At 58.6% G+C, this 57671-nt stretch carries 47 protein-coding genes (2 of these 47 running past the window's edge); 23 read left to right on the forward strand and 24 right to left on the reverse strand.

What is annotated here, in order from left to right:
• Window positions 1-3445, reverse strand: partial view of a DEAD/DEAH box helicase gene (locus FNT36_RS15375; protein WP_144849508.1) — the 5' portion only. Its footprint begins 83 nt before the window's first position; the window shows 3445 of its 3528 coding nt (coding positions 1-3445); it begins with the start codon at window positions 3443-3445; its stop codon lies off the left edge, out of view.
• Window positions 3446-3581: 136 nt separating this feature from the next.
• On the opposite strand from FNT36_RS15375, the gene FNT36_RS15380 reads away from it, so the two are divergent.
• Window positions 3582-4448, forward strand: a complete 867-nt coding sequence (locus tag FNT36_RS15380) for a DUF7003 family protein (protein WP_144849510.1) — start codon at window positions 3582-3584, stop codon at window positions 4446-4448.
• Between the two features lie 121 nt (window positions 4449-4569).
• Here FNT36_RS15380 and FNT36_RS15385 read toward each other — a convergent pair whose 3' ends face one another.
• The 5 genes from FNT36_RS15385 to FNT36_RS15405 all read right to left on the reverse strand — a co-directional run bounded on the left by FNT36_RS15385 (window position 4570) and on the right by FNT36_RS15405 (window position 12013).
• Window positions 4570-7386: a S9 family peptidase gene (locus FNT36_RS15385; protein WP_144849512.1), complete on the reverse strand. Its 2817-nt coding sequence runs from the start codon at window positions 7384-7386 to the stop codon at window positions 4570-4572.
• Between the two features lie 298 nt (window positions 7387-7684).
• Window positions 7685-9409, reverse strand: coding sequence for a gliding motility-associated ABC transporter substrate-binding protein GldG (gene gldG / locus FNT36_RS15390; RefSeq protein ID WP_144849514.1), 1725 nt, complete (start codon window positions 9407-9409; stop codon window positions 7685-7687).
• Complete coding sequence (gene gldF, locus FNT36_RS15395) at window positions 9410-10135, reverse strand: gliding motility-associated ABC transporter permease subunit GldF (RefSeq protein ID WP_144849516.1); 726 nt, start codon at window positions 10133-10135, stop codon at window positions 9410-9412.
• A gap of 122 nt (window positions 10136-10257) precedes the next feature.
• Window positions 10258-11166: a gliding motility-associated ABC transporter ATP-binding subunit GldA gene (gldA, locus tag FNT36_RS15400; RefSeq protein WP_144849518.1), complete on the reverse strand. Its 909-nt coding sequence runs from the start codon at window positions 11164-11166 to the stop codon at window positions 10258-10260.
• A gap of 151 nt (window positions 11167-11317) precedes the next feature.
• Window positions 11318-12013 (reverse strand): SDR family oxidoreductase, encoded by a 696-nt coding sequence (locus FNT36_RS15405; RefSeq protein ID WP_144849520.1) that lies wholly within the window; start codon window positions 12011-12013, stop codon window positions 11318-11320.
• A 23-nt stretch (window positions 12014-12036) separates the two neighbouring features.
• On the opposite strand from FNT36_RS15405, the gene FNT36_RS15410 reads away from it, so the two are divergent.
• Window positions 12037-12804 (forward strand): GIN domain-containing protein, encoded by a 768-nt coding sequence (locus FNT36_RS15410; RefSeq protein WP_144849522.1) that lies wholly within the window; start codon window positions 12037-12039, stop codon window positions 12802-12804.
• Window positions 12805-12847: 43 nt separating this feature from the next.
• Here the strand turns inward: FNT36_RS15410 and FNT36_RS15415 are convergent, their stop codons facing one another.
• Window positions 12848-13570 carry an SDR family oxidoreductase gene (locus FNT36_RS15415; RefSeq protein WP_144849524.1) on the reverse strand — a complete coding sequence of 241 codons (723 nt, stop codon included), beginning with the start codon at window positions 13568-13570 and terminating at the stop codon, window positions 12848-12850.
• Between the two features lie 96 nt (window positions 13571-13666).
• Here FNT36_RS15415 and FNT36_RS15420 point away from each other — a divergent pair, with 96 nt between their 5' ends.
• The 3 genes from FNT36_RS15420 to fabG all read left to right on the forward strand — a co-directional run bounded on the left by FNT36_RS15420 (window position 13667) and on the right by fabG (window position 16187).
• Window positions 13667-14398 (forward strand): MlaE family ABC transporter permease, encoded by a 732-nt coding sequence (locus FNT36_RS15420; RefSeq protein WP_144849525.1) that lies wholly within the window; start codon window positions 13667-13669, stop codon window positions 14396-14398.
• Window positions 14399-14510: 112 nt separating this feature from the next.
• Window positions 14511-15323: an ABC transporter ATP-binding protein gene (locus FNT36_RS15425; RefSeq protein ID WP_144849527.1), complete on the forward strand. Its 813-nt coding sequence runs from the start codon at window positions 14511-14513 to the stop codon at window positions 15321-15323.
• Between the two features lie 114 nt (window positions 15324-15437).
• The gene (gene fabG / locus FNT36_RS15430) at window positions 15438-16187 is read left to right on the forward strand and encodes a 3-oxoacyl-[acyl-carrier-protein] reductase (RefSeq protein ID WP_144849529.1); all 750 of its coding nucleotides are present in this window, start codon (window positions 15438-15440) and stop codon (window positions 16185-16187) included.
• A gap of 15 nt (window positions 16188-16202) precedes the next feature.
• Here the strand turns inward: fabG and FNT36_RS15435 are convergent, their stop codons facing one another.
• Window positions 16203-16736 carry a hypothetical protein gene (locus tag FNT36_RS15435; protein ID WP_144849531.1) on the reverse strand — a complete coding sequence of 178 codons (534 nt, stop codon included), beginning with the start codon at window positions 16734-16736 and terminating at the stop codon, window positions 16203-16205.
• A gap of 29 nt (window positions 16737-16765) precedes the next feature.
• Between FNT36_RS15435 and FNT36_RS15440 the strand changes: the two genes are divergently transcribed.
• The 4 genes from FNT36_RS15440 to FNT36_RS15455 all read left to right on the forward strand — a co-directional run bounded on the left by FNT36_RS15440 (window position 16766) and on the right by FNT36_RS15455 (window position 21334).
• Entirely contained in the window at window positions 16766-17455 is a 690-nt protein-coding gene (locus FNT36_RS15440) for a YiiX family permuted papain-like enzyme (RefSeq protein WP_144849533.1), read from the forward strand.
• Between the two features lie 57 nt (window positions 17456-17512).
• On the forward strand, window positions 17513-19591 hold the full coding sequence (locus FNT36_RS15445) for a VWA domain-containing protein (protein ID WP_233635960.1): 2079 nt from the start codon (window positions 17513-17515) through the stop codon (window positions 19589-19591).
• A 123-nt stretch (window positions 19592-19714) separates the two neighbouring features.
• Entirely contained in the window at window positions 19715-20359 is a 645-nt protein-coding gene (locus FNT36_RS15450) for a pseudouridine synthase (protein WP_144849535.1), read from the forward strand.
• A 12-nt stretch (window positions 20360-20371) separates the two neighbouring features.
• Complete coding sequence (locus FNT36_RS15455; protein WP_144849537.1) at window positions 20372-21334, forward strand: alpha/beta hydrolase; 963 nt, start codon at window positions 20372-20374, stop codon at window positions 21332-21334.
• Window positions 21335-21531: 197 nt separating this feature from the next.
• Here FNT36_RS15455 and FNT36_RS15460 read toward each other — a convergent pair whose 3' ends face one another.
• From FNT36_RS15460 to FNT36_RS15475, 4 genes are all read right to left on the reverse strand, one after another.
• Window positions 21532-24681, reverse strand: a complete 3150-nt coding sequence (locus FNT36_RS15460; protein WP_144849539.1) for an efflux RND transporter permease subunit — start codon at window positions 24679-24681, stop codon at window positions 21532-21534.
• 144 nt (window positions 24682-24825) lie between these two features.
• Complete coding sequence (locus tag FNT36_RS15465; RefSeq protein ID WP_144849541.1) at window positions 24826-25914, reverse strand: efflux RND transporter periplasmic adaptor subunit; 1089 nt, start codon at window positions 25912-25914, stop codon at window positions 24826-24828.
• 106 nt (window positions 25915-26020) lie between these two features.
• Window positions 26021-27337 carry a TolC family protein gene (locus FNT36_RS15470; RefSeq protein WP_144849543.1) on the reverse strand — a complete coding sequence of 439 codons (1317 nt, stop codon included), beginning with the start codon at window positions 27335-27337 and terminating at the stop codon, window positions 26021-26023.
• A gap of 221 nt (window positions 27338-27558) precedes the next feature.
• Entirely contained in the window at window positions 27559-28935 is a 1377-nt protein-coding gene (locus FNT36_RS15475; protein WP_144849545.1) for a sensor histidine kinase, read from the reverse strand.
• 367 nt (window positions 28936-29302) lie between these two features.
• On the opposite strand from FNT36_RS15475, the gene FNT36_RS15480 reads away from it, so the two are divergent.
• The gene (locus tag FNT36_RS15480; protein ID WP_144849547.1) at window positions 29303-32488 is read left to right on the forward strand and encodes a SusC/RagA family TonB-linked outer membrane protein; all 3186 of its coding nucleotides are present in this window, start codon (window positions 29303-29305) and stop codon (window positions 32486-32488) included.
• Window positions 32489-32509: 21 nt separating this feature from the next.
• Window positions 32510-34036 (forward strand): RagB/SusD family nutrient uptake outer membrane protein, encoded by a 1527-nt coding sequence (locus FNT36_RS15485; protein ID WP_144849549.1) that lies wholly within the window; start codon window positions 32510-32512, stop codon window positions 34034-34036.
• A 72-nt stretch (window positions 34037-34108) separates the two neighbouring features.
• On the opposite strand, the gene FNT36_RS15490 is transcribed toward FNT36_RS15485, so the two are convergent.
• Both FNT36_RS15490 and FNT36_RS15495 read right to left on the reverse strand, forming a co-directional pair.
• Window positions 34109-34792 carry a response regulator gene (locus FNT36_RS15490; RefSeq protein WP_144849551.1) on the reverse strand — a complete coding sequence of 228 codons (684 nt, stop codon included), beginning with the start codon at window positions 34790-34792 and terminating at the stop codon, window positions 34109-34111.
• 108 nt (window positions 34793-34900) lie between these two features.
• Entirely contained in the window at window positions 34901-35242 is a 342-nt protein-coding gene (locus FNT36_RS15495) for a tetratricopeptide repeat protein (RefSeq protein WP_144849553.1), read from the reverse strand.
• 162 nt (window positions 35243-35404) lie between these two features.
• On the opposite strand from FNT36_RS15495, the gene FNT36_RS15500 reads away from it, so the two are divergent.
• From FNT36_RS15500 to FNT36_RS15530, 7 genes are all read left to right on the forward strand, one after another.
• Window positions 35405-36145 (forward strand): electron transfer flavoprotein subunit beta/FixA family protein, encoded by a 741-nt coding sequence (locus tag FNT36_RS15500; protein WP_144849555.1) that lies wholly within the window; start codon window positions 35405-35407, stop codon window positions 36143-36145.
• Between the two features lie 125 nt (window positions 36146-36270).
• Entirely contained in the window at window positions 36271-37248 is a 978-nt protein-coding gene (locus tag FNT36_RS15505; protein WP_144849557.1) for an electron transfer flavoprotein subunit alpha/FixB family protein, read from the forward strand.
• Between the two features lie 182 nt (window positions 37249-37430).
• The gene (locus FNT36_RS15510) at window positions 37431-38063 is read left to right on the forward strand and encodes a bifunctional nuclease family protein (protein WP_144849559.1); all 633 of its coding nucleotides are present in this window, start codon (window positions 37431-37433) and stop codon (window positions 38061-38063) included.
• A 133-nt stretch (window positions 38064-38196) separates the two neighbouring features.
• Window positions 38197-39438 carry a pyridoxal phosphate-dependent aminotransferase gene (locus FNT36_RS15515; RefSeq protein ID WP_144849561.1) on the forward strand — a complete coding sequence of 414 codons (1242 nt, stop codon included), beginning with the start codon at window positions 38197-38199 and terminating at the stop codon, window positions 39436-39438.
• A gap of 17 nt (window positions 39439-39455) precedes the next feature.
• Complete coding sequence (locus FNT36_RS15520; protein ID WP_144849563.1) at window positions 39456-40109, forward strand: cytochrome b/b6 domain-containing protein; 654 nt, start codon at window positions 39456-39458, stop codon at window positions 40107-40109.
• A gap of 96 nt (window positions 40110-40205) precedes the next feature.
• The gene (locus tag FNT36_RS15525) at window positions 40206-40769 is read left to right on the forward strand and encodes an RNA polymerase sigma factor (protein ID WP_144849565.1); all 564 of its coding nucleotides are present in this window, start codon (window positions 40206-40208) and stop codon (window positions 40767-40769) included.
• Window positions 40770-40829: 60 nt separating this feature from the next.
• Window positions 40830-41339: a hypothetical protein gene (locus FNT36_RS15530; RefSeq protein WP_144849567.1), complete on the forward strand. Its 510-nt coding sequence runs from the start codon at window positions 40830-40832 to the stop codon at window positions 41337-41339.
• A gap of 17 nt (window positions 41340-41356) precedes the next feature.
• Here the strand turns inward: FNT36_RS15530 and FNT36_RS15535 are convergent, their stop codons facing one another.
• Window positions 41357-41779 carry a hypothetical protein gene (locus tag FNT36_RS15535; RefSeq protein ID WP_144849569.1) on the reverse strand — a complete coding sequence of 141 codons (423 nt, stop codon included), beginning with the start codon at window positions 41777-41779 and terminating at the stop codon, window positions 41357-41359.
• 483 nt (window positions 41780-42262) lie between these two features.
• On the opposite strand from FNT36_RS15535, the gene FNT36_RS15540 reads away from it, so the two are divergent.
• Window positions 42263-42622 carry an Imm51 family immunity protein gene (locus FNT36_RS15540; RefSeq protein WP_144849571.1) on the forward strand — a complete coding sequence of 120 codons (360 nt, stop codon included), beginning with the start codon at window positions 42263-42265 and terminating at the stop codon, window positions 42620-42622.
• A 30-nt stretch (window positions 42623-42652) separates the two neighbouring features.
• On the opposite strand, the gene FNT36_RS15545 is transcribed toward FNT36_RS15540, so the two are convergent.
• The 3 genes from FNT36_RS15545 to FNT36_RS15555 form a co-directional block, all read right to left on the reverse strand.
• Window positions 42653-43570 (reverse strand): glycosyltransferase, encoded by a 918-nt coding sequence (locus tag FNT36_RS15545; protein ID WP_233635961.1) that lies wholly within the window; start codon window positions 43568-43570, stop codon window positions 42653-42655.
• A 1-nt stretch (window position 43571) separates the two neighbouring features.
• A complete protein-coding gene (locus tag FNT36_RS15550; protein ID WP_144849575.1) occupies window positions 43572-44897 on the reverse strand; it encodes an MATE family efflux transporter in 1326 nt (441 codons plus the stop codon).
• Window positions 44898-45012: 115 nt separating this feature from the next.
• Entirely contained in the window at window positions 45013-46017 is a 1005-nt protein-coding gene (locus FNT36_RS15555) for a hypothetical protein (RefSeq protein ID WP_144849577.1), read from the reverse strand.
• Window positions 46018-46126: 109 nt separating this feature from the next.
• Here FNT36_RS15555 and corA point away from each other — a divergent pair, with 109 nt between their 5' ends.
• Both corA and FNT36_RS15565 read left to right on the forward strand, forming a co-directional pair.
• Window positions 46127-47338, forward strand: a complete 1212-nt coding sequence (gene corA, locus FNT36_RS15560; RefSeq protein ID WP_144849579.1) for a magnesium/cobalt transporter CorA — start codon at window positions 46127-46129, stop codon at window positions 47336-47338.
• 138 nt (window positions 47339-47476) lie between these two features.
• The gene (locus tag FNT36_RS15565) at window positions 47477-47668 is read left to right on the forward strand and encodes a hypothetical protein (RefSeq protein ID WP_144849581.1); all 192 of its coding nucleotides are present in this window, start codon (window positions 47477-47479) and stop codon (window positions 47666-47668) included.
• Between the two features lie 30 nt (window positions 47669-47698).
• On the opposite strand, the gene surE is transcribed toward FNT36_RS15565, so the two are convergent.
• Complete coding sequence (gene surE / locus FNT36_RS15570; protein ID WP_144849583.1) at window positions 47699-48571, reverse strand: 5'/3'-nucleotidase SurE; 873 nt, start codon at window positions 48569-48571, stop codon at window positions 47699-47701.
• A gap of 96 nt (window positions 48572-48667) precedes the next feature.
• Between surE and FNT36_RS15575 the strand changes: the two genes are divergently transcribed.
• Both FNT36_RS15575 and FNT36_RS15580 read left to right on the forward strand, forming a co-directional pair.
• Window positions 48668-50458 carry a M14 family metallopeptidase gene (locus FNT36_RS15575; RefSeq protein ID WP_144849585.1) on the forward strand — a complete coding sequence of 597 codons (1791 nt, stop codon included), beginning with the start codon at window positions 48668-48670 and terminating at the stop codon, window positions 50456-50458.
• 62 nt (window positions 50459-50520) lie between these two features.
• Window positions 50521-52545: an FG-GAP-like repeat-containing protein gene (locus tag FNT36_RS15580; RefSeq protein WP_144849587.1), complete on the forward strand. Its 2025-nt coding sequence runs from the start codon at window positions 50521-50523 to the stop codon at window positions 52543-52545.
• A gap of 383 nt (window positions 52546-52928) precedes the next feature.
• Here FNT36_RS15580 and FNT36_RS15585 read toward each other — a convergent pair whose 3' ends face one another.
• The 5 genes from FNT36_RS15585 to FNT36_RS15605 all read right to left on the reverse strand — a co-directional run.
• Window positions 52929-53390 carry a BLUF domain-containing protein gene (locus FNT36_RS15585; RefSeq protein WP_144849589.1) on the reverse strand — a complete coding sequence of 154 codons (462 nt, stop codon included), beginning with the start codon at window positions 53388-53390 and terminating at the stop codon, window positions 52929-52931.
• A 444-nt stretch (window positions 53391-53834) separates the two neighbouring features.
• Window positions 53835-55058, reverse strand: coding sequence for a bifunctional 3,4-dihydroxy-2-butanone-4-phosphate synthase/GTP cyclohydrolase II (locus FNT36_RS15590; protein ID WP_144849591.1), 1224 nt, complete (start codon window positions 55056-55058; stop codon window positions 53835-53837).
• A 123-nt stretch (window positions 55059-55181) separates the two neighbouring features.
• Window positions 55182-56363 carry a glycosyltransferase gene (locus tag FNT36_RS15595; RefSeq protein WP_144849593.1) on the reverse strand — a complete coding sequence of 394 codons (1182 nt, stop codon included), beginning with the start codon at window positions 56361-56363 and terminating at the stop codon, window positions 55182-55184.
• A 3-nt stretch (window positions 56364-56366) separates the two neighbouring features.
• Window positions 56367-57614: a glycosyltransferase family 4 protein gene (locus FNT36_RS15600; protein ID WP_144849595.1), complete on the reverse strand. Its 1248-nt coding sequence runs from the start codon at window positions 57612-57614 to the stop codon at window positions 56367-56369.
• Window positions 57615-57638: 24 nt separating this feature from the next.
• Window positions 57639-57671: the 3' end of a glycosyltransferase family 4 protein gene (locus FNT36_RS15605; RefSeq protein ID WP_144849597.1), read on the reverse strand. 1134 nt of this gene lie beyond the right edge of the window; 33 of the gene's 1167 nt are visible here — the last part of the coding sequence; its start codon lies off the right edge, out of view; its stop codon occupies window positions 57639-57641.

A 57671-nucleotide genomic window follows, 5' to 3' on the forward strand; every position in this document is an offset into this window, starting at 1 on the left:
CCAGCAAAATGAGCTGCTGGCGCGCCCGCGTGAGGGCTACGTTGAGCTTGCGGTCTACTTGGCCAGTTTCGTCGGGCGAGACCATGAGCTCTAGCTGGTGCTCTTGGTGGCAGCAGAAGCTCACGATAATCACTTCGCGCTGAGAGCCTTGGTAGCGCTCCACGGTATCGACGCTGATGTGCAGCAGGCCGGGTAAGTCCAATTCTATGGCCAGCTGCGCGAGGCGGGCGCGGATGCGGGCGGCCTGGTTGCGATAGCTGGCGATGATACCTAGGGTACTTTCGGGGTTGAAGTTACGGCCGTAGCCCTGGGCCACGTAGGCTGCGGCGCGGGCGGCTAGCTCGGCTTCTTGGGCCGATTCCTTCATCGACAGGTCTTCGGGCTGGCGGCGGGTGGGCACGAAGATGAGGCGTTGGTTTTGAATCCGTTGCTGAAACGCGTCGGCGGGCGCGGGCCAGGTCAGCCGGCTCAGCGGCTCGTGCTGCCACAGCATGGGGCAGCGCAGCAGGCCTTCGTAGAAGTCGTCGTTTACCAGCGCCACCAGCTCCGAGTGCATGCGGTAGTGGTCGGCCAGGGTGCCGTGGGCGTGGGGCCAGTGCGCTTCGGCCCGCTTGAAGAGGCGCTCGAAATACGAGTTGCGCAGGTTGCTTAGACCTAGCTCCTGGCGCAGCAAGCCGGCGGCTTCGGGGGCGATGGCGCTGGCTTCGGGTTCCTGGGTTACCACGGCGGGCAGCTGGCGGTGGTCGCCGATGAGGATAAACTTGGGCACTTTGGCCAGTAGCGCCAGCATGGGGCCTTCGAGCACCTGGCTGGCTTCGTCCACCACGGCTAGGTCGAACTGCTTGAGCAAGAACAGCTCGGGCTTACCCAACAGGCTGGCCACGGTGCCCACATAGAACGGGCAGCCGGTGAGGCGCGCCCGCACCGTTTGGCGATTGGGGCAGTCGCGTATCATGTTATCGAGCAGGTAGGGCCGGTACTGCGCCGACGTGCCTAGCCGCGAGCCCACCCGGATAAACGGCAGGTTGGCCGCCACCAGCTGCTCGCAGATTTCATCGACGGCGCGGTTGGTGTAGGCGGCCAGCAGGGCCTGCTTGTCGTCTTTGTAGAGGCGCTCGGCCAGCTCGCGCAGTACGGCGCGGGTTTTGCCGGTGCCGGGCGGGCCGCAGAGCACAAACCAATCGGGCGCGGCCAGGGCGCGGCGCACCACTTCGGGCGCGGTGATGGCGGGCGGCGCGGCGGCATCCCAGCCTTCAGGCGGGCGCGGACCGGTGCGGGCCATGAGGCGCTGGCGGCGCTCAGGCGCCAGACCTAGGAAGGCCGACAAGCCCGCCCATTCGCGCCGAAAGGTGTCGTAGGTATCGGGCTCCAAGGCCCAGTGCGAATGACCAGCCAGGTAGCGCGGGGCCAGGCGGCGATTGCGCACGCTCAGCACCACGAGGCCGTCGGCGGTGAGGTCTTCGGCGAGCGTCACCTTCACCACTTGGGCGTCGAGCACGCTGAGCTGGTGGTCTTGGCCGTGCTTGCGGCGCGGGTAGAGAATGAGCGTGTCGCCGGCCCGGAAGTTCACTTCTTTGCCGCCCACCGGGCGCCGGAAGATGAGGTGCGGCCCTAGGCCGTCGCGGGCAGTGTCGTCGGCGCTGCTGTGGTCTTCAAGGAGTTCGAGCTCATCGAGCAGGCTGAAATTCTGCTGCTTGCGGGCGGCAGGCAGGCGCCAGAGACCGGCTTGGCCGCCCCCATCGCCGGGGCGCGAGTCGTCGCCGAGCAAAGTCAGGCGCATTTCGCGGGCCACAAAACGCGTCATTTCGAGGCAATAGGCGCGCTCTACGGGGTCGGCAGCGGCCCAGGCATTGGCGATTTTCTCGGCCTTGGTGCGGCCGAAGCTAGGCAACGCAGTGAGGTTAGGATGTAGCACCGGGCTCAGCAGCTTCTCGACCTGGGCGGGCGTGGTAGCGCGGGCCAGCTGCAACTCAGTGCCCACGAGCTGGTTGCGGGCCATGAGTAAGCGGTCTACCAGCTCGGCATCCTGGTCCACGCGGCGCACGGCCGACTGGTCAAGCGTTGCATTGGAGTACAAGATGCTGGTGCGGCCCCGACCGGCCGTTTCGCCATCGGCCCCGAATACCGATTCGAGCAGCAAGCGGTAGAGCTGGGCCTGGGCGGCGTGGTTGCTCCAGGGCTCAGCGTGCGGCACTTTGGTCGAGCTTTTCAGCTCCACGATGTCGTAGCCGGTGGGGCTTTCGTGCAAGAGGTCGAGGCGGCCCTGCAAGCCGTAGGTAGCCGACAAAAACGCCGGCTCCAGAAAGCAATCGGCCACCCGCAAGGGTTGTTGCTGGTAGCCCGTACGGCTGCCCGCAATGAAGCCTTGCACCCGCGTATTGCGCAAGGTCTGGTACTGGCGGCGCAGGTCGTTGAGCAGTTCGGGTACGCCGTTGCGGGTCTGAAACTCGGGCAGCGCGCTAATGGTGAGCGGATTGGAGCGAAAAAGTCGCTTCTTGAAAAAGCCCTCTAGGTCAAACTCCGTGGCCCGGCTCACCGGCTCCTCCGCAAACTCGATTTTGCCGGTGGCCTCGTCTACCTCGGCCAGCACGGCGGCCGGGGGTAGGCTGGCCCACTCATCCTGCCGGGCGGCGTGGCTCACTTCCTCGTCCAGCAGCATGTTCACCAGGTTGCCGACTACCAGTGGGCGCGAGGTTTCATCGGGCTGAAACGCCTTGAGCAGCGCCCAATCGGGCAGGGTGCCGCCCGCCTGCGCGCACTCCGCAATGGTGGTGACGCTCACCAGGTAATCGGGCTCCAGCACCACGCGGCGCGGCCGGATGTGGCCATTGGGCTGCGCTACGGGGTTAACGAGGTGCAGCACCGGGTGCAGGGCGGCGGCCAGGGGCAGCAGGTTGTCGTAGGCGGCGGGCAGGTCAACAGTGAACGGGCCGCTGGGCCGGTTGTCGGCGGGCACACATAACTCGGCCGTGAGCTGGCCGGTCCCTAGGTCGGCGTGCAGCACCTGCACCCGCCACACCGGGCTGGCGGCGGGCACCGGCGCCTCGGCCTCCAGCAGGGCGATAGCTTGCTCTTCGGCACTAGCTACGGCTCCGGCTGGTAGCGGGCCCGTGTACGCCGCGCCGCTGAGGTGGCGCACCAATTCGGCCACGGCCACAAAGCCGGTAGCTACTTCAGCCGCCTTACCAGGATAGCTTTCGTGCAGTACCAGGTTGGCCACGAGGCGCAGGTTTTGGAGCTGGCGGCGCAGCAGCGGCGGCAGGTTGTGGTCGTAAGCCACGAGGCCGATGGCCTGGCTGAGGTCGGCAAAGGGCGCTTCGCGGCGCTTGCACTCGTCGCGCAACACCTTCTCCAGCAGCTGGCGCAGCTTGGGAAGCTGGTCGGCGGGTGTGGCGGCGGGCGCGCTGGCTAACGCGGCGAGGCGGGCGTAATACGTTTCGGACAAAATCGGGCAGCAGAAAACTATGCTTAAAGGTAGACAAGCCAGACCGCAAAGCTCAAGTGACCAAGTATACTTTGCGTCTTCGTAGCGATAAGCACCTATTGTGGTGCGATTGCTTAACCTTTTAGCTGAATGCTTTATGGCTACAATTGAGCAAATTCTACACACACTAGACCATTCCAACGACAATTACTACTGCTCGTTTGTATCGCTTGGACATCCATACTCCTACCTGATTGATTCTCGCTTGAATCTGTTCCGTGCTGACGAGCAATGGGCAATTGTAGTAGAAAGGTTAGGTTATAACCCGCGAGGTGGCAGCATTGAGCTTGAGCTGTTTTACTATGGCAACTGCTTAATTAACCTTGAAGAATACAACAACCGTTACACTAATTCTTACGGCACTAGCCCTATCGAGTGGGAAGATTATTTAGCTGCCACGGCCGAAGAATTACTTAATTCGGAAGCCACTACCATACTAGTGCGTGGCACGCCTATCGCGCTTACGCACGACCTAGCGGCCTATGCGCAGGCCGGCATTGAGCTAGTGGAGTATGAGCCGGGGCGCATCACGATGGATGAGGCCGGCCGGTTGCTGGTCCGCGACCATGCCGCTTTGTTTCGGGCCACCGACCAAGAGCTTTACAAGTCGCTGCCCAAGCACTTGCAAAAGATACTTGTACTTGATGAATGGCACCACCGCGATTTTGACCAATCGCTCCCCATAGAAACTTCACCCACGACAGTAGAAGCTGTTTATCAAACCAATCAAGCTAGCTTAAAAGCCGCTGGCATCAGCTTAGATGCTCTAGCTGCTTCCATGCAAGCCCAACAGGAACGCACCATTCAGCAAAACCAAGAAGCGTGGGAAAATGACCGCCCTAGCAGCTACGAAACGTGGCAGCAATTGGCGGCAGTACTCGCTACTGGCGATACCAGCCAATATCGCCCCACACTGCCACCAAATACGCATTGGCGCAACTGGCCTGATTCAGGCTCTTTATAGACAAACTGTCTAAATAGAATTGGCCGTACGCATCTTCTCGCGGCCCCTAGGAAGGACATAAAAAGGGCGCGCCACAATCGCGGCGCGCCCTTTTTATGTCCTTCCCTAAGCCCTAGATAGGCTACTGCTTCGAGATTTCTAGGCCCCAGTTTCTACCTTTCTCGACGGCGGGCACACCTTTCTCCAGCCACACGGGCGCGGGCGCGCCCTTGAGGTAATGGTCGAAGAATTGCAGCTCGCGAATAGAAATATCCTTGCGGTTTTCGCGCTTCACCAAGTTGTGGGCCTCGCCATTGTATTGCAGCAGCCACACGGGCTTACCTAGGCGGCGCAGGTCGGTGAACATCTCGATGCCCTGGTACCACGGCACGGCCCCGTCGGCATCGTTGGACATGATAACGACCGGCGTTTGCACCTTAGGCAGCGAAAACAGCGGCGAATTGCGGATGTAGACCTCGGGCTTTTCCCAGAGCGTGGCCCCAATGCGGCTCTGGGTGCGCTCGTACTGAAACTGCCGGCTCATGCCCGACTCCCAGCGGATACCGCCGTAGGCCGACGTCATGTTCACGACTGGCGCGCCGGCCCAGGCGGCGGCGTACATGTTGGTTTGGGTGATGAGGTAGGCCACCTGGTAGCCGCCCCAGCTCTGGCCCTGGATGCCGATGTGGGCGCCATTGACCCAGCTGTTTTTCTTGAGGCTTTCCACGCCCGAGTTCACAAACTCCACGGCCGAAGGGCCGGGCTCGCCGATAGTGTAGCTGATGTCGGGCGTGAACACGAGGTAGCCATTGCTGGCAAACAGCGCAATGTCGAGGCGCGAGGGCGTGGGCGCCGGCGCCGTGTACTTGTACAAACCGTCGGACAGCTTCTCATAGAAGTAGGCCACCATCGGGTACTTTTTGGCGGGGTCGAAGTTCTCCGGCTTGTAGAGCACGCCGGTGGCGGGGAAGCCCTTGGGGGTGGTCCAGTGCACCAGCTCGGCCGTAAACCAATTGTAGTCCTTCTGCTGCGGATTGATGCTGCTGAGCTTGGTTTCCTGGCGCAGGTCGCGGCTAGCGTAGAGGTCGGCCGGCTGGCTCACGCTCGATTTGGTGTAGACGAATTCGTCGGCGTGCTTCGCTTGTAGCAGCGGCGAGTACCCCACGGGGCCCATTGCCACCGGCTGCGGGGCGGCCGTGCTGGCAATGTTCTTTTTGTAGAAGCCCCACTGCTTGTTGGTTTCGTTTTGCACCAGCAGCCACAGGTTGTCTTTGGGCTCGATAAACTTCTGCTTTTCGACCGGCATGCGGTACCGAAAAATGAGCTTATCGCGCCGCCCTACCCCACTGGTGAAGTTGGTGGCTGCGCCGGACCTAGGGTCTATTTTCCAGATATCGTAGCGGTCAAAAATTAGCACGGCCGCGTCGTCTTTGGTCCACGCCGCCACGCCATAGGGCTGTGGGTCTTCAGGCGAGTCGTTTTCCTCGTCGGCGAAGGCCACCTTGGTTTTGGCCGTCAGATTGGTGGTTTGGTGGCTGGCTACCGCGTACGAAAACCAGTTTTTCGACTCGAAGTCGTACCACACCACATACTTGCCCTGGGGCGACAGTTGGAAACGACTCTTGGCCGCTTTGGGGTTGATAGCCAGCCGCTCGCCGGTGCGCGTCGACACCAGGTAAGCTTGTTTCAGGGTGCTGCCTTGCCACTGCATCGCTACGCGCTTGGCGGTGTCGGTCACGGCCAGCACGTACTCGGCGTTGTTTTGCTCGGCCACAAACGAGTCGCGCAGGTACTCGTCTTCTAGCTGCACAAACTTGCCCGCCTGCCGCGGGTAAATGACCGCTAGATAGTTGCGCTGCAAGTCTTTCTTCAAGGTTTTTAGCTGCATTGGTTGCAGGTAGTCGTCCTTGTAGTTCCAGATATCGAGTTTGGCGTGCTCAAAATCCACCAGCGTCGTATCCTGCGGAATGGGGTCGGGGGAGGTGCCAAAGAACAGCTTCTCGCCGTTGTCGCTGAACACCACCTTTCCAAACCCGCTGGGCGACCAACCTTTTTTTAGCCCATTAGCGCTGGGTGCGGCAAGCAGCCGGGCGCTGTCGCCGCCAAAATCGGAGTAGTACAGGCTAAAAGGCTTCACCAACGCCTTCTCCGGGTGCTTTTCGGCCGTGAAGGCTAGCTGCTTGCCGGCGTCATCGAAGGCCAGGTTTTTGTACACGCCCTTGCCCGAGCTGAGCTTGCGCAGGGTGCCAGTCGCTAGGTCATACACGTACAGGCCCGACTTCACGGTTTTGCTACCCCTAGGGGCCGACACGGCAAACGCCACCTTATTGCCCAGCTTGCTGATTTGGTAATCAGTCACGGACTCAAACGTCCGCAGCTGGCCATTAATCAAGTTGATAACCGTGAGCGGCGCCCCGTCCTTCTTCACTTCCAACAGCCGGTCCGTGATTTTCTTAACGGTATCGACGGGCGCTTTTTTTACAGAATCCTTGCTGGTCGGCTTCAAGGCTAGGAAGGCCACAGCAGAGGCCTCCTCGGCCACCTGAAACGACTTCACGTTGGCGTACTTGGTAAGCTTGCCGGTGGCCAGCGTATAGATACCTAGGGAATCCTTCGGCATCTGGTCTGGCTTTTTCTTTTTAATCCGGGCCTGACGCACGTCCTGGTAACGCGGCTTGATGCTGAACACCGCATACCGAGAATCGGCGGTAAACAGCGCCGAATCGCCCCGGCTTACCTGCCGCAACGTCTTGTTACCCGTCGTTTTCAGGTAGAGCACCCCATCGCCCTGCTGCGGCTTTACTTGAAACAGCACGTACTTACCGTTGTGGCTGATGCGCTGATTGGCAACGCTTTGCCACTGGTCGTAAACGGAGTGGTCGAGGGGCTTTTTGGGCGCTTGCTGCGCCAACACGGGCTGGCAAGCCAAGCCAGCAAGTAGGAGTAAATATTTAGGCATTCGGAACGGAGAAGCTGAAACGCAACCAAAGCGGCAGCTACAAGGGCGAATGTAGCCCCCCTAGGGCTGCGCCGCAACTTTAACAATTTCCTACCTAATCTCCTCGTAATACCACTGGCCCCTATGTTAGGCAGTAGCATAAACTAGCTTCTGCCCGACCTAGGGGCCGCATTAGGAACACTATACAGTAGCGACCCGCTGTTGCGCGGACTTTGTAGTCCGCGTTTAAGCATGCGAAGTCGCGGACTACAAAGTCCGCGCAACGGCAGGCTGCTACTCTCCAAAATATCTGCCTACCCTAAAACCGCGCGTAGCGCCGCTTGCGCGACCACGCCCGCACGGCCCCAAATAGCGCTAGCAGCACCAGCGGGGCACCCAAGTTCAGCGCTTGCCAAGCCTGGCGCTTCTCAGCGAGTTGCACTTTGTTGAGGGGGCGCAGGGTGATTTGCTTGCCGCGCACGGCGATGAGGCCGGTTTCGTCGAGCAAGTAGTCGGTGGCGTTGAGGATGAGCTCGCGGTTGGCAAACTCGGTGCTGGAGAGGCGGTCGTAACCTAGGCGCATGGGGCGCTGCGACTTGGGGTCCACGTCGTTGCGCAGGAAGTCGCCGTCCGAAATGACCAAGATTTTGCTGGGCTGGGCGTTGGGGTTTTGGTCGGGCTGGTACTTCGTGGTGCCGGGCTCGGCGCGGTTGGCGAACAGCGAGCGGAATTGGCCTTCGAGCAAGTAGCCCACTGACTGGTAGCTATCCTTATAGAGCTTGGGGTTGGGCTCCAGGCGGGCATCGTTGAAGTTGATGGGCACTGGCGCGGGCAGCATGCGCGTGTAGCGCGAGGTGCTCATAAGCTGCGTTTTGCGCACGCCCACGGCCTTCACCGTATCGATGTTGCCTACAAACTTCAGGTACACCGCATCGAGGTTGCGCGTGATGGGGTTAGCGCTAAAGCGGTTGATGAGCGGATAGAGCTGCCAGGGCAGCGGCTCGATTTTGGGCTTGTTGCCGGTCATGCCCGTCACCAGCGGAATTTGCCCACAGTTGAGGTCGAGCAGCATGTTCTGATTCAGCCGCACGCCGTAGCGGAACAGCAAGTCGTCGAGGTTCAGGTTATAGGGCGTGGCCAGGGCGGCGCCGTTGCGGCTCACGCTGTCGAGGTCTACGCGCAGGGCATCCACGAAAAACATGGCCCGCCCGCCGTGGGTGATGAACTGGTCGAGGCGGAATTTCTCGACTTCCGAATAGGGCTTTTGGGGCTTGGCCACCACCACTGCGTCGAGGTTGCCGCGCAGGTCCTTAACCTGGTTTAGGTCCACCCGAAACACGTCGTAGTTCTGCGACCACGCCGTGAGGATGTCGGCCATCTGCAAGTTGGTCAGCTCGTCGTGGCCGGTAATCACCCCTAGGCGACGCTTGGTGCCGCCGGGAGGTGCTACCTGCCGGATGGTGCTGGCCAGCTCGTATTCGAGGCCTTCCACACTCTGGTTGAGGCGCTCTTCGGGGGCGGCCACCTGGCTGCCGCGTAGCAGCAGCACGTTGCGGGTTTGGCCACCGGCTTGAACCACGGCCCACGGGAAGATGAGCTTTTCGATGCGCTTGCCGTTCTCATTGGCCCCTAGGTTGGTGGGCTTGAGGCCTTTCTTGAGCAGCGTTTGGTAGAACTGATTGCGCCCGGCCTCAGTGCCAGCCGCGCTGGGGTCGATGAAAACGTAGTTCAGGTTGCCGCCGCCGTACACCTGCATCTCGGTGAGGGTTTCGCGCGCGGCCTGTTCGAGGCGGCGGAAGGCGGGCGGAAAGTCGCCGGTTAGGTACACCGTCACGGTTACCGGCTGCTTGAGGTTGGTGAGCAGCTGCTTAGTGGCTGGCGACATGGTGTAGCGCTTTTCCTCCGTCAGGTCGAGGCGAAAGAAGAAGCGCTGGGCCACGAAATTCAACACAAACAGCGCGCCGATGATAGCGGCAAAGCGTAGCAAATCCTGGCGCTTGCGCGAGGGGGCGGGAACCGCCGAGGTAGTCGTAGTGGGTTCCATTTACCAGTTGCGGCTGCGCAGGGCCAGCCGGGTGCCCAGCAGGGCCACGGCTACCACGGTGAGAAAATACAGCACGTCGCGTGAGTCAATCAGCCCCTTGCTAAGGTCGCGGTAGTGCGCCGCAATCCCAAGCTGACTGATGTAATACGCCGGCGCCCCATCGAAAACCGAGGCCAGCGAATCGAAGCCCGTGTACACCAGAAAGCACGCCACCACGGCCAGCACGAAAGCGATAATCTGGTCGCGGGTGAGGGCCGAGGCCAGCACGCCCAGCGCCGCGAACACCGCCGCCAGTAGTCCTAGGCCCAGGTACGAGCCCACCGTAGCCGCCGAGTCGATGTTACCAGCCGGCGAGCCCAGCTTGTACACCGAGAAGTAGTACAGCAGCGTGGGTACCAGCGCCAACAGCGCTAGCAGCAAGCAGGCCAGGTACTTACCGCCTACCAATTGCCCGTCGGTGAGCGGGCGGGTCAGCAGCAACTCTATCGTACCCGCCTTCTTCTCCTCGGCGAAGGTGCGCATGGTAATGGCCGGAATCAGCAGCAGGAAAATCCAGGGCGCGAGGTTAAACAGCGATTGCAGGTCGGCGTAGCCGTAGTCAAGCACGCTGCTATCGGGAAACACCCACACAAACAGGCCGGTAGCCACCAAAAACACGCCGATGACGACATAGGCCACCGGCGAGTTAAGGAAGGCGTTGAATTCTTTTTGTAAAATGGTAAGCATCGACTTCTGTCATGCTGAGCCTGCGAAGCATCTTATCATGCTCGCTTAACTCCTTTGTAATAATTAACTCTGACGAAAGCGGCCACGATAAGATGCTTCCTTCGTCAGCATGACAAACGAATCTACTTTGTCAGCTCCCCAAACACAGCCTCTAGACTCTGCTGCTCCTGCCGCAGCCCTAGCAGCAGCCAGCCCTGCTCCACGGCTAGGCGCGATACGGCGGAACGCACGTCGGTACCCGGCGCGGTGCGGATGAGCACGACGCCCGCCCCAGCCGTCTCCACGGCGCGAACACCGGGCAGAGCGGCCAGCGGCGCTGTTGTCACGGGGCCTTCAAACTCGGCGCGGAGCACGGTTTCGCCAGCGGCGCGGGCGGCTAGCTCGGCCACGGGGGCATCGGCCACGAGCTTACCCCTGCTGATAATAACCACGCGGGAGCACAGCGCCGTGACTTCGGGCAAAATGTGCGTACTGAAAATGACCGTTTTGTCTTCTCCCAGCTCGCGGATGAGCTGGCGGATTTCGCTTATTTGGTTGGGGTCAAGGCCAGTGGTAGGCTCGTCGAGGATGAGCACGTCAGGGTCGTGCACCAGGGCCTGGGCCAAGCCCACGCGCTGGCGGTAGCCTTTGCTGAGGGCGCCGATTTGCTTGTTTTGCTCGCGGGTGAGGCCCACTTTTTGCACCAGGTTGGCCACGCGCTGGCGCAGGTCGCGGCCCTTTAGCCCGTGCACCCCGCCGATAAATTCGAGGTACTCATGCACGTACATATCGAGGTAGAGCGGGTTGTGCTCGGGCAGGTAGCCCACTCGGCGTCGCACCGCAATGGGGTCTTGCTGCACATCAAAGCCCGCGATGCGCACCGTGCCCGCCGTGGGCGGCAGGTACCCTAGGGCGATTTTCATCGTGGTGCTTTTGCCCGCGCCGTTGGGACCTAGGAAGCCCACAATTTCGCCCTTCCCGGCCTGGAAGCTGATACCGTCCACGGCGTTTTGCGAGCCGTAGGTTTTAATTAAGTGTTCTACCTCAACCATGTAGGCTTGGGTTTAGGAGCAATTATGTTTTGCGTTCGTCATGCTGAGCTTGCGAAGCATCCTGTCACGTTAAGAGTAGCAATCCCAACATGACAAGATGCTTCGCAAGCTCAGCATGACAAACGTTTTCGACGTGGCTTTCGACTGAAAGCTACTTCTTCACGTTGGCCGGCCGCAGCTGAATTTCCGAAATCATCGTTACCTCTGGCGCTTCTAAGGCGTGGATAATGGCGTCGGCAATGTCTTCGGGCTGCATCTTGTAAGGGTCGGGCTCGGTGCCGGGCTGTGCTCCGTTGAAGTTGGTTTCGACCGAGCCGGGCATCACGCAGGTGACGCGGATGCCGTCGGGGCGCACTTCCTTGAATAGCGCATCGGAGAAGCCGCGCACGGCGTACTTGGTGGCGCAGTAGCCGGCCAGATTGGCGGTGCCGGCCGTGGCGGCCAGCGAGGCTACGTTGATGATGTGGCCAGCGTGCTGCTTTTTCATCTGCGGCAGCGCAGCGCGGGTGCAGTAAAATAGGCCGTTGACATTGGTATCGAACATGGCGTGCCAGTCTTCCGACTTAAACCCGTCGATGGGCCCAAATACGCCTAGGCCGGCGTTGTTGACCAGCACGTGAATTTCCAGCCCTAGCTCGCGCTGGGTGTTAGTGAAGGCTTCGGCCACGACGTGCTCGTCGCGCACGTCGCACTCAAAAAACAGGAACCGCTCGTTGTCTAGGTCCTCGGGGGCACGGCGGCCCCAGCCGGCCACGGCGGCACCACGGGCTAGTAGGGCTTCGGCGGTGGCACGGCCAATACCGCTGCTCACGCCCGTCACGATGGCTACTTTTCCGGTCAGGTCCATATTTTTAACGAAATTTTAGCAGGATGGCTTTTTCAATACGACTGCAAAGTAAGGCCCTAGGCCGGCTGCAACGCGGCGCATGCCTGCTGGCGGGTGTTACGTGCCTCAGCGCCTGCGGGTCGGAAATAGATTGCCTGAAGAGCAATGGCGCTATAGTAACGCAGCGACGAGCCGTGGACCGCCGCACGCGCACGGTGATTGTATACGACAACGTGACCCTGACCATCGTGCCCGATACCGCTGCCTATGCCGAAGTGCGGGCCGGCGAGCACGTCATTGACGGGCTCACGCTCACTTATCAAGACGCGCACACGCTGGTGCTCAACAATACCAACCGCTGCAACTGGACGCGCAGCTACGATACCCCCTACGAGGTGCGCCTGCACGCGCCTGCTCTCTACGACGTGCGGCAGCTTGGCTATGGCCTCATTCGCACGGATAGCCATTGGACTAAAGACACGCTATTTGTGCACCTGCTCGCCGACGGCGACATTCAACTCGACGTGTCTAGCAAGTACTTATACACTGATATGTGGGAACTGGGCGACATGACACTCAGCGGCACCGCCGATGTCTTTCACCCGCTAGTGGGTGGTGTGGGCTTCCTCTACGCGGGCGGCCTCAAGGCAACTGCTTGCTACTTCGAAACGACACGCACCAGCTTTGGCGATGCTCACTTGCAGGCTACCCAGCTCCTAGGTGGTGTCGCTGCGGGCCGGGGCACTGTGTATTACAACGGCAACCCCACTATTTTTTACAACAACGGGCCGAGCAAGGTGGTGAAGCAGTAAGCTGCTAAAACGTGGAAGTGGCTTTAGCCATCATTTTTGCGCTTCATAATAAATCACCTAGCTGAGGCCGAATAATTAATTCTTCCACTACAGCCTGGGGCGAGAGACTAAAGGCTGAGAATACGGCCTCAGCTACGTCTTCGCAGCGAATGAAGCGCTCGGGTTCTACCCCTACCCCGTCCCAACTGCGGGTGAGCGTAGCGCCGGGCAGCACGGCAGTCACCCGGATGCCCTGGCTTTTCAGCTCCTCACGCAAGGTTTTGGTAAAGCCCAGCAGTGCAAACTTGGCAATGCCATACGAGCCGCCATTGGGGTAGGCCATTAAGCTGGCCGTCGAGCATATTGTAAAAATGTGCCCAGTTTTTTGCGTCAAAAAAGTGGGCAGCAGCGCGCGCGTCACGTCATACGCGCTTAGTAGGTTGGCGCTCAGCATGTCGCGCAGGCGCGAGCCATCGGCGGGCTCGTCTTGCAGGCGGCCGGGCATGAATGCGCCCGCATTGTTTAGGAGGGACGCCAGCGGGAAGCCCAAGTCTTTCACAAACGCAGCAAAGCGCTGGCACTCGGCCCATTGCCCTAGGTCAGCGGCCAAGGTGTGCAGTCTGGTATGCGCAGCTTCGGGCAGCGTGCCCCGCAGCTGCGCCATCCCTTCGGCCGAGCGGGCGCAAGTGGCCACATGGTAGCCGGCTTGCAAAAAGCGCTCTACCAATGCTCGGCCAATACCCTGGCTACCGCCCGTCACGACAACTAATTGCGAAGAAGAATCCACTGTTTTTCGGTTTTTTACGTATGACGCGCCTAGGTGCTCTCCCACCGTGAGCGCGGGCTCATGCTGGCACTTTTACTTTCGTTCTACCCCCTCTATATGCTCAAAGTTTTCGGCTCTTTCGTCTTGTTTTTGCAAAATATGGTTTCGCGCACCGAGCGGCTGCGCGTTATCTGGAAGCGCTTTTTTGAGGAAGCTACCCTCATTGGGGTCGACTCTATTTTTATTGTGGGCATCGTGTCGGCCTTTATCGGGGCCGTAACCTGCATTCAAATCGCTTACAACCTTACCAATCCGCTTATTCCGAAATCGACCATTGGCTACATGGTGCGCGAAATGACGATTCTGGAGCTAGCCCCCACCATCACGAGCATCGTGCTGGCGGGCAAAGTTGGCTCGTCTATCGCGGGTGGCCTAGGTACTATGCGCATCACCGAGCAAATTTCGGCGCTTGAGGTGATGGGTATCAATGCCACTTCTTACTTAGTACTGCCGCGCATTTTGGCTGCTATTTTCATGTTCCCACTGTTGGTTATTCTGGCGATGGCGCTGAGCATCCTAGGTGGCTATTTGGCCGGCACGCTTTCAGGAGTGATGGCGGCGCAAGATTATATCGAAGGTATTCGTACCGACTTCATTCCGTACAACATCTTGTTTGCCTTAATTAAAGCTGTCGTATTTGCTTTCCTCGTATCGGGTATTTCGGCCTACAAAGGGTTCTATACCGAAGGTGGTGCGTTGGAAGTAGGTGCTGCCAGCACGGCTGCCGTTACCAATTCCATCATCGCTATCCTGCTGGCCGATTACGTGCTGGCCGCCGTACTTCTATAAATCACTTGTCAACTGCTCGTTGTTACCTATTCGAGAGCTTTGTGCTCGTAGAAAAAGAAGGCATGCAACTTGAGCTAACCAACTGACAACGACCTATTGACAATTATCACACATGATTGAGATATCCAACCTTGAAAAGTCCTTTGGCAGCAACCAAGTGCTGAAAGGAGTCAGCTGCACCCTCGAAACCGGCAAATGCAATCTTTTGCTAGGTGGCTCGGGTACTGGCAAAAGCGTACTGCTCTCGTGCATCGTAGGATTGCAAAAGCCTGATATCGGCTCCATTACGTTCGACGGCACGGTATATACCAACGCCAAGGTGGGCATTCGACAAGAAATTCGCCGCAAAATTGGTATGCTGTTCCAAGGCTCGGCTCTTTTCGACTCGATGACGGTAGCCCAAAATGTGGATTTTCCGCTGCAAATGCTCACTCCCGACATGAGCGCCGAGGAGCGCCGCGACCGCGTCGAATTTTGCCTCAAGCGTGTGGGCCTAGAGAACGCAGGCAATAAGATGCCCTCTGATATTTCGGGTGGTATGAAAAAGCGCGTGGGCATTGCCCGTGCTATTGCTCCCAACTGTACTTACCTCTTTTGCGACGAGCCAAACTCGGGCCTCGACCCGGCCACGAGCATTAAGATTGACGAGCTGATTTACGAAATCACGCACGAGTACAACATCACCACTGCCATCATTACCCACGACATGAACTCGGTAGTAGGAATCGGTGACCACATCATTTTCCTGCACCAGGGCAAAAAGCTGTGGGACGGCACGAAAGAAGAAATTCTAAATGCTGAAGTGCCCGAACTACGCGAGTTTATCTTCAGTTCGTCGCTGGTGCGTGCCGCCAAGCGCGTGGAAGAAGAAGACGGCCCACAAGGCCTAGAGCAACTAGCTCAGGAGCCGCTGTCGGAATTGTAAGTGGTGGTGCGGGCTTTATAGTCCGCGTTTAGCCAGCACAGTAGCGTGGGCTTTGTGGTTTGCTCCCGATGATGGGGACGCGGACTACAAAGCCCGCGCTACTACTTTCGCCCCATGAATCAAACACTCGCCGGAAAAGTAGCCCTTATCACAGGGGCTTCGAAAGGCATTGGCCGCGCCATTGCCACGTTGTTTGCCCAGCAGGGCGCGCAGGTTGCATTTACCTATTTGTCATCGGTCGAGAAAGGCCAAGCGCTCGAAGCTGAGCTAGCCGCCCACGGCAGCAAAGTGAAAGGCTACCGCTCCGATGCCTCCGACTACGCCCAGGCCGAACAGTTGGTCGACGACGTAGTGAAGGAGTTTGGCAAGCTGGATATTCTGGTCAACAATGCCGGCATCACGCAGGATGGCCTGCTTATGCGCATGAGCGAGGAGCAGTGGGACAATGTGCTCACCGTCAACCTAAAATCGGTGTTTAACCTCACCAAAGCCGCTACCAAGCCCATGATGCGCGCCAAAGTCGGCAGCATCATCAACATGACCTCGGTAGTGGGCCTAAAAGGCAACGCCGGCCAAGCCAACTACGCCGCCAGCAAGGCCGGCATTATCGGCTTCACCAAATCGGTGGCTCTGGAGCTAGGCTCGCGCAACATCCGCTGCAACGCCATCGCCCCCGGCTTCATCGAAACCGAAATGACCGACGCCCTTGACTCCAAACAGGTTGATGAGTGGCGCAAGGCCATTCCGCTCAAGCGCGGTGGCTCGCCCGAGGACGTGGCCAAAGCCACCGCCTTTCTGGCCTCCGACGACTCGGCTTACATCACCGGGCAGGTGCTGCAAGTTGATGGCGGAATGCTGACGTAATTGAAAATAAGACAGTTAGTTTTGATAGCCTAGTCTCACAGAGGCTAGGCTATCGTATTTTTCGTGCCGCCGTTTCGGGATGGCATGAAGGTAGAAACAACCATGTTCAGTTATAAGGGTGTATCTACCTGGGTTTGTCTCCCAAGAAGGCATAGATACAACGGCAAACTCTTTGGGAGTCACGGCAAGTAAATGCAGTTGGTAGTAACCTTCGCGCCCTAGCGCATCCTGCCGCATAACGGTCTTTATACTCTTGTTCAGTACAGCATCGTTATACTGTGTCGTGTGGGCAGCCAATAATTGTAATGCCAACTCCCTGTTGAATTTTTCTGCGCCACTAAAGGCGACATCAGGGGAGCACCAAGTAGTATTTGGAGGTGGTGGAGTAATCACTATTTCAGTAGGCACTATCTCGTGGCCAGCTTTAATTCCTATATATCCAGCGCCAAGCAGGCCACCTAAGAAACCGATAACTAGTGCTAGTGGCAGAGCGACATGCTTAGAAACAAACACTTTTTGATAAGTCCGCTGCTTGCTCATTCCTTTCATAAAAAAAGCTTTTCAAGGCTATTTACCTGATGCTTTTTTCACCTAAAATCCTCACTGGCGCAATTATTTCGCTGCTGAGTATCGGCACTATTTTCGCCTACCCACGCCTGAACGCCAAGCTCCACCGCTGGCAGGCCCAGCGCCAAGCTACCGCCGCCACCGCTCCCCTAGCCGCCACCCTGCGCGAGGGCGACCTTATTTTCCATACCTCTCAGTCGGCCCAAAGCCAAGCTATTCAGCTGGCTACGCACTCGCCGTACAGCCACTGCGGGCTGCTGTATAAAACCAATGGCGAGTGGCAGGTTTTTGAGGCCGTGCAGCCGGTGAAGCTGACGCCGCTGGCCCGTTGGGTAGCGCGCGGCCAGGGCCAACACTTCGTGGTGAAGCGCCTGCGCGATGCGGACACGGCCCTCACGCCGGCGGCCCTAGGTAGGTTGCGGGCGGCGGGGCAGCCGATGCTGGGACACGCTTACGACCTAGCGTTTGAGTGGTCGGACGCGCGGACTTACTGCTCGGAGCTTATCTGGAAAGTGTACGACTGGGGGCTGCACCGGCAGCTAGGGCAGTTGCAGCAGCTGCGCGATTTTGACTTGAGCCACCCCGCCGTGCAGGCCAAGCTGCGGGAACGCTACGGCGCGCAACTACCGTTATCGGAGCCCGTCATTTCGCCGGCCAGTATCTTTAGCAGCCCCGAGCTGGTGACCGTCGTGCGGCGGTAGGCGGGCGGGTTTGTTTCGTTTCTTGCTTCGCGCTGCTTGGGTGGCGCGCCTCTGCTCTTGCTTTCTACTGCCTATTCTCCCTGGTTTATCTTGCTGTGCCTAGCCGTGGGGGCAGGCTACGCCGCGCTGCTGTATTCGGCTAAGGCTCCGTGGAGCCGCGCCCTCAATTACGGGTTGGCGGCACTGCGCTTCGTGGTAGTCAGCTTTCTATGCTTTCTGCTGCTGTCGCCGTTCGTCAAGGCCACGACTACCCGCACCGAAGCACCTACCGTCGTGCTGGCAGTTGATAACTCGCAGTCGATAAGCTTATTCACGCCCAAGCCGGCCCTAAGTCAACTCACGGCTGGGCTGCCGCAGCTGGCAGCCACGCTACGCGACAAGGGCTTCCGGGTCGAAACCCGCACACTCACAAAGGCCGAAACCGCGCCCGATTCGCTGCGCTTCACCGCCGACCGCACCGACCTCAACAAAATGCTCGCTGATAGCCGCGAGGCCAACGCCGACCGCAACCTAGCGGGCGTAGTGCTCGTGAGCGATGGCCTCGTCAACCATGGCCAGGAGCCGCAATCTGCAGAGTTCAACTTCCCAATTTTTGGGGTGGCCCTAGGTGATACCATTGCCAAGAAGGACCTGCGCCTTACCGACCTAGCCTACAACCGGGTAGCTTTCAGCGGCAATAAATTTCCGCTCGAAGCCGAAATTGGCTATGAAGGCTATGCTGGCGGCGCGGCCACCGTGGAGGTGCGCGAGGGCGGCCGGGTGCTCGAATCGCGCCGCGTGGCACTACAGGCCGGCCAGCGCCGACTCAAAACCACGTTTTTGCTCACGGGGCCCGCACCTGGCAAGCGCCGCTACGAGGTGCGCGTGGTGCCGCAGGCTGGCGAATTCACCGTGTTGAATAATACCCGCACTGCCTTCATCGAAATAGTAAAAGGCAAGCTGCGTGTGCTGCTAGCCGGGGCCGCACCGCACCCCGATTTGAAAGCGCTGCGAGCCGCTATTCTGGCTAATAACAACTTCGACCTGACGCTGGCCGTGGCTGGCGTGGGCGCGCCGCTGCCAGCTGGCACCACCTTCGATGTGGCTGTGCTGCACCAGCTGCCGGCCAAGGGCAACCTAGGGCAGGAATTGCTGACACGCGTGCGAGCCGCCCGCGTACCGGTGCTCTACGTGCTGGGCGCGCAGTCTGATTTTACTGCCTACAGCCAGCTCGCTACCGGTCTCAGCGTGCAGCCCCGCGGCACCCAAACCGATGAGGTAACGCCGCTGCCTAACCCCAGCTTCTCCCGCTTTCCGGTAGAGGAAGAAAGTCGGCGGCGCTTTGGGCAGTACCCGCCTGCCCAAGTACCCTTTGGCGAGCTGCGGCTTAGCGGCGGGGCCGAGGCCGCGCTGTGGCAGCAGGTGGGCCGCCTGCCAACCCAAAAGCCGCTGCTGGTATTCGGCAGCGCCACGGCCACCCCTAGGGCCGCCACGCTGCTCGCCGAAAACACCTGGCAGTGGCGCCTACAGGAAGCTATCGCCCATGACGACCGCCCCGAGGCCTACGACCGCCTCATCGGCCGCACCTTGCAGCTGCTGACCCAAAATGCCAACAAAAAGCGCCTCGACGTGTACCCCACCCAGGACGCCTTCGGCACCCAGGATGATGTGACACTGGGCGCGGAAACGTACAACGCCGTGTTCGAGCGCATCTACGACCAGAAAATCACGCTCACCCTCACCGACTCGGCCCGCAAAACCCGCACCGTCACCTTCAGCAACCCCGCCGACGGCTCGCCGCTGCACCTAGGGCCGCTGGCGGCCGGCACCTACCGCTACCAGGCCCGCGCTACCCTCGGCGGCCAGGCGCAGCAAGCGGCAGGCGAAATCCTGGTGCAAAATCAGCCCCTCGAAGCCCAGGAATCGCGGGCCGACCACCGCCTGCTGGCACAGCTGAGCCGCCGCAGTGGCGGGCAGCTCTACTACCCCGCCCAGCTCGATAAGCTGGCCCAGGACATCGCCGCCCGCAATTTCAAGCCGGTCATTTCCAGCGAGGAAGACTTGAAGGATTTGATTAATCTGAAATGGCTGTTCTTTGCGTTGTTGGCGCTACTCACGGCCGAGTGGGCCACCCGCAAGTACCAAGGCGGCGTGTAGCAGCGTTTGTCATGCTCATGTGACGTCCCAAAGGAAGCATCTTGTCAGGGCAGAGTCACTAAACGGAGTAAGCAACAACTACACTAACAAGATGCTTCCTTCGTCAACAGGACAGCTGGTTTTATGCGTTATATCCTTCTTAACAAGCCCTACGAAGTCCTGACCCAGTTCACCGACGAGCACGGCCGCGCCACGCTCAAAGACTTCGTATCGGTACCCGATGTGTACCCGGTGGGCCGGCTCGACTTCGACAGCGAAGGCCTGCTACTGCTCACCGACGACAAGCAATTGCAACACCGCCTTAGCGACCCGCGCTACAAGGTGCCCAAAACCTATTGGGCGCAAGTGGAGGGCCTGCCCACCGAGGCGGCCCTAGGGCAGCTGCGCCAGGGCGTGCAGATTAAAGACGGCTTCACACTACCTGCCGAGGTCACAGCCTTGCCTGAGGCCACCACGGCCGATTTGTGGCCGCGCACGCCACCCATCCGATACCGGGCCAGCATCCCAACGAGTTGGCTGGCCCTTACCATTTCACAGGGCATGAACCGGCAAGTGCGTAAGATGTGCGCCGCTGTGGGCTTGCCCTGCCTGCGGCTAGTGCGCGTGGGCCTAGGCGAGCTAGCCATTGGTAATTTAGCGCCCGGTAAGTGGCGCGAGCTGACAGCTGATGAGGTAGCCGCGCTGCGCAAAACGGCGGGTGCGGGGCTTTCAGCGCCCGCCCGACAACAAGCCCGACCTTATAATTCTTTTAAGGGTCGCCGCTCCTAACCTAGCTATTGTATGAAACGCCGCCTGCTGCTACTTGGAAGTCTGATTTTTATAGCTAGCAATGTAGTAGCGTTTATGCACGCCTGGCGCTTCACACACTTCACCGACGAGGGTGGCCTACACTCGCCCAACCCCGAGCAGCTAACGCCTTCGCACAAGCTCTGGGTGCTGCTGACGGGCGTGCGCAACCCCAAGCCGCATAGTCTATTGGCCCCCAGCTTTGCGGTGCAAAACATCACCATCGCCAGCCCCAACGGCCCGCTTGCCGCCTGGTACGCCCGGCCCGATACCGCCGCACCTAGGGGTACAGTAGCGCTGTTTCACGGTTACACCGGCAGCAAGGCGCACCTCTTACACGAGGCCAGCTACTTCCGGCACCTAGGCTACGCCGTGCTGCTAGTAGACCAAACCGGCAACGGCAACTCGGCCGGCAGCCGCACCACCATCGGCTACCGCGAAGCCGACGATGTAGCCGCCGCCGTGCGCTACCTACGCGCCCAAAAGACGGCCGCCAGTCCCGATTCGCTTATCCTCTACGGCGTGAGCATGGGCGCGGTGGCCATTATGCGGGCCGAGGCCGAACTGGGCGTGCGCGCCGATGCCAACATCTTGGAATGCCCCTACGGCACCATGCGCCAAACAGTATACAACCGCTTTCATTCGATGAAGGTACCCGCCTTTCCGCTGGCCGATATGCTGGTTTTCTGGGGCGGCGTGCAAAATGGTTTTTGGGCCTACAACCTGCAAGGCGAGGAGTTCGCCCGCCATATCAAGACCCCTACCCTACTGCTCTGGGGCACCGCCGACCCCCGCGTGACCCGCGCCGAAACTGACGCCATCTTCGCTAACCTTGCCGGCCCCAAGCAGCGCCTCGACTTCGACGGCTCGGGCCACGAGCCCTACTGGCACAAGCATTCGGAAGCGTGGCAGGAGGCGCTAAGCCACTTTTTGGCTAGCCAAAAGGCAGGTGATTAAGGAATAGTCAGCTTGCTGGCTATCTCGAAACAACTAGTAATTCTCATCACTAAAAACGGTTGTCATGCTGACGAAGGAAGCATCTTATCGATATAAATAAGATGCTTCCTTCGTCAGCATGACAACCGTTCAAAAGCAAAGAGGAGCTTACACCAATGGTGTAAGCTCCTCTTTGTTTATTCTCAAATTAATGGTACCTAGGCATGCGCTACCGGCCGGTTGGCGGGCAAGTCGTCGGCGTAGTGCGTGTGCTCGGCGCGGTAAGTGCGCTCAAATATCAGCGGGAAGATGAACAGCGTGAGCACTGTGCCTGTGAGCAGGCCGCCGATAACCACGATAGCCAGCGGCTTCGAAGTTTCGGAGCCGATACCGGTGCTGAGGGCGGCCGGCATGAGGCCGATGATGGCCATGAGCGCTGTCATTACCACGGGGCGCACGCGAGAAGCCACACCTTCCGACAAGCTACGGTCAAGACTCATCTTATTGAGCATGTTATGCTTGAAGACGCTGATGAGAATCACGCCGTTTTGAATACAGATACCGAACAGCGCGATGAAGCCGATACCGGCCGAAATCGAGAAGTTGGTGTGCGTAATCAGCAGCATCGCAATGCCGCCGATAAGCGCGAACGGTACGTTGAGCAGCACCAAACCGGCATCTTTCAAATTGCCAAACAAGATGAACAGAATGAAGAAGATGAGTGCCAGCGAGATGGGCACCACCTGTGCGAGACGCTGCGAGGCGCGGCGCTGGTTCTCGAAGTCGCCGGTCCACTTCATGCTGTAGCCTTTGGGCAGCTGCACCACTTTGTCCACCTTGGCTTGCGCTTCGGCAATGGCCGACCCTAGGTCGCGGCCGCGCACCGAGAATTTCACGGCCGAGAAGCGGGTGTTGTCGTCGCGGTAAATCAGGCTCGGGCCGGTCACTTGCTTGATGTCGGCAATCTCGTTCAGGGGCACCGTTTTACCGCTTTGGGTGGGCACCATCAGGGCCGCTACCTCAGTCGGACTTTCGCGAAACTGAGGCTCGTAGCGCACCCGGATGGGAAATTTGCGCTCGCCCTCGTACATCTGGCTGGCTTGCTTACCGCCCACCGCCATTTCGAGCACAGCGTTAGCGTCAGATTTACTCACGCCATAGCTGGCCATGCGGCGTTCGTCGAGGTCGGCGTGCAGCTCGGGTTGGCCAATGTTGCGCAACAGTCCTAGGTCGTCAATCCCGTCCACGTGCTGCAATACTTCGAATACCTGGCGGGCCTTGCCCTCCATTATTTTGAGGTCGGTGCCGTAGATTTTCACCGCAATCGAGCCTTTCACGCCCGAGGCAGCTTCCTCCACGTTATCGGTAATGGGCTGCGAAAAGTTAAAATCCACGCCCGGAAAGCGGTTCAGCTTCTCCTTCATGTGCTCGATAAGCTCCTCGCGGTACGCCTTCGACTTCATCTTTTTCTGGGTCGCGTCATCGTGCTTGATTTGCACCAGAAACTCGTTGTTGTAGAAGCCCGTGGGGTCGGTACCGTCGTTGGGGCGGCCAGTCTGGCTCACCACATCGCTCACTTCCGGGAATTGCAGAAACACCCGCCGCATCTCATTACAGAGCTTATTCGAAGCATCCAGCGAGATACTCAGCGGCAATTGCGCCCGCACATATATCGAACCTTCGTTGAGTTCGGGCAAGAATTCGGTACCTAGGAACTGGTACATGCCCACGCCCACCACCACGAGTGCAGCAGCAAACAACAAGCTCGCCGTTTTGCGGGCGTAAGTGAAGCCAAATACATTCTTTGCGCCCTTGCTGATGCCGCGCACGATGAAGTTGTCCTTCTCGCGCACGTCCTTGCGCAGCAAGATGCTGGCCAGCACCGGCACCAACGTCAGCGTGAAAATCAAGGCACCTAGGAGGGCAAAACCCAGCGTCCAGGCCAGCGGCGAAAATACCTTACCTTCCACTTTCTCGAAGGAGAAAATTGGCAGCAACGCTGTGATAATGATGGCCTTGGCAAAGAAAATCGACTTGCCCATGTCGCGGCCGGTTTTCTTGATGAGGCCTAGTTTGGCGAGCTTGTTGAAGCGCTCCATACCTACCTCGTGGGCCTTGTGGTCGAGGGCCACAAAGAGCCCCTCCACCATCACTACGGCGCCGTCGATAATAATACCGAAGTCGATGGCACCCATGCTGAGCAGGTTGGCGCTCATGCCCCGCAGGCGCAGGCAAATGAATGCGAACAGCAGCGCCAACGGAATGATGATACTCACAATCAGCGTCGTGCGCCAATCAGCCATAAACAGAAACACAATCACCGTCACGAAAAGCATGCCTTCCATGAGGTTGTGAATCACGGTTTCGGTCGAAAAGTCGATGAGTTGCTGCCGGTCGTAAAACGTGCTGATTTTAACATCAGGCGGCAGAATTTTCTCGTTCAGCAGCTGCACTTTAGCTTGTAGCAACTTGATGACTTCGGAAGGGTTTTCGCCCTTGCGCATCACCACGATGCCTTCTACCTTGTCGTCCTCCAGACCGCGGCCCACCCGACCTAGGCGGGGCAGCGCCGATTCCTTCACCTGCGCCACGTCCTTGATGAGGATGGGCACGTTGTTCACGTTCTTAATGACCGTGTTGTTGATGTCCGAAATGTTGTTGAGCAGGCCGATGCCGCGCACCACGTAGTTCTGCTGGCCCTCGTTTATCACGTCGCCCCCCACGTTGATGTTCGAGCGCTGCACGGCCGTGTACAGGTCGAGCGGCGTCAAGCTAAAGTCTTGCAACTTGCTGGGGTCTACCGATATCTCGTAGCTCTTCACCTCGCCGCCGAAGCTATTTACGTCGGCCACGCCGGGCACGGCTTTCAGGTTGCGCTCGATTACCCAGTCCTGAATAGTTTTCAGTTCGCGGGTCGTTTTGTTTTTGCTGGTCAGCGTGTAGCGATAGATTTCGCCGGTGGGGCCGTAGGGCGGCTGCACCTCGGGCTCGGCGCCATCGGGCAGGTCGGCCCCGCCGAGCAGGTTATTGACCTGCACACGGGCGTAGGCATCGTCCACGCCATCGTCGAAAATCACCTTCACCACCGACAAGCCAAACAGCGTAGTCGAGCGCACGCTGGTTTTCTTCTGTACGGGGTTCAGCGCAATCTCAATCGGCGCGGTCACGAACTTCTCAATCTCTTCTGCCGAGCGGCCGGGCCACTGCGTGATGATGGTGATTTCGGTGTTCGTCACGTCCGGAAACGCCTCGATGGGCGTGTTCCGGTAGCTCACCACCCCGGCGATAATCGCCACGAGCGTAAGCAGAAAAACAAAGCCCCGGTTTTTCAGGGAAAAGGCAATAATGCCTTGGATGAACTTATTCATTTATAAGTCGATAATGACTTCTATGATTTTGCAATCGTCTGTCATGCAGCGCGTAGCGAAGCATCTCTCGTGCCGCACTAACCTCAAGCGTTAGCGAGTACTGCTCCACGCGAGAGGCTTCGCTGCGCGCTGCATGACCTGGCTTTAATCATTCAGCTCGTCGTACACGAGCAGTTGGTTTTTAGTGATAATCACCTCGCCAGGCTTCAAATCGCCGGCTACGTAGCTGATATCACCCACCGTTTTGGTTACCGTCACGGGGCGGGTATCAACCTCTTTTTGGCTCTTATACACGAGCACAAAATGCTGGTCTTTGTCGAAGACCACCGCGTTGGCGGGTACCGAAATAGCCTTTTGCGTGCCCGTGTTTAGAATGCGGACCTGAGCGTACATCTCGGGCTTGAGCAAGTAGCCGGGGTTCGGCAGCTTGATGCGCACTTTCAGGGCTTTGCTCTCGGGGTCGAGCACATTGAAAACCTTGTCTACCACGCCCGTAAAGTGCTTATCGGGGTACGAGAGCGTAGTGATATCAGCTTTATAACCAACCTTTACCTTATCAATATCGGCTTCGAATACGTTGGCTAGCACCCACACTTGGTCGAGGTCAGCGATGGTGAAAAACTTGTCCACGCTCGACGTCGTGTACTGCATGTTCTCCGTCACGTCCTTGTCGGTGATGAAGCCCGAAATCGGGGCCGTGATGTTGTAATGCCCGTTTTTATCGACACCATAGATGCCGAGTTGCTTGTTGGTTTTGCCTAGGTTGCTCTGTGCTTTGCGCAGTTCTTCGCGGGCTAGCACCACGTCGCGCTCAGCCGCCAGGCCAGCCTTGAACTGGTCTTCGGCCACGCTTAGGTTCTTCCTGGCAATAGCCAAGTCGGTACCGGCATTAGAGTTCTGATTTTGCACGTCCGCGATTTCACCCGAGCGCACCACAGCCAGCACTTGGCCTTTGGTGACGTGGTCGCCGAGTTCCACACGCAGGTCTTCGACCACGCCGCCCACTAAGGGCACCACGTTGGCGGTTTTGTCGCCGTTGGTCGTCACCTGGCCCGAGTACGACTGCTCGCTGCGCACCGGCTCGAGGCGCACTGTGTCGAAGGCTAGCTCTTTCAGGGTTTGGTTGGGCAGAAAAAACTGCTTAGCAGCAGTGGGTTCTTCCTTCGTTTCGGCCGGCTTGGAGCACGCGCCGAGACCTAGGGTAAGGAGGAAGAGGATGGTCGAACGATTCATTAGTTCAAGTAGCAATGAGCAATTATCTATTAACAGCCAGTGGGTTGCAAATCAATGAGCACCTAGTATCAGCTTATCGGCTGCTAACTGCTCATTGATAATGGACCTACTCGGCCTTGAGCAGCACGCGGCCTACTGCGAGGTTTACATTCTCAAAGGCTCGCATCCGATTGGCGCGCAGCGTATTGAGCTGCAACACGTTGTTTTTATAGGCCTCGTAAAAGTCGAGGTACTCCACGATGGTGATGAGGCGCTTGGTGTAGCCCTGCTCGATGTTGTCGATGAGGCGCGAAAAGGGCGTGGTATCGCGGCTGGTGTGCTGGTAGAGGTCGTCCTGGCGCTGAGCCACCTGGTAGGCCTCGTGCACGTCGCGGCGCACCGTGAGCTGCTGCTCGGCGGCCTGCGCCTGGGCCTGCCCTATCTGCGCCTTGGCCGCCGCAATGTTGCCTTGGTTGCGGTTGAAGATGGGCACCGCCACACCTAGCGTTATTGAGTTGTAGTTGTCGAAATACGAACCTAGGCGGTCGTAGCTATAGCCCACGGCTAGGTCGGGCGTGGCCACAGCCTTTTGCAAGCGCAGGTTTAGCTGCTGGCGCTGCACTTCGGCTTGGCGGCTCAGCAGGTCGGCACGGCGCACCAGGGCCGTGTCGATGAGTTGCTGCTCGGGGAAAGCATTCAGCGATAAGTCGCGTACGCGGTCAGAGTTGACTACCGGCCGGTATACCGCGTTAGTCGAGTCGCGCAGCAAAATGTGCAGGTCAGCCTGCGAATTAGCTTGGTCGGTTATCAATCCTACGCGCTCGGTTTCGAGCGTAAACAAGAAGGCTTTCAAGCGAATAACCTCCTTGAGCGCGATGTTGCCCTTCTCAAATTGACTCTGGTACAAGTCCACCGTCTTGCGCAACTGCGGAATTTCGGTGTCGTACACGCGCAGCGTCTGGCGGCGGTAGTGGATGTCATAGAACGTGGTGCGCAGCTGAAAGCGCAGGTTACGCACCAAGTCTTCGAGGTTAAACTGCTCGACCACAGCCGCCTGTTGCTGGGCGCGGCCCGCCGCCTTGCGGCGGCCGGCCAGCGCAAACAACTGCTGGGCCTGAATGGCTACCTGGTTGCGGCGCAGGTCGGGGTTGTCGCCTACCGCACCCTGCCGGTGAATAGCCTGCTGCAAGGCATTCTGGTCGAGCGTAATCGTGGGGTTATCAATAAGTCGGGCCTGCACCGCCAGCGCCTGCTGCTGCGTGATGTTGTAGCGCTGGGCCAGCACTTGCAGGTTGTTTTGCACGAAGCGCGCTTCGGCCTCAGGCAAGGTCAGGCGCAGGGTATCGGAGGCAGTTGGGGTAGCTGCGAGGGGCGCCTGGGCGTGGGCGGCCATCCCGACGGTTAGCCCCAGCAACAGGCCGCCGTAGCGAAGCCATTGGCTCACTCCGTAAGTGGGCCGGGCCGTGGTAGGTAGTAGGCAGCGGCGGGCCGCGCCTAAGAATCTTGCTAAAATCACTTGCTTGTAGTCGGCCCTATCTAGGCCTTGACAATACAAATGTGCAGCGCCAACATTAGGCTACAATTAGAGATACATTAGAAACAGATTAGAATGAAAAATTTATGTGCCGGCACAACCACTAAGCTTGACTATAATTCATCTATTATTCATTGATTAAAAGCCACCTCTGCCACTGTCCCACGCCCTATTTCTGAACGCAGCACCAACGTGCCACCGTGCAGCGCTACGATGCGCTGAGCCAGGGGCAATCCCACTCCGTGCCCTACCACGCCCCGCACGCCCGCGGCCCTAAAAAATGGCTGAAACACCTGCGCTAAATCCTCTTCGGCAATACCCTGGCCAGCGTCGGCCACGCGTACCACCAGCCCACTACCGGCTAGGTACCGCAGGCTAAGCGTGACGCGCTGCTCAACCCCCGAGTACTTCAGAGCATTATCAACTAGGTTGCCGAGGGCGCGGGCCAGCAGCACACGATGGCCCTTCAGTTCAAATACAGCCGGGTCATCGGGCAGCTCACTAAGGTCGCCTAGGTCTACCTGTACGCGGCCACGCTGGGCAGGCGCCACGGCCTCGCGCACCTCCCACAGCAGTTCATCAAGGCGAATGTCTTCGGTCAAAGGCACGGCCTCATCGGCCTGCGCTAGGTCGAGCAAGTTATTTATCAACTGCTTGAGCTGCTGTAGCTCGCCTAGCACCGAGGTAGCACCTTCCTTATATACTTCGGCCGAGCGCTCACGGGCCAGCAGCACTTGCAGCTCCCCAATGCTACTGGTGAGGGGGGTGCGCAGCTCGTGTGAGGCGTTGCGCACAAACGTGCGCTGGCCCTCGAAGCTAGTTTCGAGTCGCCCGAGCAGGCGGTTAAAAGTGCGGGCTAGGCGGCGCAGGTCGTCTTTCTCGCTGGTGCGCAGTGGCTCGTCTACCCGCCGGTGCAGGTCTTGAGCCGTAATGCGGTCTACCTGGTCGTTGAGGGCCGCGATGGGGGCTAGGGCCCGGCCCGCGAAAATGCGCCCTACTATATAAATAAGGAGCAGGCTCGCCACAAAAATGCCCGCCATAATAGTAGCCAAACTGCGCAGTCGGTGCTGCCCATACACGTTTTCGGCTGCGGCTACTATCACGTAGTCGCCTTGGTTATCGCGGTAAAAAATGCCTATCGCCTGCCGCGCGCCAATCTTGAAATACGCTTCCTTATACAGGACGATGCGGGCTAGTTGCGCGTCGTTGAGGCGCACGCGCTCATCTTCGGCCACAAAGCGCACGCGCCCACTAGCGTCGTATACCTGCAAAATTTCGTTGGGAAGCAGCTGAAGATATTTTTTCTCAAAGTCGCGGAAGGCGCTGGCGCGCATCTCATCTTTTTCGAGGTAGATGTAGCTCGTAACCTGCGCCCGCTCGCGCAGTCGCTGTTGAAACTCGCGTTGCGAGGAGCTAAACTGAAGCAAGAATACAGCCGTGAGCACGGCTAGCAGCAGCACAGCTACGATGCTCACGAAAAGCCAAGTCAGGCGATTGCGGATGGTCATGGAATAGACAGAGCCCGCAAATTACTGGTTAGGTTTTCTTACCTGCTTTACGTCGCCATTTAACGCAACTCAGCGGGTGCTATGGCTTGTCTGAGCACGGTCATTTAAAGCGCTACCTATTGCTTCGTAACTGCCAAAAGCTATGCTTGGCTAGTATGGAGAAAGTTCAACACTTCTTCTGACGTTACGAAGTTCAGATTTTTCACAAAATTGGGGTTCTTTTCAAAGGGCTTTTTCCGATTGCTAAAGGGTTTTAGCAAAAATCGCTATTATTTTTTATGGCTTTCATGAATTTGTGATGGTTAATTAATGTGGCCTGCCTTTATATTTGGCGCTCTGGTTCTTTTTCATAATTTAACTTTTTACTATGAGGAAACTCTTATTCCCTCTCTCTGCTGTTGTGATGCTGGTGGGAGCCCGGGACCTGCACGCTCAGAACCGTTCTGTTACTGGTCGAGTAGTTGGTAGTGACGGCGCTGGCTTACCAGGTGTTACGGTGCTCGTAAAAGGGGGCACTCAGGGTACCGCCACCGATATGGATGGTCGCTACACCCTATCAGCGCCCGCTACAGCTACCACACTAGTCTTCTCGTTTGTTGGCTACACAAGCCAGGAGGCCCGAATCAGCGACGGCCCCATTAATATAACATTGGTTGCTAGCGCCACTAGCCTCGATGAAGCGGTAGTAGTTGGCTACGGCACACAGTCACGCCGTGAGCTCACCGGTTCGGTTGCCACTATTACAGGTAAGGAAATTGCCAACACACCCGTGCAAAGTTTCGACCAAGCTCTACAAGGCCGGGCGACGGGGGTACAGATAACGACCCCTAACGGGGTACTCAATAACCCACCCGTAATTCGTATTCGTGGAGCCAATTCGATAGCGCTTAGCTCAAGCCCGCTATTCGTAATCGACGGCATTCCTACTTACAGTGGCAATAACTCGGCTATTGGCAGTGTACCGAACAACCCACTAGCCAACATTGCGCCCGAAGACATTGAGAATATCGAAGTACTGAAAGATGCTTCGGCTACGGCTATTTATGGTTCCCGAGCCAATGGCGGTGTCATTCTAGTGACGACCAAGCGCGGCAAAAAAGGTCAGGCTAAACTCAACTACGACGCCTGGGTAGGTATTACAAAGCCAGTGCGCCTCTACGACGTACTGAACGCCACGGACTACGTAAACTTGAAAAACGAGTCTGTTCGTAACCTAAACGCGAACCGGGCGGCCATTGGGGCGGCAGCCACCAACATTGAGGGTTTTGGTCAAGTTACGGCCAATGCTGCCGACACGCGCTGGTACGATTATATCTACCGCACAGGCTTCTCTAACAACCACAACCTGAACTTCTCGGGTGGCACTGAAAAAACCACTTACCTGGCTTCGGTGGGTTATTCCAACCAGAAGGGTATGCTGGTGCGCAACGACTTCCGGCGCTACACGGCCCGCGTCAATGTCGAGCACAAGCTTTTTGACCGCGTTACAGTGGGTGCCCGCGTCAATTACTCCAACTCCTACAACTCGTCGCCCAACTCAGGCTCGGTGGGTGATGGCGCATTTGGCACGGCCGGCCTAGGTCGCCTGCCGCTGGTGTTGCCGCCCAACATCTCGCCCTATAATGCCGACGGGACCTTCAATACTAGTGGTGCGGGCATTGGCGCCGGCCCTAACATTAACCCCACCACGGGCGCACCTCTGCTGCCGGGCTACTACAACCCAGTAGTTGATTTGCAAAACAACTATTTCACGTCGGAAAGCAATCAGTTGCAAGGCGCTCTTTACGCCGACGTAGAAGTAATAAAAGGCTTACACCTGCGTACGCAATACGGTATCGACAACCTCAACTTTGAGGATAAGTCGTATTATACTTCTTTGGCTGGTGACGGCTACTCGACGGGTGGCTCGGCCAGCGACTACTACCGCACCAACAAGCGCTGGAACTGGCAGAACACGGCGCAGTACGACCTAACCGCCGGCGAACATAGTTTCTCGCTGCTAGCAGGTAATGAGCAGCAGTATACCGACGTGCAGCGCTGGGGCGCTACCCGCACCGGTGTAGCTGACCCCTTCTTCACCACCTTCCAGGGCAACTACCTCAACATTGCGGCCTCGGGCAACACGCAAGGCGCCAACTACCTAGCCTCTTTCTTCGGTCGCTTTACTTATAACTACGGCCGCAAGTACCTGTTTACGGCTACGGGCCGCCGTGATGGCTACTCGGCGTGGTACACCAAGTTTGGCAATTTCTATGGCCTCTCGGCTGGCTACGTAGTGTCAGAGGAAGGCTTCTGGAAAAATTCGAGCTTCGCACAGGCGTTCGACTTCCTGAAGCTGTCGGGTAGCTTCGGCACCACCGGCAACAACCAAGGCATCTACGACTACGTGTCGCTGCCCCTCTACGACTCCTTCCTGTACGGAAACGCTAGCACCTTCTACTATACGCAGGCTGCCAATCCCAACATCGGTTGGGAAAAAAGCAAGAAGACCGACGCCAGCATTGCGTTTGGTTTCCTGCAAAGCCGCTTGACGGGTGACGCTACGTTCTATTATAACCTAGTAGATGGTCTGATTTTGAACGTGCCGCAGGCACCGTCGCGCGGTATTCCAGGCAACTCGATTCCGGCCAACGTGGGCTCGATGCGCAACCGGGGCTTTGAATTCAACCTGCGCTACAACGTAATACAGGACAAAGCATTTACCTGGACGGTAAGCGGCAACCTGACCACTCTCGACAACCGAGTACTATCGCTGTTGAACGACGACCAACGTATTTCGGGCGCCACGTCGGGCCTAGAGGTAGCCAACTATACTACCGTGGGCCGTTCCATTGGCTCTATCCTGGCCGTGCCTAGTGAGGGCGTAAACCCCCGCAACGGTCAGCGCGTGCTGGTGAAGGCCGATGGCACCCGGGTGCAGTACAACCACCTAGGTACTACCGGCGCCGGCTCGACCGGCTGGACAATCTTGAACGCCGATGGTACCACTGGGGCCAACACCTCGTCGCCTACACAACTCGGCGACGGCCAGTATTTCGGCCCCGTGTTGCCGACCTTCTACGGGGGCCTCGACAACACGTTCCGCTACAAGGGCATTGACCTAGGTATCTTCTTCCAGTACTCGGGTGGTAACTACATCTACAACGGTACCAAGGCCGGCCTGCACGACCAGCGCTTCTGGAACAACGCCTCTGATATCAAGAACCGCTGGACGGCAGACAACACGAATGCCGAGTGGCCCCGCCTGGTGTACGGCGATAACGTATCGAACGGCTCTAGCATTGTAATGTCGCAGAACGTGGAGAAAGGCGACTTTATCCGCTTGCGCAATGTGTCGCTAGGCTACACTTTCCCCTCCAAGTTAGTTAATGGCTTCAAGCTAAGCAATGTTCGCGTATATGCACAGGTGCAGAACGCGGCGCTCTTTACCAAGTACAGCGGCATTGACCCCGAAATCTCGGTGAATGGCGGTAGCAACCTAGCACCCGGCGTCGACCGCAACTCGATAGGCCAAGCTCGTTCCTATACGGCCGGTATCAACGTTACCTTCTAATCGCCCCGCTCGCTATTTTATATGAAATCAGTTTTTCGTAATCGTATTCTGGCAGCCGTATGCACGGCCGCTTTAGGACTGGGCTCCTTCTCTTGCCAAAATGACCTCCTTAACGTAACGCCCAAAGCTCTCCTCGACGGGGGCCTAGCCTTCGACACACCCTCGCGCGTATTAGCACAGGTAAACGGTCTGTATTCTTACGTGAAGGTGGGTAGCTTTCTGGGGGGACGCTATCAAGTGTACGGCGATATCCGTGCCAACGACTTCATTAACCGTACCACCAACGGCGTAACCGGCTTGCAGGTGTGGAACCACACGCTGGCCGAAACTTCGCAAAATGATGTCATCAGCGTATGGGGCGCCGCCTACCAGGCCATCAACCAAATCAACGTTTTTCTGGCGGGCCTGGATGCTAATACTACCAAGTTCACAGCTAGTCCTTTTCCAAGTGGCTTTGCTAGCACGGTAACTGCCTATCAAGGCGAGGCCCGCTTGTTACGCGCCCTGTGCTACTATTCGCTGCTGCAGCTCTATGCCCGCCCCTATGCCGATGGCGGGGGCACGCGGCCCGGCCTGCCATTGCGCCTACAAGCCGAAAGCGGCCTAGGTAACAATGATTTGGCTCGCAGTACAGTAGCTCAGGTGTACGACCAGATTTTGCTGGACCTCAATGCCGCAGAAACAGCCCTGCCCACTAGCTATACTGCCGGCCAAGGCAGCGTGTCGGCCTCGACCCTCAACGTGACCCGAGCCCACCGAAACACGGCTATCGCGCTCAAAACCCGCGTGTATCTGACTATGGGACGTTACGCCGACGTAGTTCGGGAAGCAAACAAGCTAGTACCCACTGCGGCGCCCTACGTGGCTCCCTCGGGCGGGGTAGCCAACGCCTTGAATTCGTCGATTGTTAGTGTGTTTGCGGCACCCCAAGAAACTACCGAAAGCATCCTATCCTTCCCTTTCACGGCTCAAGACACGCCCGGCACCCAAAACCAACTTGCCTATTACTTCCTGCCTACTTCGCTAGGCGGCAATGGAGAGTATGGCCTCAACACAGGCACCAGCGCCACTACCGGAGGGATATTAGCTAATCCTGGCTTTGGAGCTTCTGATGTTCGCCGCACCAGCTTTGTGGCGGCCGTAGGCAACGAGCGCTTCCTGACGAAATACCCTACCGGCACCCCTTATACTGACAAGGCCCCAGTCATTCGGTATTCGGAAGTAATGTTGAGTCTAGCCGAAGCATTAGTGCGCACCAACGGTGCCGCTGATACTCGTGCTCTAGCCTTGCTCAATGCCGTGCGCACGCGCTCAAATGGCACGGCTTACACAGGCTTTACTTCTGCTTCTGAATTCACCGACGCCATCCTATTAGAGCGCCGCATTGAGTTTCTAGGTGAGGGCATTCGCAACATTGATATCATGCGGCTAAATGCTACCATCCCTGGCAAAGGCTCTATAAGCGCGGTAGACCCTAGCAACCCGCTCTACGTGTGGCCTATCCCCTCTTCCGAGCTGTCAACGAACAACTTGATGACTCGTAACTAATCTTTTCAGGTGCATAAAAAAAGCCTCCCTCAAAGTGGGAGGCTTTTTTATTGTTACTTATTCCCCTAGGTCCTACTCCTCGCGCAGCACATAGCCCATGCCTACCACAGTGTGAATAAGCTTTTTATCATAGCCCTTGTCTACTTTGTTGCGCAGATAGTTTACGTACACATCTATCACGTTGGAGCCCGCGTCGAAGGCTTCTTCCCAGGTGTGCTCAGCTATCTCGCCACGGCTCAGCACCCGGCCCTGGTGGCGCAGTAATAGTTCAAGTAGATTAAACTCGCGGGCGGTGAGTTTGATGGGTTGGCCGGCACGCACTACCGTTTTGGCGGCGGTGTCCACTACCAGGTCGGCTAGGCGCAGTTGGCTACCTTTGGCCTCGGCGTGGCCCCGGCGGCGCGTAAGGGCGCGTACCCGAGCCAGCAACTCGGCAAAGTCAAAGGGCTTGACGAGATAGTCGTCGGCGCCCCCGTCAAAGCCCAGCAGCTTATCTTGGGTGGTACCTAGAGCTGTAAGCATCAAGATGGGCAACTCCTGGTTTTGGGCACGTACAGCCTTGAGTACATCTAGACCGCTCTGGCCGGGCAAAATGACATCTAGTATTAACAAATCAAGTTCTTCGCTCAGCGCCAGGCGCTGGCCAAAGGTGCCATCGTAGGCCACCGTTACCTCGTAGCCTTCTTCTTCAAGCCCACGCCGAATGAAGGCCGATACCTTGGGTTCGTCTTCGACTAGAAGGATTTTAGTGGGCATAGTCGTGATGCTAGGGCTATACTATTCTGGCGCGATAGCACCATGTGTGCCCCGCGTATGGGCAAAGATTCCTTTTCTTATTGTCAGTAAATAATAAATGACTAGCGTTCAGTCATCTTCATAATCCATTCCTAGGCAGCTATTTAACGCTTGCTGCAGCTCGCTAGCGGCGTGCAGCTGCCCGGCTTTTCGGCTTACTACCAAGCCTTTGCGATACACTTGCTCGGCTTCGTCTTTTTTACCAAAGCCCTCTAGTAGCTTGCCCGCGTGGTAGTAGGTACCCACGTAGTCGGGGTGCTCGGTCAGTAGCTTCTGGTAGTAGTCCCAAGCTCGCTTGGGGTCGTCGGCGCGGTATTCGGTGGCTAGGGCGTAAATGGTGAATGGGTCGGTGGGGTCTTCTTCGTAAAAGGCAAGCAATTGCTGTAAGCGGCTGGGGGCAGATGGGCTCATAAAAGGGACCTAGGGGCGGAGTTCAGACTATATTTGAGGCGAAATTGCGACCGCCGCGCCGCATTCTGGTTTCCTGCGTCCGCTGCCGACCTTTTTAGGGCTGGTGGATGTTATGCAAGCCGACTACTTTTGCAATAATCTTCTCACCCTACCCTCGCTTAGATGAAGTTTCTGGTTTGTATTTCCAACGTGCCCGACACGACCACTAAAATTGCCTTCACGCCTGACAACAAAGAGTTTAATAAGGCTGGGGTGCAGTTCGTGATTAATCCCTGGGACGAATACGCCCTTACCCGTGCCATTGAGCTAAAGGAGGCTAACGCCGGCAGCACCGTGACGGTGCTTAACGTGGGCGAGGCCGACACCGAGCCAAACATTCGCAAGGCCCTAGCCATTGGGGCCGACGACGCCATCCGCGTCAACGCTGCTCCTACTGATGCCTTCTTCGTGGCCCAGCAAATTGCGGCCATTGCTAAAGAAGGCAATTACGATGTTATCCTGATGGGTAAGGAAAGTATTGATTACAATGGCTTCCAGGTACACGGCATGGTGGGCGAGCTACTTAGCATCCCCACGGTGGCGCCCGCTATGAAGCTCGATATGAGCGGCAACACCGCCACCCTAGAGCGCGAAATCGAAGGCGGCAAAGAAATCGTGCAAGTAAATACGCCCTTCGTGGCCTCGTGCCAGCAGCCCATGTGCGAGCCCCGCATCCCCAACATGCGCGGCATCATGACGGCCCGCACCAAGCCCCTGAAAGTGGTGCCTGCCATCGGCGAAGCTCCCCGCACCCAGGTGGCTGAGTTTGCGTTGCCTCCCAAGAAGCAGGGCGTGAAGCTTATCGACGCAGCCAATGCTGGCGAGCTAATTAAGCTGCTCCGCAACGAGGCGAAAGTAATCTAATACTGCCTGTCATGCTGGCGAAGGAAGCATCTTATCACGGCTGCCTTCGCTAGCTTCTCCTAATTTCAACGCAGTGGACGTGATAAGGTCCTTCGCTGCGCTCAGGATGACAAAATTTTAAGACTATGTCTGTTTTAGTAGTAGTTGAATGTGACAAGGGCGAGGTAAAAAAATCTTCGCTCGAAGTAGCCACCTACGGCGCGCAGGTGGCCGCCCAGTTGGGCACCTCGGCCACGGCCATCGCCGTAGGCGAAGCCACTGAGGCCAATCTGGCTAAGCTCGGCGAGCAGGGCATCAGCAAGGTGCTCTACGATAACGAGCCCCGCCTCAAGGACTTCGTAAATAATGCTTACACCAAGCTGATTGCCACGGCGGCCCAGCAGGAAGACGCCAAGGTAATTGTGCTGGCTAACAGCAACGTCGGGGCAGCCGTAGGCTCGCGCTTGTCGGTGCGGCTGCAAGCGGCACTGGCTACCAACGTAGTGGAGCTGCCCAAAACCGACGGCGGCCAGTTTGTAGTGAAGCGTGGTGCCTTCTCGGGCAAGGCGTTTTCGGACGTGGTGCTGAGCAGCGACCGCAAGATTATTGCCCTCAAGAAAAACTCGATTGAGGCGCAGCACGAGGCTGGCAAAACGGCCGAGGTAACCGCCTTCTCGGCCCAGCTTGGCGACGCCGACTTTGCCGACGCACCCAAGCAGGTAGTGATGCAGGACCAAGCCGGCGGCATCTTGCTGCCCGAGGCCTCACTCGTAGTGAGCGGTGGCCGCGGCATGAAAGGCCCCGAAAACTGGAATCTCATCGAGGACCTAGCCAAGGCCCTAGGTGCTGCTACGGCCTGCTCTAAGCCCGTGAGCGACGTAGACTGGCGCCCCCACCACGAGCACGTGGGCCAGACGGGTATCACGGTATCGCCCAACCTGTACATTGCCTGCGGTATCTCGGGTGCCATCCAGCACCTAGCGGGTGTCAACTCGTCGAAGGTGATTGTGGTTATCAACAAAGACCCCGAGGCACCCTTCTTTAAGGCGGCCGATTATGGCATTGTGGGCGATGTATTTGAGGTGCTGCCCAAGCTAACGGCGGCCGTAAAAGAGCTGAGCTAAGCCACTTGTAGGGCCAGGCTGCGGCTTGGTGCGGGCCACGCCGGGTGCTACTCGGTGGGTATTGGCCCGTACCAAGCCGTGGCTTGGCCGTACTTTTTCGGGCTAGTTCCGACCTTCATCGCTTTATTTGTCGTACAGAACTCTAGTACCCGTTTCCCGGACGCTAAACGTCCCCGCGACCCTTGAAAAAAATTCCGCTCGAAATCCTGGGCTTGTCCTCCTCGCAGTCGCAGTCCGGCTCCTTCGCCCTTATTCTGGGCGAGAAGCACGGCAACCGGCGCCTGCCGATTATCATCGGCATGTTTGAGGCCCAGAGCATTGCCATCCAAATTGAGAAGATTAGCCCTAACCGGCCCCTCACCCACGACCTGTTCAAGGCCTTTGCCGAACACGTGCACGTGGTAATCATCGAGGTCGTTATTTCGGACCTCAAAGAAGGCGTTTTCTACTCTCGCATCGTGTGCTCCGACGGGGCTACCACTTTCGAGATTGATGCTCGCCCCTCCGATGCCATTGCCATTGGCTTGCGCTTCGGGGTGCCGATTTTTACGGTAGAAAGCGTGCTAAGCGAAGCTGGAATCATCCTTTCGGACCTCGACGAGGCCGGGGAGGAAGATGAAGATGACCAGGACCGCGACGATGACGACGATGATGACGATAGCCCCAGCCCTACTCCCCGCCCCACCGAGCCCCGCGAGCCGAGCGGCCAGGTGCCGGTAGAAGAGCTCAGCAAAATGCTGGCGCAGGCGCTGGACAAAGAAGACTACGAAAAAGCGGCGAAAATCCGTGATGAGTTGAATAAGCGTAACGGCTAGCCCTAGGGGGTAAAAACGCATAGACTGCAAAGAATGTGAAGTTGCCGGTTTGCCCGAATGGGCCCGGCGGCTTCGCATTTTTGTATTTTTACGCTTTCCTTATTGTCGGCTGCTATTTAATACTGAATACCTTATGTCATTAGCTATCTCACAGCGCGGGCAGGCCATGCCCGCTTCGCCCTTCCGCAAGCTGGCTCCTTTTGCCGAAGCCGCCAAGCAGCAGGGTAAGAAAGTATACCATCTCAACATTGGTCAGCCCGATATCGCGACCCCGCCCAGCTTGTTTGAAGCCGTGCGGCAGGCCGACATCCGGGTGCTGGCCTACAGCCACGGCGCGGGCACTGACAGCTACCGCCAGAAGCTGGCCGCCTACTACCACCGTGCGGGCATAGAGGTGAGCACCGAAGAGATACTAGTGACCACGGCAGGCAGTGAGGCCATTTTATTTGCGCTGCTTACCTGCCTCAACCCCGGCGACGAAGTCATCATTCCCGAGCCGTTCTATGGCACCTACACGGCGTTTGCCATTGCGGCGGGCGTGAACATCGTGACCGTGACGGCCACCATCGACAATGGGTTTGCCCTGCCGCCGCTAGCTGCTTTTGAGCAGGTTATCACGCCGCGCACCAAGGCGATTTTGCTTTGCAACCCTAGCAACCCTACCGGCCACGTGTACACCCGCCGCGAGCTTGAAGACCTCCTAGGGCTCTGCCAACGCCACGGGCTGTACCTGCTCTCGGATGAGGCTTACCGGGAATACTGCTACGACGGGGCTCGCTCCATTAGTGCGCTCAACCTGCCCGGCGGCGAAGAACATGTGGTAGTGATGGACACTATCTCGAAGCGCTACAGTGCTTGCGGTGCACGAGTGGGCTCGCTCGTGACACGCAACAAAACCGTGTACTTGGCAGCCTTCCACTTTGCGCAGATGCGCATCAGCCCCCCCGGCCTAGGTATGCTACTGGGCGAAGCGGCTGTGGACCTGCCCGAAAGCTACTTTGATGAAAACCGCGCCGAGTACCAGGCGCGGCGCGACCTCACAGTGGCGCGCTTGCAGGCTATGCCCGGCGTACAGTGCCCGGTGCCAGGCGGCGCCTTCTACGTGATGGCCCACTTGCCCGTAGATGATGCCGAGCGCTTTGGCGAATGGCTGCTCACCGACTTCACCTACGAAAACCAGACGCTGATGCTGTCGCCGGCCAACGGATTTTACCAAACGCCCGACCTAGGCCGCCAACAAGTACGCATCGCCTACGTACTTAACCTCAACGATTTGGCCGCGGCCCTTACCTGCCTCGAACACGCGCTGTTGGCTTACCCCGACCGCACGCTGGCACCACAGGCAGTAGCAGCGACAGCCGAAGCGCTCGCCTAACCTCCGCCCTACCTCCCATGCCCACGCCTGCTGCTACGCCAGTTTCCACTCACGATTACTCGGCGCCGCTGCGGGTGTGGCACTGGGGCAATGCGCTGCTAGTACTGGGCCAGCTGATTACGATTCTCTTCATCAAGGTTATCGTGAAGCCCAAAGCGCTAGTGCCCGAGTTTCAGGCGGCTGCGGCCCAGCACGGCGGCAACCTCAGCAAAGAACAGGGAATGAGCATTGCCCACCTGCTGAGTGAGCGCCTGTGGGACTGGCACATTGCCATCGGGCTGGCGCTAGCCTCCTTTTGGGCCTACTGGCTGGTGCTGCAGCTCACTGCCCCTGCCGAGCGCCGCTTTACGACACGGCTGGTAGCAGCGGCTCGCTACTACCGGCTGGCCCCGCCCGCCGAGCACCCCGATGCCCGCCACGCCCTGCTGGCCAAGCTCACGTATGCTGCTTTCTACTTATTTATCAGCGTAATGGTGCTTACCGGCCTAGCCCTTACTTGGGCCGACGACGTGACGTGGCTCCACAGCATGGAGCACTCAGTGAAGGAGGTACACAACGTGACGATGTACCTTCTTATCGCCTTTGTGGTGGTGCACATAGTGGGTGTGGTATGGGCCGAGCTTACCAAAGACCATGGGCTGATTTCGCGCATGGTGAGTGGTGAAAAGTAAAAAGGTTCCCAAATGCGTTTTATTTATTCTTGTTAATATCTAAATCCAGCACCTACCGCAAATGCGTAGGTATGGCCTCACCACCCGAGGCTGCTGATGAAGCTATTAGAGAAGGATGCTGAAAAAGAGCTAGTTCGGCGCTTATATACCCGAGACGAAGCTGCGATGGGGCTCTTCTACAAGAACTACAGCAAAGCCTTGTATTATACAATCTGGCGTATTGTGCGCCAGGATGAGCTAGCTGAGGACATTTTGCAGGAATGCATGGTCAAATTCTGGTTGGCCTTTCCTAGGTATGATGCTAGCCGCGGTCGACTATTTACATGGGCGCTGAACATTGCGCGCAACCTAGCCATCGACCACCTACGCGACCAGCGCTACCGCGACGCGCAGCGCACGTATTCGCTTACCGAAGAAACGGTGCCCCACCGGCCAGCCCCGGCTACCTTCCGGCCCGAGCACATTGGGGTGCGCGACTGGCTACAGTTGCTTAGCCCTAACGACCGCCAGCTGCTCGATTTACTGTATCTCAAGGGCTATACCCAGGTAGAGGCAGCCGAGGAGCTGCGCCTGCCCCTAGGTACCGTGAAGTCGCGTGCAGGCCGCATCATCCGCACGCTCAGCAAAGTCATGACTTCTTCGGGAGCAGTGAGTTACTAGCAGCCGTCTAACATTAGGAGGGGCCGGGCCGTAGGTGCAGCATTTTCCTTTGTCGTTGCTATGCGTAGTAAGCTGTTATTTGTCCTGCTCTTACTAGGGTCTAGCGCCCTGGCCCAACCCGACTCGCCCCTCACGCGCCTGCTGGCCGAGCGCCGCGTACTCACGCAGCGCTACGCCGAAGCCAATGCGCAGCGCCACAGCTTGTTTGGCTTGAATAATAAGCCTAGTAAGAAGGACTTACAGGAGGTAGTAGATGCTCTGCAAGGCATCGTGAATAAGGACGAGGAGATAGTAGCAGTACTTAACCAGACGGCTCAGCAGGCCCAAACTACGGCCACCACGCTGCAAAATACCGGCCGCGACGACCGCAACCTCACCGCTCAGCGAATTAGTGAGTTTCAGAACGACCTGCTCAATGCGCAGCAGCGGGAGAAACAAGCTGCCGAGCGCCAGCGCGCCCTAGCGGCCGACCTAGCCGAGGCTCAACAGGGCCAGCGAGGGCGCGATGCACTTATTTTGGGGCTAGCACTGGCTTGCGTGGGCTTATTCTTTTGGCGCCGTCGGCGCTAGGAGGGCGGGAGTTCCGGTTAGGCTTGCCGAGGCGCGGCCTGCTTGGTGGCCAGCCAGGTATTGGCCGCGCCCTCATCTTGAAAGCGGGCAAACTGCACTAGGCTACCGGGCGCTACCTCGTGGGCGCTGGCCGGCAAGCTGCCTAGGTAGTCGGGCAGCACCAAAAAACACACGTACAGCGGCGTGCCCAGTTGGCGCTGCACCTGCGGCAAAAACTGGGTGGTTACCCATTCGGGGCCATTGAGGCTACGATTGGTGCGGCGGCGCGAGTCGATGAGCCAGTAGCCGCATTGGTGATGTTGGGCCGCCTGGCTCAAGGCTTCGTAGCCCTGGTGCAGCTCGGGCTCTGTGACCGAGCGCAGCCAGCGGCCAGTGAGCTGATTGAGGTCGGGGCGGTAGGCGACTTGTAGGAAGTCGGTGGAAAACTGGTCGGGAAGCATGGGTGGGAAGGGCCGGGCGGGGCACTAAAGCTACGCAATGGCTGGGGCCCGCAAAACAGCTTGCGCGGTTTTGCGCCTCAGGTGTGAATAGCGCGGCACTATCGGCTAATTCCAACTCCGGTTTAGAAGTAAAGCTGTTCTTACTGCCTGACAAAAGCATTTTGCGCCGTGGCTTTTGCGTAGTACCTTATTTGATGGATAGGCAAACCCGGAGCGGCGCTAGCGGCAACGGTGGCACTCTATTCTGCTACTTGGCTTTCCAAATACTTCCTTTTCTTTCACTTACACCTTACTTTCGTTCCGGCGGCTATGGCCGTGCTTATCCCCTAACTAGTTACCCGTGGGTTATTTCCTTTCCTCCTACCTGGCTACCTAGGTCGGCTGGCGGCTGGCTTCGCAAAGCGTGCATCCTCCTAGGTACTGCTCGCCAAGCAGTACGGCCCCGGCCCTTGGGCTAGCTTTATTGCGCTATCACTTCTACTTATGGCTTCTACGTTTCCCTTCAAAGTTGCCGCCGCCAAGGCCGGTAGCGACCCGGCCCATCAGTTTGTCATTCTGGCCGAGATAGACGCGCTGGACGACTATCTCAATGTATTTGAGGACTATGGCTACGGGGGCGATGGCTTTTCTTGGCGCGAGCACATCGAGACTATTATCGAAGAGTATCAGCCGGGCTTGCTCGACCAGTTGGAGTTTGACGAGCAGGAAGACACTTTCTTGGTCTACGCCGATAGCCCCCAGGCCGTGCGGCAGTTTATGCACTGGGTGCTCCCATACTTCGGCGATTTAGGCAAGCTCAAAAAGTATCTCAGCCAGGCCGACCCCAGCGATTTTTTTGGCTAATCGTCAGCTAGGCGCAGCGCTATTTCATTCTTACTGCCAACTTTTTACGCTACGCCTAGCCAGTAGGCCAAGCGCAAAATCGAGGGGATGACGGCGCCCGGCCAGGTGCAGCAAATCGGCGAGGTCACGAGCAGCCGACCACTGGCGGTGGCGTAGGGCTTGCAGCAGCTCCCAGCGCAGGCGCACCCCTAGGGCGGCGCGCTCGGCTGGCGTGCGCACGAGGGCCACAGCCTTGCGGCACACCGCAATGTTGGACAGCAAATAGGGGTCGTTGGGCTGGTAGGCTCGCGTGGACATAGAGCGCGGGTGCAGGCGCCGCTGGGTCGTGACCTCATCTTGGTAGTGAAATTGCCAGTCGGGACTGGCTCGCACCCATAGGTCGAAGTCTTCGAAGGTTAGCGCCTCGTCGTAGCCACCTAGGTGGGCGAGCACCTCGCGGCGCACAAGCATAGTAGGCGAGCAGATGAAGTAGCGGCTCAGCACATCGGCCAGCACCCAGCCGCTGGCCGGCCGGGGCAGCAGTCCGCCCCGCCCATCGGGGCGGTGGTGCAGGCCTACTGCCGTGCCTTGCTCATCAATGAGCTCGGCATTGGAGTAAACTATGCCATAGCTGGGACCTAGGTGCTCAAACAACGCTACTTGTTGGCTGACGCGGTGCGGCAGCAGCACATCGTCGGTGGCAAAATCGAGAACATAGGCGCCTTTGCTTTGAAAAAAGGCTTGATTGAAGGCCCGGCAGTTGCGCATGTTCTGGGACAGCAGCAGCAAGTGCCAGGTAGGATGGGCCTGGGCGTACTCGCGCAAAATGGCCGGACTGCCATCTTGGCTAGCATCATCAACCAGCCACACTTCGAGGTGCGGGTAGTCTTGGGCCAGAATAGAATCTAGCGCCTGCCGCAAAAATGGCGCGTGGTTGTAACACAAGGCAATGATGGTAACGAGCGGCACGCTATGGTTTTTTGTAAGCATCGGGCGTTTTTATACTTTTTCTGCTTGCGGCTACGTGTACGGTGGCGCAAGCAAGCAGCAAAATTCCGTAGCGGCCCGCGTGCGCCCACAACACCCCAGCTAGCCCCAGGTGCGGCAGCAGGCCCACCAGCAGCCCAGTGTAAAGTATGGCCGACGCCGCCTGCACGGCTAGATAAGGCAGCGGCCGAGCGCGGGCCAGCAGCTGATACAGAAACACCCACACCAGAAACTTGGCCCAGTCGCCGAGCAGCTGCGGGGCCAGTAGCTCGCGGGCAGCCAGCAAGCGCGGTGCAAACAACAAGGGCAGCAGCCAGCTGCGCAAGGCAAAAACTAACCCTAGCCCCCCTCCTAGTGCGCCAGCCAGTAGGCCGAGTACCGCTCGCAGGTAATGCCGAGCTTGGGCCGGTACCGGCGCTAATGCAGCCAGCCTAGGGTAAAAAATAGTGCTCAGCATGGCCCCCACCACCAGCGAGTAGTGGTCGGAGAGCCGGGCCACGGCCTGCCACAAATCGGTGCTAGCCGGTGTAAAGTGCGTCATGAGGTAAGCGCGCACCGCATAATCGACTGCCCGCCCAAATAGCAGCGGGCCACTGGCCATAAGCACAAAGCGTAGCAGGCCGCGCACAGCCAAGCGGCTAGGCCACCCCACCCGCAGCCCCTGTAGCAGGCCCGCTCGCTGCGCTTGCACCAGCGTGAGCGCCAGCACTGCCGCCTGCCCCCCTAGGTAGCCACCCAGTACCAGTGGCAGCGACTGCCGCAGCAGTAGCATAGCGGCCGTTACCCCGGTGCCACCTACACTCAGGGCCACTGCTTGGTGCACGTAGGCGCGCCGTTGCCCGGCCGCGAGCAGCGCTGTGCTTAGCAGCGCCTGGGTAGCCACGGCAGCCATGCCTACAGTGAAGCAGAATACCGCCAGCAGCCCCCAGCCAGCGCCTCCAGCTAGCCCCAGTGCAACTCCACCTAGGCCCACCGCTCCTAGCGTGAGCGCCACGGCTGCCCCCAGCCAGGCCCGGTAGCGCCGCGCACTAGGCGGTAGCGGCGCTAGGCGGGTAGTAGCGCCCACCTGAATGCCATCGGCGGGCAAGGCCCCAAATAACCCCATTAAGTTTTGGAACTGGGCCAACTGCGTGAGCGCACCCGCCCCCCCGTATAAGGCCACCAGCTTGCTGAGCACAAGCGCCCCAATGGCCCGCGCCGCTACTGCCACCCCCGTGCCAAGCGAGCCTCGCACGAAGCCTCGCCAAACGCCCGCAACGGGTGCCGCCGAGGGCACAGCAGCTGGCGCATCAGAAGCAGGACGGAGCATGGCGAGAGCGGTGTGGGCCCGCTGCTATAGGTGTAGACCGCCGCCTAGGTATAGCGCAAGGCCGGTTGCGTTGTAAAGTAGAAGTAAGGTTTGCCCGAAGCCAGAACAGCGCAAGCTAAAGTGATTTTTGCCACGTGAGGCGCGGGCTGGCAAGGCCGCCCAAGTGGCGCTTAAAATTCAGCAGCGGTTGGTTGGGCTCCCCGCTGGGTAGTGTCGAGGTGCCAAGGTCTACAATGCGGGCCTCATTAGCCTGCGCAAAGGCGTGCAGGCCACCTAGGAGCTGCACGGCCGGGCTCAGCTTGTTGAGGCGCAAGGGGCTAGCCAAGTAAAAATCATAGAAGGCGTGCTCACTAGTCCGAATGGCAATGAGCACGGCCGCCCAGTCACCCGTGGGCTCTCGCACCGACAGCAGCAAGTGCTGGCGCGGAAACGCTCGAAACAATGCCTGCACTCTTTCGAGGGGCAGCGACAGCTTTTGCCCCCGCTCTTGGCGGCACGCGGCCATAAACTCGTAGGCCAACGGTAGCAAATAGGGAGGTTCTTGCTCTAGCACAAAGCCGGCGCGCACGCACTTGCGCAGGCAGTGACGCTCGTTGTAGGTGAGGTGGGCGGCGTAGTCGCGCCCTAGGTCAAGGTAGTAGTTTTCCTCGCGCAGCGTTACCAAGTAGCCCTTTGCACTCAAGGCCTCGGCTAGTGTGGCGGCTCCGGTAGGGTCGTAGCAAGTTGCATAGCTGCGAATTTCCAAGCGAGTTTGGCCATGCTGGCGCAACGCCGCCTCTGCGGCATCGAGCAGCATTTGCACGGCACTTGCTGGCAAGCCCTGCGCTAGCTGCACCCCGCCAAAGCTAGCCTGCCCCGGCGAACGTGCCAGGCCCGGCCCCTCAAAATCGATTGCCACGTAAAACTGCGCCACCGTATACCCTAGGGCTTCGTCTTCCAAGAAAAAAGCCAGCACCGGGCAGCCATGCTCCTGCAACGCTTGGTGGGCCGGCGTCAGAAACAAAAATGGCTCGAAAGCCAGCGGCAGGCGCGGCGAGGCGGGCGGTTGGCCAGCGGCCGTGAGGGCCACGTGCACGTGTAGGGCAGCAGGCGGCGAAAAGTCGAGAGGAGAAAATGCCACGGGCACTAAAAAAGGGGCAGCGAAGGGCAAAGTACGGCACCGGGCCGCGGCCTTCCCGGCGTTTTCATGTTTGTGCTGCATCTTTCGGGTAGTTCAGCTTTAATTGCCCATGGATTTTCCTGACCCGCTGCCGCTGGCCCCGCCCCCCACCTCGGCCGACGAGCGCTCCCCGGCGTCTTCGCTGGCTACTACCGACCGCATCTCCGACCGCGCGGCTACGCGCCTAGCTCGCGAGCAAGAGGTGGGGCAGCGCCCCGGCACGCTGCGCGTGAAAGCCGGCGCCCTCAAGCCGCGCCTGTTTATGTTTTCTTACAACGAGCAGAGCTACACCGAAACCGAGTACACCGACCGCTACGACGAGTTGCTGGCGGCCTTTCACGGCAAGCCTGAGCTCAAGCACTGGATAGACGTGCGTGGCTACGGCGACCTGCCCCTGATGGAGCGCCTGATGGATGATTTTGGCCTGCACCCGCTGCAGCTCGAAGATGTGCTCGGCGACTATCAACGGGCCAAGGTGGAAGTTTTTGACGAAGACCGGCTATTTCTGGTGTCGCGCATGACGGACTTCACGTCGGACCTAGAAATAAATGATGACCAGCTTTCTATCTTCACCGGCCCCAACTATGTGCTGTGCTTTCAGGACGATTACGATGACTGCTTGGAGGTGCTGCGCAACCGCCTGCGGGCCAACCTAAGCCAGCTTCGGCGCAAATCGAGCGGCTACCTCGCCTACGCCCTCACCGATGTGGTGCTCGACCACTACTACCCCACCATGGCCGCCATCGGCGACTACATTGAGGAACTGGAAGACCGCATTTTTACAGAACGCCGCGAGCGAAGGCTGCTCAATCGAATTTTGCGCATCAAGAAAGATGTGGTGCGCTTTCGACGGCTGGTATATCCCGAGCGCGACAAGATAGCGGAAATCTTGCGCTTACCCGACGAGGTAGTGCCCGAGGAGCTCAAGACCTATTATCGCGATGCCTACGACCACGCCATTCAGGCCCTGGACCTGGCCGAGAGCTACCGTGACAATATTTCATCGTTGGCCGACCTGTTTCTCTCCGACCAAAGCAACCGCATGAACGAGGTAATGAAGGTACTGACTATCATCAGTTCCATCTTCATCCCGCTCAGCTTTGTGGTGGGCCTATACGGCATGAATTTTCAGCCCGAAGACCAGCACGGCCACCGGCTGCCACTCAACATGCCCGAGCTATACCAGCCCTGGGGCTACCCCGTTTTGCTGGGCATCCTCGCCCTCATTGTGGTGGGGCAGCTCTACTATTTCTGGCGCAAAGGCTGGCTGAGCAGTGATTAGATGCTTAGCTAAGCAACCGAGGGCACAACCGAGAATTTCACGTTCTGAGCTTCTCGCCTGCTTAGCTAAGCCCCTTTTACTTACCTCATTCCTTGTTCATGGGTCGGGTGGTAATTTGAAACGTTAACTGAACGTTTTATGAAACTGCTTGGCCTAGTTGCACTGGTACTGCTACTGGCGGCGCTGCTGGCCCCTGTTGGGCACGGGGCCCGGCAGCGGGCAGACTGCCACCTAGGGGGTCCACCACTGGCTCCGGTGCAGATTATTCGCTCGCGTGGGTCGTTCTTGGCCCCCAAAACAGTGCGCACAGTGCCTTCCCAGGTGCGGTAGGCCTGGCGCGGCAGCCTTTCGGCCTAGACCTTACTGCGCTGCTTCCTCTGCCGCAGGCCCGTAGTCCTCGCTGGCCATAGGCTGGGGCGGCGTGGCGGCCGCGCCCGCCTCAGGCAGCGGCAGCTGCCAAGCAGTGGCCAGGGCTTGCAGTCCCTCATAGTTGGTGAGGTCAAACTTGCAGGGCACTACCGATACATAGTTTTCGGCCAAGGCTGCTTCGTCGGTGTCGAGGCCGCGGTCGTAGTTGGCAAATTTGCCTTGCAGCCAGAAGTAAGGACGCTGGTAGGGGTCGAGGCGGCGGTCAAACTCCTCGTCCCACTTGGCATTGGCCTGGCGCGCCAGCCGGATGCCTTGGATGGGCCCCGCCGCATTTTTAGGAATGTTGACATTGAGGGCTGTGTGAGCAGGCACACCCTGAGTTAGCGCCAGCTCGCACACCTGCCGTACCCACGGGCCCACGTGCGAGAAGTCGGCATGGTCGCCATACTCACAGAGCGAAAAGCCAATAGCAGGCAGCCCTTCGATAGCTGCCTCAATGGCGGCCGACATAGTGCCGGAGTACAGCACATTCACCGACGAGTTGGAGCCGTGGTTAATACCCGACACCACGAGGTCGGGGCGGCGGTCCTTGAGCACGTAATACTTAGCGATTTTGACGCAGTCGGCGGGCGTGCCCGAGCAGGCGTAGGCCTCTACGCTATGGCCAAAAATATCGGATTTATCGAGCCGCAGTGGGTGGCCGATGGTGATGGCGTGCCCCATGCCCGACTGCGGGGCGCTGGGCGCAACTACCACGATTTCGGCATGTAGCTCTTGCAGAATGCGCACCAAATGGGCAATACCGGGGGCCGTGAGGCTGTCGTCGTTGGAAACGAGAATGAGGGGACGAGAAGAATCAGACATGCACTAGTCAAAAAAGGCGAAGTAGGCCTCTTACCCCACCTGTACGGCAAAGCGGCCCCCTAGGGCAATTCAATTCGCGGCCCGACCTTCGCGCCCATGCTTTTCGCCATTTTGCTTGCTGCGGCGCTTTCGCCCACGGCTCAGCGGGGCACCGCCCTGCCGGGCACGCCCCCTACCCCGCCATTCACCACGCCGTTCGAGCGCGACCCAGCGCACAACACAACCGCTACCTATGCCGAGTGCCTGGGGTTTTATAAAGCCCTAGCCGCCGCCAACCCTGCCACCATGCAGCTGCGCGAGGCGGGCCTCACCGACAGTGGCCAGCCCTTGCACGAGGTGGTGCTTTCGGCCGATGGCACTTTCGAGCCCGCCGCTAGCCGGGCCAAGGGCCGCCCTATTTTATTTGTTCAAAACGGCATCCATCCCGGCGAGCCCGAGGGCATCGACGCTAGCATGATGCTGGCCCGCGACCTGCTGCGCGATAAAAAGCTGCTGCCTTTGCTCCAAAAAGTTACGCTCGTCATTGTACCCGTGTACAACGTGGATGGCATGCTGAACCGCAACTCGACGACCCGCGCCAACCAAAACGGGCCGCAGGCCTACGGCTTCCGGGGCAATGCGCGGCACCTCGACCTCAACCGCGACTTTGTGAAGCAGGATTCGCGCAATGCCCGTTCGTTTGCGGCGCTGTTTCAGAAGTGGCGGCCCGAAATCTTCGTGGACACGCATACTTCTAATGGCGCTGATTATCAATACACCATTACGCTTATTCCGACCCAGCACAACAAGCTCGCACCAGCCCTAGGTACCTACTTGCAGAGCCAGCTGCTGCCAGCGCTCTATGCAGGCATGGCCAAGAAGAAATGGCCCATGACGCCCTACGTCGATTTTGAGGGCGAAACACCTGAGAGCGGTCTGCGCGCTTTTATGGAAAGCCCCCGCTACTCGACCGGCTACGCGGCCTTGTTCAACAGTATCGGCTTCATGCCCGAAACGCACATGCTTAAAGCATTTGAGCCCAGAGTGCGTGCTACCTATGACCTGCTCGTCACCTACCTCCAAACTATCGCGGCCCAGGCGCCAGCCGTGCTGGCCGCCCGCGCCACCGCCGACCAGGCCCTAGGTACCCAAACGCGCTTTCCGCTGGCCTGGGCGCTCAGCGACACGGCCACGACTACCGTGTCCTTTCGGGGCTACGAAGCCGGGCACAAGTCCAGCGCCGTGAGCGGGCAGCCGCGCCTCTACTACGACCGCACTAAGCCCTACACCCGGCCCGTGCCCTACTACAATACCGCCCGGCCCACCGTGCTGGTAGAAGCGCCGCAAGCCTATGTTATTCCGGCGGCCTGGACGGAAGTTATCGACAACCTGCGGCGCAATGGCGTGGTGCTCCGCCCGCTTTCCGAGCCCCTCACGGGCCGCAGCGAGCACTATTCTATCGAAGACTACAAGACGGCACCGCGGGCATACGAAGGGCACTATTTGCACTCTCAAGTAGGCCTTAGCACCGGGCAGCAGGCTACCAGCACCCTAGGGCCTGGTAGCGCCTACCTGGCTGTGGTGGCCGAGCAAGGCCCTGCCCGCCGCTACCTCGTAGAGGCGCTCGAGCCACGAGCTACCGACTCGTTTTTCGCCTGGGGCTTTTTCGATAGCATCTTGCAGCAGAAGGAGCACTACTCCGACTACGTATTCGAGGACCTAGCCGCAGAATTTCTAACCAAAAACCCCGGTGTGCGCGAGCAGCTAGAAGCTGCCAAGAAAGCGGACCCCACACTAGCCGCCAGTGGCCCCCGCCAGCTCGAATGGGTGTACCAGCACTCGCCCTATGCCGAGCCTGGCTATCGCCGCTACCCCGTGGTGCGATGGTATGGGCCAACTAAACCATAGGCAAAATTACTACTTGGTAGAAAGCAGCTTACCAAATATTTTTACTTCTTATTCCTTTCCTTATGAAGCAACTCTACTATTCTTTAATCGGACTGTTTGCGTTTACATCTAGCTTGCGGGCACAAACTCCGACACTTACCACTGTTAGTCCGGCCCGCCAAGCGGTAAATGCACCTCGCACGACGGCTATACAGTGCACATTCTCGCAGGCTGTAACGGGAGCAAGCGAAATACGCGTATTTAGCAATCGCTGGCGTGGCCACCGCACCGGCATCGCTAGCGGCGATGGTACAGCTACTCTTAAGCTGCAACCCACACAAGTATTCGCCCCTGGCGAGCAAGTAAGTGTAACCCTACCGGCCTCTGTGCGTGGGGCGGGGGCCACGGGGCAAGCACTAGCAAATGGGCAGGTAGTACAGTTTCGGGTGGCGGCTGGGCCGGCCACTGGCAACTTCACGAATGGTGCGCGCTTAGGGGAGACTGGCACCGCTCTGTACGAACCTACACTGGCTGACGTGAATAACGATGGCAAACTAGACTTTTTAGTTGCTGATGCTATAGAAAGCCGAGTCAATGTGCGCTTGGGTGATGGCCTGGGCAGCTTCGGGGCGTCTACTTACTTTCTGACCGCAGACAACCCACAGGGCATCATAGTAGCTGACTTCACTAATGATGGCAATTTAGACCTAGCGAGTGTCGCTTCAGAACCATTTAATCGTGTCATCAACGTGGCGCCGGGCAATGGGCAAGGCAGCTTTGACGTAGCCCAAGCCTCTCGGCTACCCGTGACGGCCCTGCCGCTTTACACGCAGGCAGCCGATGTAAACGCCGATGGCAACTTAGACTTACTATTTTTAGAATACCAGTTCTCTTCACCTGCTTACGCGGTGCTACAGGTGAACCTCGGCAATGGGAAAGGTGATTTTAATAGCCTACCCAAGCTGCCGCTTGATGTGGGCTACGGCGGCCTACGCCTAGCCGACCTTAATAATGATGGGCGCCTCGACTGCCTAGTAGCCAACAGCGTTACGGGCCAGCTCAAGACCTACCTAGGCGACGGTACCGGGGCCTTTGCGCTAGCTACCACACCAGCGCTGGCAATTCCTACATCGGCCACGGTTGGCACGTACCCAGTAGGCCAACCAGTTATTTCAGAAGTCGCCGATTTTACGGGTGATGGCTTGCTAGATGCACTTATCTTAGATGCCACTGCTTACACTTTACGGTTATACCCTGGCACGGGGCAAGGCGGTTTTGGGGCAGCTATCGCTACGCTCACCGTGCCTAACCTGCGGCAGGGCTTTGTGGCTGACTTAGAAGGTGATGGTGACCTAGACATTCTGGCCACCGTGCCCACAGGTAGTTACGTAGCCCAGGGAGGCTATGCAGTCAGCCGATGGCTTAATAACGGCACCGGCTCTTTCACAGCAGGCACGCCCATTACTGGCCCCGCAACTAAACTGGCTACTGGCGACATCAACAACGATGGCACCACAGATATAGTGCTGGTATCGGAAGTGAGCCTCGACACAGGCAGCCCAGCTATCTATCCGCGCCTAGGTCAATCGCTGGCGACGGCACCTACCATTACCTTCTTTTCTCCTTCGCTGGCCACCAGCGGTCTTTTGGTTACGGTTCAAGGTACCAATCTTACTGGAGCTACACTAGTATTAGTAGGCGGTGTGCCTGTTACGAATTTTACGTTGGACCCTGCCACTGGGGCGCTCACTTTTTTGCCCCCTAGCTATACCCCCGGTGGGCTGATAACCGTTGTCACGCCTACCGGTACGGCTACTAGTGGCGCACGGCTTGCCATCACGGTGCTTGCCAATCGCACCAAGGCCGACGAACTACCTATTCAGTGCTATCCCAACCCCACTCGCGGCCTAGTGCACCTAGACCAGCTAGCCGCAACCGGGCCGCTACAAGCCGATTGCTATAACAGCCTAGGTCAGCTCGTTCGCTCAATTAGCGTATCGGCTAGCCCAAGTCCTACGCTTGACTTAGGTGGGTTGACACCCGGACTATATACGTTGCGGCTATTGGCGAATACTGGCAGCACTACACGGCAGATTCTACTAGAGTAGCGCTTCATAGTTTATATAAAATACCTACTTTTAGGTATTGCACTTTCTCGGGAGACAATAGATTTTTGCTGTGTCTACACTATGGCAACGTTTTAGCTAACAAGCCTTAACCACCTAGTTGACTAAGTCGCCTCTTCTCTCCAACTACTATGAAAACATGCCCCACCTCTTTTCAGCGGCCCGCCTATATCAGCCTGTGCGCACACGCACATCGCCCCGTAACTGGGCCCGTACTCCTGTGCAACACCTGCTGCTACACCGGTCCGCTGGGCTATGAAGCGACTTGGCTAATGCTCGATGTAGCCCTGAACTAAGAGGTTTTGCTTAAAATGCCGGCTACCTCTACCCACGAGGCAGCCGGCATTTTAGAGACCTAGGACAGGTTATTCGTCAGTAGCCTGCGCGGTGGCAAAATCGGCTAGAAAGCGGCGCAGCTGCTCGGGGGCGTGCACAGCTAGGCCAGGCGGGCGCTGGTAGTCGCGCGCACTTGTCAGCGGAAAGTAGCCGGTGGTGTGGAGGTCCTTTAGGTCAGTTGATACAAAGCCCATGCGCCAGTCGGGAAACATGCGGCCGGTGGCCGGGGCTTCGTGCAACACGAAGGCGTGCTTGTGGCGCTCGTCTTGGGCAATTTTCTGGTAGATGCGGGTAACTTCGTCGCGGGGGCCTTCCAATACCTGCACAAATTCTTTGGTACCCGCCGCGTACAGCAGCAAGCCCGTGAGCCGATGGTCTTGGTTATAAGCGCGAGCTTGACGCAGCAGATGGGCCAGCGCCTCGGGGCTCATGCCGTCGCCCGTGGCCAGGCTATGGTAAATAATATGATAAAGTGGCTGGGGGGCAAGCATAAAACACGGCTATTATTACCTCGCTGTACGCGGCTTTGGGGCCTAGGTTGAGGCACCTAGGGTGCCGGCTAGCCAAATCTGCGCTCGTTAAAAAGCCTCTCCCACTAGCAATTGGTTTACTTGGCTCCCATAATTATTGACCGGCCCAACGAAAAACCCTATCAGCCTGCATGGCGATACTTTGCTAATGCGCTCACTTACTGCTTTTTCACGAATTGCTCATCGTTAAATTTTAAACCCAATACTTTTTGCCGGGGCCTTTGGGCTGCGAAGACGGATAGATGCGCCTCGAAAGCGTCATAGGCCTTTTATGGAAACGTGCCCCGGTAGCCCAGTTGCGCCAAGCGCTTGTTATCTTTCATTCATACTTCAGTGATGCAGCAGCCCACAAAAAAGCGGCGTAGAGCATTGCTCTACGCCGCTTTTTTGTGGGCGTTGGCAAGCCTAGGCAGCAGCTTCGGGCTTCATGTTTTGCAAGATGTCGTGGCCCATCTTGTCGCGCTTGGTAGTGAGGTAGCTCTGGTTGTGCTGGTTGGGCACTATCTCGATGGGCACGGTTTCGACTACCTCCAGGCCGTAGCCGAGCAGGCCAGTGCGCTTGCGAGGGTTGTTGGTGAGCAGGCGCATCTGCCGAATACCTAGGTCGCGAATAATGGCCGCGCCCACGCCATAGTCGCGCTCGTCGCCCCGGAAGCCTAGGTCCTCGTTGGCTTGCACGGTATCGCGGCCTTGCTCCTGAAGCTTGTAAGCTTTCAGCTTATTGAGCAGGCCGATACCGCGGCCTTCCTGGTTCATGTACACAATCACGCCGCGGCCTTCGCGGTCAATCTGCTCCATGGCCTGGTGCAGCTGCGGACCGCAGTCGCAGCGGCACGAGCCAAAGATGTCGCCGGTCACGCACGACGAATGCACGCGAATGAGCACTGGCTCAGGGCCCGAAATATCGCCCTTCACCAAGGCTAGGTGCTGGGCCCCGTTCGAGCGCTGGGTATAGGCGTAGAGGTCAAAGTCGCCGTGGGCGGTGGGCATCTTCACCGTGATTTCGCGCTGAATAAGGCTCTCTTGCGCCAAGCGGTACTTGATGAGGTCCTGCACCGAAATTAACTTCAGGTTCCACTGCTTGGCTACCTTTTCGAGGTCGGGCAGGCGGGCCATTTCGCCGTCTTCCTTCAAGATTTCGACTAGCACGCCGGCCGGCTCGAAGCCTGCTAGGCGGGCCAGGTCTACGCCCGCTTCGGTGTGGCCAGCGCGGCGCAGCACGCCTTCTTTACGCGCCTTCAGCGGGAAGATGTGGCCAGGTTTGCCTAGGTCCTCGGGCTTGGTGGCTGGGTCGATGAGCGCCAAGATGGTCTTGGAGCGGTCGGAGGCCGAGATGCCGGTGGTCACGCCATTGGTCAGCAAATCCACGCTCACGGTGAAGGGGGTGGCGTGCAAGGCCGTGTTGCGGCCCACCATCAGGTCGAGGCCTAGCTCGTCGCAGCGGTCGGCGGTGAGGGGCGCGCACACCAGGCCGCGCCCATGAGTGGCCATAAAGTTGATGACCTCGGGCGTGGCGCAGCGGGCCGCGCAAATAAAATCGCCTTCGTTTTCGCGGTCCTCGTCGTCCACCACTATCACGACCTTGCCGGCCTTGATGTCTTCGATGGCGCTTTCTATAGTGTCTAGCATGGTAATTAGTATACTGTTCTTGCGAGCGCAGCGAAGCAATCGCACTTGAGTAAGTTTATTCGTAGCTGCCTCGTTTTAGTGCGATTGCTTCGCTGCGCTCGCAAGGACAGGCAATTTTCATCTCTAACAATTATCGACAAACAAGTTCTCTAAACTAGCCGTGGTAGCGGCCCAATCGTAGGTGGCGCGCACAAAGGTGTGGCCACGCTCGGCAAGCTGGGCCGCAGCGCTTTCATCGGCCAACAGCTGACTGATGGCCGCGGCCAGTGCGGGAGCACTGTCGGCTACCAGCAGGTGCTGGCCGGGTGTGCCGCGCAAGGCGTTGTTGGCAAGCAGAGTGGTTACGCAGGGCAGCTGCATGGCCATGGCCTCTAACAATTTGTTTTGCAAGCCAGTGCCCACCCGCATGGGCGCCACAAATACCCGCGCTTCAGCGTAGGCCTGGCGAATATCGGGCAGCCAGCCGCTCACCACCACGCCGGGGCGGCGGGCCAGCGCCTGCACCCTAGGGGCGGGCGTGGTGCCGGCCACCAATAGCCGGGCCTGGGGGTGCTGGCGCTGCACAAGGGGCAATATTTCTTCGGCCAGCCAGCAGGCAGCGTCTACATTGGGGTGGTAGCCCATATTGCCGCAAAACACCAGCTCGTAGCGCTTGGCGGTGTGCGGCTGGGGCTGAAAAATATCGAGCGCAATGCCGTTGGGCACGATGTGAATCTGCTGGCGCTGCGGGTGCTGCACCAGCTGCCGGTCTTGGTCGCTGATGATGGTGCGGTGCGTAAACCAGCCGAATACTTCGGCTTCGTAGGCACCTAGCCGGCGGGCCTCTAGGACCAGTACCGGCCGCTGCCAGCCCGGCGCCGTGGCCGCCCGCCGCGCCATGCCCGCCGAAAATACATCCATGTAGTCCAGCGTCTTAGGGCCCGTATAGTTGCGTAGGTACTCGGCCATGCGGATGAGCTGGCAATACACATGGTCGGGCCGGAAGCTGGCCAGCAAGCTGTTTACCAAGCGCTGCGCCGCCGCTTCGTAGAAGTAGCCTACCTGCAAGGGCCGCCCGGCTGTGGCTAGCGCTCGCACCAGCCCGCGCCCCCGCGCTACCCGCCCTAGGGGGTGCACGTGCAGCCCGCCGCGGCAAAGCGGACGCACGGCCGACAGGGCCTCCTCCCCCACTTTCTCATCGCTGAGCGCCAGCAGGCATATCTCGTGCCCTTGCCCAGCCAGGTAGCGCAACTGGTAGTAGGCGCGCAGCTTATCGCCCTTGTCGAGCGGGTACGGAAAGCGCGAAAGCAACACGAGCAGGCGCATAGGCTAGGGCTGAGGCACGGGCGTCGGCTGGCCCAATAGCGTTTCGTAAAGACCTAGGAGCCGCTGCGTTACCTGGCGGGTGTCGTACTCGGCGTGGGCCGTGCGAGCGGCCGCCTCCGCAATAGCAGCTAGCGGTAGGCGGCCGTGGTAGTAGTCGCGCAGCGCCGCCAGCCAGGCAGCGGCTCCGTCGCGCAGCAAGATGTTTTCGTCGTTGTGGGCCGCGATGCCCTCAGCCCCTAGGGTGGTGCTGAGCACGGCTTTGCCCAGCGCAAGGCCCTCTACCACTTTCACGCGCATGCCGCCGCCGCTGAGCAGCGGCACTAGCATCAGCTCATATTGCTGCATAAAGGCTGGGGCCGACTCCACAAAGCCGTGCACAAAGACGTTGTCCTGGCCGGGCGGGCGGCTGGTGAGGTCAGCGGGCGGGTGCGAACCAGCAATGTGCAACTCCAGCTCGGGCATTTCGGCGTGAGCCTGGGGCCAGATTTCTTTCAAAAACCAGGCAAGCCCTTCCAAATTGGGCAGCCAGTTGAGCGAACCAATGACAAAGAGCGTACGAGGGCGCGGCGGCGCAGTGGCTGCTGGCAAGCGCCCTAGGTCATAGCTAGCGGGGATGACAGCAATAGGCTCAGGGCAACCCATTTGCCGCAGGCGGTCAGCATCTTGCTTTGTAATAGCCGCGACGGCATCAAAGCGAGGCAGCACCTCGTGCTCAAATCTAGCTAGCCGGCTAGCCATGTTCTGCAAGTACCAACTTTTGAGCGGGTTGCCGGTGCGACCGGCCAGCATTTGCCAGATAGTATGCTCGATATTATGAGCCCGCAATACCAGTGGTGGCAGTTGTGCCCCCTGGCTCCTCATCTTAGTAGTAAGCAGCTCTAAATAGGGCGCTACGAAGGTGCCCTCAAACTGCACAAGGTCTGCCGGGTCTGCTACCAGTGTTGCGGCAAGCTCATCAAGCAATGCCTTGCTAACAAATCGCTGCACATTGTATGCTTCTTGGCTAAACAACAGATTTCGCAGTGCCGCCAGTGGCCGGATGCGCGTGTCCACGTCCACCGTCACGAGGCGCACATTAGGCCCTAGGTGGGCTAGCGCATCGGCGGGCTGGTGATGCTTGGGCGTATTGGCAGCCAGGATAGTGACGCGGTGACCCGCTTCGGCAAGGCCCCGTGCCGTTTCGTACATGGCCAGGGCCCCGCCATCGTGCGGCGGATACGGAACGCGGGGACAGAGTTGCAGAATATGCATTGAGCGGCGAAGATAAGCTGCGGCCTAGGCTCGCACCGGCGCCGTTTGGATGGCCTG

Source organism: Hymenobacter setariae, assembly GCF_007713685.1.
GTDB classification, from domain to species: Bacteria; Bacteroidota; Bacteroidia; order Cytophagales; family Hymenobacteraceae; genus Hymenobacter; species Hymenobacter setariae.

What these genes read in the sequence shown, in the direction of transcription:
- FNT36_RS15380 (WP_144849510.1), top strand. Translation starts at nt 3,582, where the DNA reads ATGGCTACAATTGAGCAAATTCTACACACACTAGACCATTCCAACGAC.
- FNT36_RS15385 (WP_144849512.1), bottom strand. Translation starts at nt 7,386, where the DNA reads ATGCCTAAATATTTACTCCTACTTGCTGGCTTGGCTTGCCAGCCCGTG.
- gldG (WP_144849514.1), bottom strand. Translation starts at nt 9,409, where the DNA reads ATGGAACCCACTACGACTACCTCGGCGGTTCCCGCCCCCTCGCGCAAG.
- gldF (WP_144849516.1), bottom strand. Translation starts at nt 10,135, where the DNA reads ATGCTTACCATTTTACAAAAAGAATTCAACGCCTTCCTTAACTCGCCG.
- gldA (WP_144849518.1), bottom strand. Translation starts at nt 11,166, where the DNA reads ATGGTTGAGGTAGAACACTTAATTAAAACCTACGGCTCGCAAAACGCC.
- FNT36_RS15405 (WP_144849520.1), bottom strand. Translation starts at nt 12,013, where the DNA reads ATGGACCTGACCGGAAAAGTAGCCATCGTGACGGGCGTGAGCAGCGGT.
- FNT36_RS15410 (WP_144849522.1), top strand. Translation starts at nt 12,037, where the DNA reads ATGGCTTTTTCAATACGACTGCAAAGTAAGGCCCTAGGCCGGCTGCAA.
- FNT36_RS15420 (WP_144849525.1), top strand. Translation starts at nt 13,667, where the DNA reads ATGCTCAAAGTTTTCGGCTCTTTCGTCTTGTTTTTGCAAAATATGGTT.
- FNT36_RS15425 (WP_144849527.1), top strand. Translation starts at nt 14,511, where the DNA reads ATGATTGAGATATCCAACCTTGAAAAGTCCTTTGGCAGCAACCAAGTG.
- fabG (WP_144849529.1), top strand. Translation starts at nt 15,438, where the DNA reads ATGAATCAAACACTCGCCGGAAAAGTAGCCCTTATCACAGGGGCTTCG.
- FNT36_RS15435 (WP_144849531.1), bottom strand. Translation starts at nt 16,736, where the DNA reads ATGAAAGGAATGAGCAAGCAGCGGACTTATCAAAAAGTGTTTGTTTCT.
- FNT36_RS15440 (WP_144849533.1), top strand. Translation starts at nt 16,766, where the DNA reads ATGCTTTTTTCACCTAAAATCCTCACTGGCGCAATTATTTCGCTGCTG.
- FNT36_RS15450 (WP_144849535.1), top strand. Translation starts at nt 19,715, where the DNA reads ATGCGTTATATCCTTCTTAACAAGCCCTACGAAGTCCTGACCCAGTTC.
- FNT36_RS15455 (WP_144849537.1), top strand. Translation starts at nt 20,372, where the DNA reads ATGAAACGCCGCCTGCTGCTACTTGGAAGTCTGATTTTTATAGCTAGC.
- FNT36_RS15460 (WP_144849539.1), bottom strand. Translation starts at nt 24,681, where the DNA reads ATGAATAAGTTCATCCAAGGCATTATTGCCTTTTCCCTGAAAAACCGG.
- FNT36_RS15465 (WP_144849541.1), bottom strand. Translation starts at nt 25,914, where the DNA reads ATGAATCGTTCGACCATCCTCTTCCTCCTTACCCTAGGTCTCGGCGCG.
- FNT36_RS15475 (WP_144849545.1), bottom strand. Translation starts at nt 28,935, where the DNA reads ATGACCATCCGCAATCGCCTGACTTGGCTTTTCGTGAGCATCGTAGCT.
- FNT36_RS15480 (WP_144849547.1), top strand. Translation starts at nt 29,303, where the DNA reads ATGAGGAAACTCTTATTCCCTCTCTCTGCTGTTGTGATGCTGGTGGGA.
- FNT36_RS15485 (WP_144849549.1), top strand. Translation starts at nt 32,510, where the DNA reads ATGAAATCAGTTTTTCGTAATCGTATTCTGGCAGCCGTATGCACGGCC.
- FNT36_RS15490 (WP_144849551.1), bottom strand. Translation starts at nt 34,792, where the DNA reads ATGCCCACTAAAATCCTTCTAGTCGAAGACGAACCCAAGGTATCGGCC.
- FNT36_RS15495 (WP_144849553.1), bottom strand. Translation starts at nt 35,242, where the DNA reads ATGAGCCCATCTGCCCCCAGCCGCTTACAGCAATTGCTTGCCTTTTAC.
- FNT36_RS15500 (WP_144849555.1), top strand. Translation starts at nt 35,405, where the DNA reads ATGAAGTTTCTGGTTTGTATTTCCAACGTGCCCGACACGACCACTAAA.
- FNT36_RS15505 (WP_144849557.1), top strand. Translation starts at nt 36,271, where the DNA reads ATGTCTGTTTTAGTAGTAGTTGAATGTGACAAGGGCGAGGTAAAAAAA.
- FNT36_RS15515 (WP_144849561.1), top strand. Translation starts at nt 38,197, where the DNA reads ATGTCATTAGCTATCTCACAGCGCGGGCAGGCCATGCCCGCTTCGCCC.
- FNT36_RS15520 (WP_144849563.1), top strand. Translation starts at nt 39,456, where the DNA reads ATGCCCACGCCTGCTGCTACGCCAGTTTCCACTCACGATTACTCGGCG.
- FNT36_RS15525 (WP_144849565.1), top strand. Translation starts at nt 40,206, where the DNA reads ATGAAGCTATTAGAGAAGGATGCTGAAAAAGAGCTAGTTCGGCGCTTA.
- FNT36_RS15530 (WP_144849567.1), top strand. Translation starts at nt 40,830, where the DNA reads ATGCGTAGTAAGCTGTTATTTGTCCTGCTCTTACTAGGGTCTAGCGCC.
- FNT36_RS15535 (WP_144849569.1), bottom strand. Translation starts at nt 41,779, where the DNA reads ATGCTTCCCGACCAGTTTTCCACCGACTTCCTACAAGTCGCCTACCGC.
- FNT36_RS15540 (WP_144849571.1), top strand. Translation starts at nt 42,263, where the DNA reads ATGGCTTCTACGTTTCCCTTCAAAGTTGCCGCCGCCAAGGCCGGTAGC.
- FNT36_RS15550 (WP_144849575.1), bottom strand. Translation starts at nt 44,897, where the DNA reads ATGCTCCGTCCTGCTTCTGATGCGCCAGCTGCTGTGCCCTCGGCGGCA.
- corA (WP_144849579.1), top strand. Translation starts at nt 46,127, where the DNA reads ATGGATTTTCCTGACCCGCTGCCGCTGGCCCCGCCCCCCACCTCGGCC.
- FNT36_RS15565 (WP_144849581.1), top strand. Translation starts at nt 47,477, where the DNA reads ATGAAACTGCTTGGCCTAGTTGCACTGGTACTGCTACTGGCGGCGCTG.
- surE (WP_144849583.1), bottom strand. Translation starts at nt 48,571, where the DNA reads ATGTCTGATTCTTCTCGTCCCCTCATTCTCGTTTCCAACGACGACAGC.
- FNT36_RS15575 (WP_144849585.1), top strand. Translation starts at nt 48,668, where the DNA reads ATGCTTTTCGCCATTTTGCTTGCTGCGGCGCTTTCGCCCACGGCTCAG.
- FNT36_RS15580 (WP_144849587.1), top strand. Translation starts at nt 50,521, where the DNA reads ATGAAGCAACTCTACTATTCTTTAATCGGACTGTTTGCGTTTACATCT.
- FNT36_RS15585 (WP_144849589.1), bottom strand. Translation starts at nt 53,390, where the DNA reads ATGCTTGCCCCCCAGCCACTTTATCATATTATTTACCATAGCCTGGCC.
- FNT36_RS15590 (WP_144849591.1), bottom strand. Translation starts at nt 55,058, where the DNA reads ATGCTAGACACTATAGAAAGCGCCATCGAAGACATCAAGGCCGGCAAG.
- FNT36_RS15595 (WP_144849593.1), bottom strand. Translation starts at nt 56,363, where the DNA reads ATGCGCCTGCTCGTGTTGCTTTCGCGCTTTCCGTACCCGCTCGACAAG.
- FNT36_RS15600 (WP_144849595.1), bottom strand. Translation starts at nt 57,614, where the DNA reads ATGCATATTCTGCAACTCTGTCCCCGCGTTCCGTATCCGCCGCACGAT.